Raw genomic sequence first — 55550 nt, 5'->3', positions numbered from 1 at the left:
GATGCGGGAGATGCGGTCGCGGATGGTGCCGTAGTCGCCCTCGAACACATCCCAGGGGATGTCCACCCTGCCGTCCAGGGTGAGCCGGGCGAGTCGGCACAGGATCGCGATCTCGCTCAGCAGCATGGGGGAGGCCGGTTCCAGGCGGCCTTGGGAGGTGTGCACCTCGCTCATGGAGTTCTCGACGGTGACGAACTGCTCGCCGTCGGCCTGGACGTCCCGCTCGGTGCGCCCCAGGGTCGGCAGGATCAGCGCGGTGTCACCGCAGACGGTGTGCGAGCGGTTGAGCTTGGTGGAGATGTGCGCGGTCAGCCGGCACGAGCGCATCGCCTCCTCGGTGACCTCGCTGTCGGGAGCGGCGCGGACGAAGTTGCCGGCCAGGGCGAGGAAGACCTTGACGCGGCCCTCGCGCATCGCCCTGATCGCGTTCACCGAGTCCAGGCCGTGCGGACGCGGCGGGTCGAAGCCGAACTCCTTCTGCAGGGCGTCGAGGAAGGAGTCCGGCATCTGCTCCCAGATGCCCATGGTGCGGTCGCCCTGGACGTTGCTGTGGCCGCGCACCGGGCAGGCGCCGGTGCCGGCGCGCCCCAGATTGCCGCGCAGCATCAGGAAGTTGACGATCTCCCGGATGGTGGGCACGCCGTGCTTGTGCTGGGTGATGCCCATCGCCCAGCAGACGACGACGCGTTCGCTCTCGAGGACTTCGTCGCGGACCTTCTCGATCTCCTCGCGGGTCAGTCCCGTCGCCGCCCGCACGTCGCCCCAGTCCACTGTGCGGGCGTGCTGGGCGAACTCCTCGAAGCCGGTGGTGTGCGCCTTGATGAAATCGCGGTCCAGGACGGTGCCGGGCCTGGCGTCCTCGGCCTCGAGCAGCAGACGGTTGAGTGCCTGGAACAGGAAGAGGTCGCCGCCGGGCTTGATGTGCAGGAAGCGGTCCGCGATCTGGGTGCCACGTCCGACAACCCCGTGCGGCTTCTGCGGATTCTTGAAGCGCCGCAGTCCGGCCTCCGGCAGCGGGTTGACCGCCACGATCCGGCCGCCGCCCCGTTTGGCCTCCTCCAGGGCGGACAGCTGACGCGGGTGGTTGCTGCCCGGGTTCTGCCCGACGAGAAAGATCAGATCGGCGTGGTGGAGGTCGTCGAGACTGACGGTGCCCTTGCCGGTTCCCAGGGTCTCGCTCAGGGCGAATCCGCTGGACTCGTGGCACATGTTGCTGCAGTCGGGCAGATTGTTGGTGCCGAAGGCGCGGGCGAACAGCTGCAGAACAAAGGCGGCCTCGTTGCTGGCGCGGCCCGAGGTGTAGAAGACGGCCTCGTCGGGGGAGGCCAGCGTCTTGAGTTCCCGCGCGAGGACGCCCAGGGCATCGCTCCAGCTGAGGGGCTCGTAGTGCGCGGAGCCGGGCCGTTTGATCATCGGCTCCGTGAGCCGGCCCTGCTGGTTGAGCCACATGTCGGAGCGGCCGCCGAGGTCGGCGACACTGTGCTCACGGAAGAAATCGGCGGTGACCCGGCGCGTGGTGGCCTCGTCGTTGATGTGCTTGGCGCCGTTCTCGCAGTACTCGTTGCGATGGCGCCGGCCCGGGGCCGGATCCGCCCACGCACAGCCGGGGCAGTCGATCCCTCCCACCTGGTTCATGGTCAGCAGGTCCACCCCGGTCTTGCGCGGGGACGTCTGCTCCAGGGAGTACTGGAGCGCGTGCACGACCGCGGGGACTCCGGCCGCCCACTTCTTCGGAGGCGTCACGGAGAGGCTGGTCTCCGGCTCCTCGCCGGCCGGGTTCCGCATGGGTTCGCCTTTCTCTCGCCGTGTCCGGCACACCGGTCAGCCGACGGGCCACTGGGCCACGCGGCTCCTGGGCGGCTCCGGTCGATCATGTTGCACGCGGCCGTTACGGATGGTGCCGCGCCAGGCTCCGCCTTCCTGCCCCAGCCCCTCGATGAAGTGCTTGAACCTCATGAGCTCGCCGCGCACCAGTCGGGCCGTCAGCCGGGCGGCCCTGGACGAACGGGTGAGGATCCTCGCGGCTCCGCACGGTTCCAGGAACACCCGGACGGTGATCGCGGTGCCGCCGGACTCCGTCGGCCGGAACTCGACCTCGCCCTGGTGGCGAGGGCTCTGTTCCAGACCGCGCCAGGCCAGGTAGGCGTCGGGGTCCTGCTCCACGGTCTCGATCGCGAAGCGGTGGCGCAGCGGTCCGTAGCCGATGGTCCAGGCGGTCACGGTGGGCCTGAGCTGCTCGACGCCACGCACCACGGCCGAGAACCGCGGGAAGGCCTTGAACTGCGTCCACTGGTTGTACGCCGTCCTTACCGGCACCGCGACCTCGACCGTCTCCTCGACGTGCCGCTCGCGCAGCGGGCGGCGGCGTGTGACTCCGTCACCGTCCGCGTGCATCCCCGGTGTGTTCGGCACGACCTGCTGGGCGTGGTCTCCTTGCGCCATCGTGGTCTCTCTTCCAGTGAGGGATTCAGGTGTCCTGGGCACCCGACGCCCCCTCGTGCGTCAGGGCTCCCTGTCCGGTTCCCGCACGGGGCGCTTCGAGTCATCCGGGTGTGTCCGTGTCCCCGTGCGCGTCGGCTCCCTGCCTGCCGCCGCCCGCGATGCGCCGGCCGGCCACCTCGGTAGCCGCAAAATGCCCCGTGACCCGCCCGCCCCACCGTCTTGCCGCCGTCCGCGGGAGGGGAGCGGGCCTGCGGGCGGGTGTGTCCAGGCCGGCATGGGAGCGTGTTGTGGAGGGGACCGTGTCCCCGGGCCGCACCTGTAGCCTGCTGAAGCCTTGCGGAGCCTTTCGCCGCGTAGGCGACCGCCCTTCACGATCGCACGACTTCCGGTCAGCCGCGTCCGCGACGCGCCGGACGGGGCCGATCGGCGTCCGGCGCCCGCGTGAAGGTGTGCGAAACGGAACACCCGATGGCCGGGGCCGGTCGCAGCGCACGCACAGCTCGCGCAGGTCGCGTACGGCCCGGGGGTCGGGACCAGCACGTCGGCGTTGCACAAGCAGCAGGACCTCGGTTGTCTCCTCAGCGAGCGGCCCCACGGTGATCGTGCCCCGCCGCTCAAGCGGGCCCCGAGCGAATCGCACGCCACGGGCCGGCCCCGCGACACCTACGGCGACCTCGCGCCAAACTGTGGGCCGTCGAGACACCGGCCGACGCCGTGGCCGCCGAGGGCCAGAAGCCGCACGACGACCCCGATGCGGTCACCGAGCAGGTCCGGGGCGAGTCAGAGGTGCGGGCGGCCCGCGGCCGAGGCCGGCAAGACGGTCCACCCGCTGGCCACCGGAGGCTCCACCGCCCACGTGCTGGCCATCGAGTACGCGCTGCGTCCGTCCTCAGTTCCATGGGCGCCACCCACATCGTCCCCGGCTGGTTCACCCTCGACAAGGACATCACGGCGGACGACGACGGCACCCTGACCGTCGCGCCCGGCTCGGCGGAGGCCCTGGCGCAGGTCACGGACCACTTCTCCACCGCCCTGGGCGGTCGCACGACCGTACTGGCGGCCACGGGGTGAGCGCGGCACACGTGAGCGTCGACGAGGGGCACACCACCGCGGGCGAGGACTCGCCCCAGGTCTGCTTCGGCTGCTCCTCGCCGATCGCCGGCGAGGTCGCCGCCCGGCACGCCGACGTGTATCTCACCTGGGGCGCACCGCCCGCGCAGGTGGCCGAGAAGACGGCCTGGATACGGGCGCCGGCGACGCGCGAGGGCCGCACCCTCCGCTTCGGCATCCGGCTGCACGTCATCACCCGGGGCACCTCGGAGCAGGTCTGGGCGGAGGCGAACCGGCTGCTGGACGGGTTCGACCCGGAGAGCGTGGCCTCGGTCCAGGCCGGGCCGGCCCGCAGCGAGTCCGAGGGGCAGCGCCGCATGCTCGCCCTGCACGGCGGCGGCAGCCGCGACGGGCTGGAGATCCACCCCAACCTGTGGACCGGTATCGGCATGGTGCGCGGCGGCGCGGGCATCGCCCTGGTCGGCAGCCACGACGAGGTCGCCGAGCGGATCGAGGGGTACGCGGCCCTGGGCATCGAGGAGTTCGTGCTCTCCGGTTGTCCGCACCTGGAGGAGGCCTACTGGTTCGGCGAGGGCGTCCTGCCCAGGCTGCAGGCGCGTGGACTGGGGCGGCGCCCCTTCGGCCGGCCGGCGGCCCCCACCGCGCAGGTGCCGTTCGCCGGCGCGGTGCGACCGTGAACGCGCCGTCCGCGGAACGCCCTCGCAGAGCCGGTCGCACGGTGCGTGCCCGCCCCCGCGGTGCCCCGCTCGGGTAGCTCGTGAGGCCCCGCATGTGGCCATGCGGGGCCTCACATGCCCCCTCTGGGGCTCCGCCGCAGCCACAACGACCATCCGGCGGACCGATACGACGTGCGATCCGCTCGTTCAGCGTGTGACCAGCAGTCCCCGCCCCCGCAGCACCCGCCGCTCCAGGGGGCTGAAGATCAGCAGATCGATGGCGATGCCGACGAGCAGGATGAGGAAGATGGCCAGGAACACCTGCGAGATGCTGGCGTTGTTCCGTCCGTTCTCCAGCAACTGTCCGAGTCCGATGCCGAGATCGGGCGAGGAGGCGATGATCTCGGCGGCCATCAGTGACCGCCAGGAGAATGCCCAGCCCTGCTTCAGCCCGGAGAGATAGCCGGGGAGCGCGCCCGGCATCACGATGTGCCAGGCGCCGCGCAGGCCGGTCGCGCCCAGTGTCCGTCCGGCGCGCAGGAACAGCGGGGGAATCTGGTCGATGCCCGCGACGAGTCCGTTGGCGATGGAGGGGACCGCGCCGAGCAGGATGACGGCGTACATCATCGAGTTGTTCAGGCCCAGCCAGAGCACGGCGGGCGGCACCCAGGCCACGGACGGCAACGACTGGAGACCGGACAGGATGGGGCCGACGGCCGCCCTGACGAATCTCACCCGGGCGACCAGCAGGCCCAGCGGCGTACCGATGGCGAGTGCCATCAGGAAGCCGAGCAGGCCGCGCGAGACGGATGTCCAGATGTAGTCGAGCAGCGTGCCCTGCCGCCAGGCGTCGGTCACCTCGCCCCACACCGCGGACGGCGAGGGCAGCTTGTAGTCGGGGGCGATCTCGGCCCACACCAGCAGTTGCCAGATCACCAGCACCAGGGCGACGGCGCTGATCGGCGGCAGTGCCTTGCGGATCAGGGTCTCGCGCAGCGGTGTACGGCCGGCCTGCACCGAGTCCAGCGCGTCGAGCCCGGCCTCCAGCCCCGCGAGGTCTTGCGTGTCCCGCATGTCCTGGGGTTCCCCGGCTGCGGATGAGCCGTTCTTCCCGGCGTCGACGCCGGTGTCAGTGCTGGCCATGGCGGCGGATCTCCCTGCGCAGTTCTTCGGTGATCTCGACGGACAGGTCGGCGACCGAGCTGTCCTCGACGCGGCGCGGCTGGGGGATGCCGACGGTCCATTCCCGGGCGATCCGTCCCGGCCGTGAGGACAGCAGCACCACCCGCTGCGCCAGCTTCACCGCCTCGCGCACGTTGTGCGTGACGAACAGCACCGACAGGCCCGTCTCGTGCCAGATCCGGGTCAGCTCGTCGTGCAGCACGTCACGGGTGATGGCGTCCAGCGCCGCGAACGGTTCGTCCATCAGCAGCAGGCGGCTGTCCTGGGCGAGCGCCCGGGCCAGTGCGACGCGCTGGCGCATACCGCCCGACAGTTCGTGCACCCGTTTGCCGTGCGCGCCCCGCAGCCGTACGAGTTCCAGCAGCCGTTCCGCTTCGGCGCGGCGCTCCGGTTTGGCGACGCCGCGCAGCTTCAGCGCGAGTTCGATGTTCTTGCCCGCGGTCAGCCAGGGGAACAGGGCGTGTTCCTGGAACATCAGGGCGGGTCGGCCGTCCGTGCCGATGGAGCCGGCGGACGGCAGGTCCAGTCCCGCCACCAGGTTGAGCAGGGTGGACTTGCCGCAGCCGGAGGCACCCAGGAGCGTGACGAACTCGCCCGGTGCGACATCGAGCGTGATGTCGTCCAGTACGAGCTGCCGCCCGCCGGACGTGCCCGGAGCGGGGAAGGACTTCGAGACGTGCTCGATACGGGCGGCGTGCGTCACCGCCGTGGCGACCTGGGCAGCCTCGGCGACCGTGGTGGCCATGGTCGTCACCTCCTGGGTACTCATCGGGGCGGTTGTCGCTTGTCAGCTGTTCGGCTGCTGGGCGCCGAGACCGGCGTCGTCGAACTGGTCCTTGCCCGCGGCCGCGAGGACCTTGTTGAGCGGTGCGAGGTCGTAGATGCCCTTCAGATCGGGCTTCTCCAGCAGACCGGCCTTCACCGCGTGGTCCGCCTCAGTGCTGAGGGTGGAGGCCAGCGGGTCGTCGAGGAACTTGATGGACTTCCAGGCCGGGTCGATGACCTCGGCGGGCAGGGCCTTGCCCGACTCCGCCTTCAGTGCCGCGTTGGCGGAGGCCTTCGACTTCTCCGGGTTGGCGTTGATCCACTCGTTGGTCCTCACCGAGCCGCGCAGCACCGCCTCGACGACGTCCGGGTGCTTCTTCAGGAACTCCTGCCGCACGATGATGTTCGTGATCACGAACTTCTTGTCGGGCCACAGGTCGGCCTCGTCGAGGAGGATCTTCGCGCCCTCGGCGACCAGCTTGGACGCGGTCGGCTCCGGCACCCAGGCGCCGTCGATGGAACCGGATTTGTAGGCGTCCGGGGTGATCTTGTTGTCCGTGCGGACGACGGAGACGTCTCCCTTGCCGCTCTGCGCGTCGACCTTCCAGCCCTTCTCCGCGATCCAGTTGAGGAACGCGACGTCCTGGGTGTTGCCGAGCTGCGGCGTGGCGATCTTCTTGCCCTCGACGTCGTCCAGGGACTTGATCTTGTCGGGGTTGACCACGAGCTTCACGCCACCGGAGGCGGAACCGCTGATGATACGCAGGTTCTTGCCGCCCGACTTGGTGTACCCGTTGATGGCGGGAGAGGGGCCGATCCAGCCGATGTCGATGGATCCGGCGTTCAACGCCTCGATCTCGGAGGGGCCGGCGTTGAAGGTCGAGGCCTTGATCTCGGTACCGCCGAGCTCCTTCTGGAGCAGACCCTCCTGGACGCCCACCAAGGCGGTGGCGTGTGTGAGGTTGGGGAAGTAGCCGATCTTCACCTCGTCGGCGGACAGCTTCTCGGCGTCCGCCGCGACCTGGGTCCGCTTGTCGTCGTCGGTGGCGTCGGATCCGTAGCCGCAGGAGCTGAGCAGGAGGGGGAGCGCTGCTGCGACGGCGACGGTGCGCAGGGTGGTGAGCGGTCTTGCGGCAGACACTGAGGTGTCCTCTCGGGAATGGGTCGAGCAGGGAGATGCCGAAAGCGTCAGAGCGCGAAGCTCATGGGCATGGGGCCCGCGCTCCACACGTCGGCCCTCGGCGGATGGAACGCCGTCGCGGGTCCGGAAGCGGAGGTGTGCGGGAATGTGCGGACGTGCGTGGCGTGTCGGCGGAAGGAGGTTGTGCCGACGGCCTCAGGCGGGTCGACAGATGGCGCTGGACGTGCGGCCGAGGTCGATGTGGCGGCGCGAGGTCAGCAGAGAGAGCGGCAGGTCTGCGCCGTTGCGCGTGCTCATGGTCGCCCCCGATCCCTATCTTTCCTATCTGGCTGATAGGGATCGTGGCAGAAGGTGGCGTCCACCCCAAGGGGGTGTTCATATGATGGACGTGTCCATCTCGTGCTGTGGGACCGCCGGTCGATGACTCAGCGCGTCAGGGGTTCACCCAGGCCTTCGGGGAGTCTGCCAACGCGGTGACGTACGTGGGCAGTTGGGCCGAAGCGACGTCGGCGAGCGACACGCCCTCCAGGATCTCGCGCACGTTGGACCGCAACGCGATCCACAGGGGGAGCAGCGACTCGGCGGGGCCGGAGTAGGACAGCTCGGGTGGACGGACCCCGCGCACCGAGACCAGAGGTCCCTCCACGACGCGGATGACGTCGGCGATGCTGATCGACTCGGCGGGCCTGGCCAGCCGGTAGCCACCGTTGCCGCCGCGCTGGCTGAGCACGAGACCGCCCCGGCGCATGTCGTTCAGGATGCCTTCGAGGAACTTGTGCGGGATGTCCTGGGCGTGGGCGATGGCCTCCGCCTTCAGCGGCCCGTCCTCCCGTGAAGCGGCGAGCTGCAGGGCAGCACGTACCGCGTAGTCCGCTTTGGCTGAGATCCGCATGGGTGCATTATCCCGTACGGCTTGGGTGAGCGTCCGTTGACCTGCGGGAGACGGACCGCTCGCGGAGTGCGGCCGCCCGTCACGGCGGCCTCTGATCCGGACGTCCGGTCCGTCCCCGGCACGCCTCCCGGTCAGGCGGGCAGGACGAACGGCGGGTGAGCGCCGTTGAGAAAGTAGTGCCCGACATCGCGGAGCCGGTGGGTGACGGGCTCGTAGAGGGTGTGGGTCCTGGCATTGCGCCAGAACCGCTCGAAGCCCAGCCGTGCGGAGACGGAGCGGGCGCCGATGATGTCCAGGGCGCGGGTGGTGGACTCCTGCGCCGCCCTGGCCGCGGCGGTTTCGGCCATGGCCACGAGGGCGGAGATGTCCGCGGACTCGTCGTAGGTGACGTCCTCGCCGCGCTCCAGCCCGCCGCGCACGGCTTCCAGCGCCTGATCGGCGAGCGCCGACGCGGAGCGGGTGAGGACGGTGAGTTCTCCGTAGGCCGTCTGCACTTGCGGGTCGTGCGGGGTACCGGCCGGCCAGGCGGGGTGATGGGTCGCTTGGCCGGTCCTGCTGTACTCACGGGCTTCGGCGAGCACTCCCTCGGCCAGGCCGAGCAGGAGCTGGGCGGAGAAGAGGCGCCCGACCGGAGAGGCCAGGGCGGTCCGGGGCGACAGCAGATCCTCGTCCGCGGACAGGGAGCCGAGCACGTCGTCGGCACCCACCAGGACGTCGTCGAACTCGACGCTGCCGCCGGCCGCGAGCCGCTGGCCGAAGGTGTCGGCGTCGCCGTCGACCGCCACACCGCGGCGGGTGGGATCCACCACGACGGCGAGGGGTTCACCCGTATCCTCCCGCACGGCGCGCACGGCGAGACGGTCGGCGACCAGAATCCCGGTGGTATAGCTCTGTCGACCGTTGAGTACCAAGCCCTTGGAGGCCCTGGCCAGCACCAGTGGCGGCTCCTGACGCGCGAAACCGCCGCCCCAACACCACTCCTCGGTCGCGGACCGTTCCTCGATCTGCGCGGCGAGAGCGGGCCCGGCGAAGAACCGGACGCTCCACGACAGGAAGTAGTGGGAGCCGAGCAGCTGACCGATCGCGCCGTCGGCTGCGGCGATCTCCCGGACGACGGCGTAAGCCGTGAGCCGGCCCGGGCCGCCTTCCTGGGGCCCGGCCGGCATCAGGAACGTCAGGAGTCCCGCCTCGCGAAGCCGGGACACCTCGTCGAACGGGGCCTTGCCCGCCTGCTCCCTGACCACCGCGTCCGTGGCCAGGTCGTCCGCCACCTCGCGGGCCACGCGCAGCCAGTGGGCCCGGCCGGGTCCGGACGGGTCGGACGGCGAGGCGGGGCGGGACGGCGCGGAGGCAAGGCCCATGGAAGTCGACTCCTCAAGGTCGGCCGCAGAACGCGGCGTCGGGGCTCTCCTGCTGGTCGGGCACGTACTTGTAGCCCACGCTCCGAACGGTGACGATCCGGTGCCGGTGAGCCTCGCCCAGCTTTCGGCGCAGGCGGGCGATGTGGACATCGACCGTGCGGCCGTCGCCGACGTGGTCGTAACCCCAGACGGCGGCCACCAACCCGTCGCGAGAATGCACGTGGTGGGGGTGCTGAACGATATGTGCCAGCAGCTCGAACTCCAGGTAGGTGAGGTCGAGTTCATGGCCGTTCACCTCGGCGACACGGCGGGCCGGATCGATGCGGACGGCATCGTCTCCCGTCCGTCGGTCAGAGGCCGGGACCGCGGCGCCGGCCGGTCGGATCTCAGGCCGTGGCCTGTCCTTGACGAAGAGCTCGGCGGGATCGGTGCCCTCGGGGACGAGTACGAGGTAGGCGACGAGCGGCGCGGGAGTGAGTTCCTGAGGGCCTCTCTGTGTGGCATCACCCACCAGGCGAAGACGGGGGGCGTCGGAGGAGGCCGGATCGTGCGGGGTGGTCTGGGCCGGAAGTGCCGTGGTCATGGCGGTTGTCCCTCGGAAGTGTGCGGGGTCGTCAGGCGTGGTGGACGACTGCGCCTGATCACCTGGGAAGGCGTGAGCGGAGCGGCACGGGTGGATGGGGGCCGTGTGCCCTACGCGTGACAGCAGGCGGCACTGACGACGTGACCAAAGTCGACATGCCGACGACGAACGAGTCGTTGCTGTGTACGGGACATGGTCATCATCCTGCGCACCCCCGGTGAACGCCGTCAAGGTTTCCCTAGTAACTCCGTAGGAAAAGTAGGGAAGATCTCACACTCTGAGAGGCCGGCCGTCCACGGGGCACGTTGCCGTCCCGGAGCCCCGATGCCCAGCGCGCGCCCGTCGGGTGACGACGCACCGGTTCGGTCATACTGCCCGGCCCGCGTAGGCCCTGACATCCGCGTCCGGGTCCGTCATCGCCGTGACCAGGGCCGCTCGGGCGCTCTCGGCGGCACGGTGCCTGGTCAGTGCCGTCACGGCGGCCTTGCGGACGTCGGCGTTGGGGTCGGAGAGGGCCTTGGCGAGGGCGGGTACGGCGAGGTCGGGGGCCGCGAGGGAGAGGGCGGCGGTGGCCCCTGCCCGGACCTGCCAGGCCGGGTCGGACAGGGCTGCCTGCGCGCGTGCGGCCAGCGGTGCCGGGCAGCCGGTCGTGGCCAGTGCCTCGTAGGCGGCCGCACGCACCAGGGCGTCGGGATCGTCGCTGAGCCCGGTGAGAGCCGAGAGGACCATGTCGGGTCCGGGGCCGGCCGACAAGGTGCCGTCAGGCAGCCCCGCGGTCACGGTGGCCAGGGCCTTGGCGATGGTGACGCGGACCTCGCGGGACGGGTCGGCGATCGCCGCGCGGGCCAGTTCCCCGGCGGCGTCGACCGACACGAGGGCCCGTACGGCCGCGATACGCACGGCGATGTCCGCGTCCGCCAGGAAGCCCGTGAACAGTCCGGTGTCACCGAGGCGCAGGGCACGCAGGACGTCGAGTGCGGCGGCACGGGAGGCGGGGTCGGCTTCGGACAGGGCGGTGACGAGGCCGTCGCGCAGGGCCGGTTCAGGGTCCAGCGTCTCGACCAGTTCACGCAGGGAGGCGGCCGCGGCGGCGCGGACGCCGGCGTCGGGGTCGCCGAGCGAGGCGGCCAGTGCCGGCCCGGTGCCCGGCGGCACCGTCTCCGTCAGCACGGTGACGGCCGTCCGGCGAACGGTGGGCTCGGGGTCGTTCAGGTATGGGGTGAGGGCGGAGAGGCGGGGCTCGTCCTCCGCGAGGGAGAGCAGTTCGAGCAGGCGCGGTGTGGCCGGCGCGTCCGTGTCGGGACCGGGGCGGGCGGTCGCATCGGTCGGCGCGGGCTCCTGCCGTGTCGCCACCGGCGCCGCCTCCCGGGCCCCGGCGGTCGCCACCTGTTCCGGGTGTACCTCGCCGAGGTGGCGGGAGGGCCCGCCGGCCGCGGTGAGACCGTCGACCGGAACCAGATAGGGAGCCACGGGACGCGCCGTGAACTCCATCGCACCGGTGGGGGACTTGCGCAAGTCGAGATGGATGAACCAGGACGCGTCGTCACGGTGGGGGTGGTCGAGACGATCGTGGTAGAGGCCCCAGCGGGACTCCGTGCGGGCCAAGGAGGCCCGCGCGGCCATCTCCGCGCAGTCGCGGATGAAGCTCACCTCCGCGCAGCGCATCAGCTCGTGCGGGGTGCGGGCGCCCATCGCGGCGATGTCGACGCGCATCCGTTCGAACGCCTCCAGAGCCAGCGACAGCCGGGCGCCGGACTTCGGCGGGGCCACGTAGTCGTTCACGAAGCGGCGCAGCTTGTACTCGACCTGGGGCTGCGGCGGACCGTCGGGGTTGCGCAGCGGGCGGTAGATCAGCTCGTGCGCCTCCCGAAGCTGGTCGAGGGGCAATTCCCCTTCGTACGGCGTGTACTGGGAGGCGTCGGCGCCCGCCAGGTCCCCGAAGACGAACGCGCCGATCATGTAGTTGTGCGGAACACAGGCCAGGTCCCCTGCGGCGTACAGGCGGGGGACGGTCGTACGGGCGTGGTCGTCGACCCGTACACCCGAGGCCGAGTGGCCGCCGCACAGACCGATCTCGGAGATGTGCATCTCGACGTCATGGGTGCGGTAGTCGTGGCCGCGGCCCGCGTGGAAGGTGCCACGGGTCGGGCGCTCCGTCGAGTGGAGGATCGACTCCAGGGCCGAGACCGACTCCTCCGGGAGGTGGCTCAGCTTCAGGTAGACCGGGCCCCGGTCGCTCGCGACCTCCTCCGAGAACTCCGCCATCATCTGGCCCGACCAGTAGTCGGAGTCGACGAAGCGTTCGCCGTGCCGGTTGACCTGGTAGCCGCCGAAGGGGTTGGCGACGTAGGCACAGGCGGGACCGTTGTAGTCCTTGATCAGCGGGTTGATCTGGAAGCACTCGATGCCGGTCAGCTCGGCGCCCGCGTGATACGCCATGGCGTAGCCGTCGCCCGCGTTGGTGGGGTTCTCGTACGTGCCGTAGAGGTAGCCGGAGGCGGGCAGGCCGAGGCGGCCGCAGGCGCCGGTCGCCAGGATCACCGCGCCCGCGCGGACGGTGACGAAGGCGCCCGTGCGGGTGTGGAGTCCCACCGCGCCCACGGCACGCCCTTGCGCTGTGAGTACGCGGACCGGCATCACGCGGTTCTCGATCCGGATCCGCTCCCGCATCTCGCGCCGCCGCAGCTGCCGGTACAGGACCTTCTTGACGTCCTTGCCCTCGGGCATCGGCAGCACGTAGGAACCGGACCGGTGGACCTGGCGCACGGCGTACTCGCCGTGCTCGTCCTTCTCGAACTTCACTCCGTAGGACTCCAGCCGCTGGACCATGGCGAAGCCGCGGGTGGCGGTCTGGCGGACGGTGGACTGGTCGACGATGCCGTCGTTGGCGCGGGTGATCTCGGCGACGTAGTCGTCGGGCTCGGCGCGGCCGGGAACGACCGCGTTGTTGACGCCGTCCATGCCCATGGCCAGTGCGCCGGAGTGGCGTACGTGCGCCTTCTCCAGCAGCAGGACGTCCGCGCCGTGTTCGGCGGCGGTCAGGGCCGCCATGGTGCCGGCGGTGCCGCCGCCGATGACGAGGACGTCACAGACGATCTCGTCGGCGTCGGTGAGGGCCGGGATCTGCAAGGGGGTGTCCACCAGGGAGCCTTTCAAGAACCGAGTGACGTGAGGACTTCGCGCCGCAGGGCGAGACGCGCCGGATCGTCGTGGGTGGCGCGCTCGCGCGGGCGCGGTACGTCCCGTACGGCGATGAGGCGGCCCGCGCCCAGGAGGGCGACGCGGTCGCCGAGGAAGAGGGCCTCGTCCACGTCGTGGGTGACGAAGACGACGGTGGCGCCCGTGCCGCGCAGCACGTCCACCAGCAGGTCCTGCATGCCGGCACGGGTCTGGGCGTCGAGGGCGCCGAACGGTTCGTCCATCAGGACGGCACGGGGGCCGGCGGCCAGGGCACGGGCCAGTTGCGCGCGCTGACGCTGGCCACCTGAGACGCGGTGCGGCCACCGCCGCGCGTGCTCGGCGAGTCCGACCCGCTCGAGCCACGCCTCGGCGTGGATGCGGCGGTCGGCGCGGGACAACCCTTTGATGGCGAGAGGGAGTTCGACGTTCGCGCGCAGGGTGCGCCAGGGGAGCAGGGCGTCCTCCTGGAACACGAGGGCGCGTTCGGCGGACGGGGCGGTCAAGGGGCGTCCGTCCTGCGTGATCTCCCCGGAGAGCAGGGGCAGGAGGCCGGCCAGGGTGCGCAGGAGGGTCGACTTGCCACAGCCGGAGGAGCCGACGACGGTCAGGATCTCTCCGGGGGCCACGTCGAGGTCGACCCTGTCCAGCGCGGGCACGCCGGGGCGTCCGATCGCGGCGTCGTGCAGGGCGAGGCGGGTGCCGGTGCGGGACGGTGAAGGGACGTCAGACGAGCTGCTCATGAGACACGTCCTCCTTGAGCCTGGGGCCGACCGGTGCGGAGGAGGGAGCTTCGCGCGTCCGCCGCTGGACGCGCGGGCCGGGCACATAGGACGTGCGCGGCAGCCAGCGGGTCAGGCGGCGGCCCAGCAGTTCCACCGCCATGGAGGTGAGCCAGCCGAGGACGCCGATCGTGACCATGCCGACGAAGACGCCCGGGTAGTCGACGATCGTGTAGTCCTGCCAGGTGCGGTATCCGACGCCGTACTGACCGGAGATCATCTCGGCGGAGATCACGCAGATCCACGAGACGCCGATGCCGACCGACAGGCCGCTGAAGACGCCGGGCAGGGCCCCCGGCAGGACGACCGAGCCGAGGATGCGCCACCGGCCACCGCCCATCGTCAGCACGGCCTCCTCCCACACGGGCGTCAGCGCACGGACGGCGTGCCGGGTGGAGACCAGGACCGGGAAGAAGGCGGCGGTGAAGGTGATGAAGACGACGCCCTGTTCGTTGGAGGGGAACAGGAGGATCGCGACGGGGACCAGGGCGATCGCCGGTATCGGGCGGACGACCTCCAGCAGCGGACCCAGCAGGTCCTCGGCCAGTCGGGAGCGTGCGGTGAGCACGCCCCCTGCCACACCCAGCACCGCCGCCAGCAGGAAGCCGCTGAGGATGCGGGTCAGGCTGTCGGTGAGGTCCGTCCAGTAGTCGGCCCCGGCGAGGCGGTCGGTGAAGGCGCGGGCGACGTCGGTGACCGTGGGGAACTGTGAGAAGCGCAGCCACAGGTCGACGTCCCTGCTGGTCAGGAGCTGCCACAGGCCGAGGGCCGCGGCGAGGGCGGCCGCCCGCAGCGCGTACCGGGCGGCTGGTGGGGCGAGCCGGCTCACGACGCACGCTCCAGGGCGTCGGCGTAGGTGATGACACGCGCCCCGTCGTGCCGGTCGACGTAGGCCAGCGCGGTTGCCGGGGCGACGAACGGCAGAAGCTTCTCGCCGTCGGCCACCCACACCGCCTTGTCGGCGAACCAGGGGGTGCCGGTGGTGGCGTCGGGGACGTAGGCGGCGCGGACGGTGTCGCGGTGGGCGGCCACATGCCTCAGCAGTGCGGCCGGTGACGCGAAGGTACGCGTCCGCTCGGAGCCCTTCGGCCACACCTCACCCACGGCGGGCGGGGGTGTGGCGGCGAGCCGCTCGGCGTAGGACGCCCCCAGGGCCTTCTTCACGTACCGGTCGTCGACGAAGGAGTCCACATCCACGTCGCCGGTCAGCTTCGCGGACTTCAGGATCTCCACGTCCTGCTTCAGAGCGGAGACGAACTGGGGTTTGATCGCCGGGTCGAAGGTGGCGACGCCGTGGGCACCGTTGTAGAGGTGGACGACCTCGGCGGGCAGACCGGTGGCCTCGGCTACCTCCTCGGCCGCGGTGACGGGGTGGGCGTTGAGATAGTCGGTGGCCTGTGCCTGGGCCTTCAGGAAGGCATCGAGGACGGCCGGCCGGTCCTCGGCGAAGTCCTCGCGTGCGGTGACGCCGTGGAAGGTGGGCAGGTTCAGCTGGGCGCCGTCGTACAACGCCTTCGCCTTGCCCTGGTGGGCCAGCAGCCCCGGCCAGGCGACGAACTGCGACAGCGCGTCCGCGCTCCCCGCGGACAGCGCCGAAGCGCCCACGGCGGGCTGCTGGTTGAGCTTCTGGATGTCGTCGTCCGGGTCGATGCCGGCGCGTTGCAGAGCCCGCACGAGTGTACCGTCCGCGGCAGAGCCGACGCTCGTGGAGATCTTCTTGCCCTTGAGGTCCTTCAGGGAGGTGAGCTCGGAGTCCGAAGCCGTGACGATGGTGTTCAGGCCCCCGCGCAGGTTGTAGCCGGTGACCGAGACCAGGTGAGTGGGACGGTTGAGCTGCTTGCCGCGGGCCGCGTTGATGAGCAGCGGGAAGTCGCCCATCGAGCCGATGTCGATCTTTCCGGCGGTCATCTGGGCGGTGATGGGGGCGCCCGTGGCGTAGTCCTGCCAGACGACCTTGTAGGTGACGCCGTCGCCGAGTGCGTTCAGCTGTTTCTCGAAGAAGCCGAGCGAGCGGAGCAGGGTGCCGGCCGTGACCGTGTTGATGGTCTTGGACTGGTAGCCGACGGTGACGGTGACCGTGGAGCCGTTGCCGGCCGCGGCATCACCGCCGCAGGCGCTGAGCGGGAGCAGAAGGACGATCGCGGATACCGCGACTGCCGTGCGTTTCATGGTGATTCGGCCTTTCACCGGAGCAGGTCGAGGGGATCAGCGGAGCAAGTAGGGCATGTTGACCGTGACGGCTCCGGTGGGACAGCGGGCCGCGCACGGTCCGCAGTACCAGCACTCGTCGACGTGCATGTAGGCCTTGCCGCTCTCGGTGTCGATGGCGAGGGAATCCAGCGGGCACATGTCCACGCAGAGCGTGCAGCCGTCGATGCACTTCGACTCGTCGATGGTCACGGGCACGTCGGCCCGCTGGGGCACCAAGGGCATGGCTGTCTCCAGGAATGTCGCGCTGTGGTTCTGCTGAGGGAGAGGGCGTTGTCAGAGGGAGCGGTGCAGCAGGCCGCTCATCGTGATGCGGTCGCCGCGGAAGCGGATGAACTCCAGGTCCACGGGGCGTCCGTCGGCAAGGTGCGTGAGGCGTTCCAGCATCAGGACGGCCGTGCCGCGCGGGGCCTGGAGCACGGCGGCGGAGTGGGCGTCCGCGCTGACCGCCTCCAGCGTGATGTCGGCGTGTCCCAGACGCCGGCCCGTGACGGACTCCAGGAGGCGGAAGACGTCGGTGTTCTCCAGGTCGCAGCCGAGCAGGGACGTGCCGATCCCCAGGGGGATGTAGGTGAGGTCCAGGGACAGGGGGAGTCCGTTCAGGTGGCGGAGGCGTTCGATGTAGAGGACGTCGGTGCCGGGTGCCACGTGGAGGCGCTCGGCGACCGGGGCGGGGGCCGGGACCGGGCCCATGGTGCGGACCTCGTTGGTGACGCGGCCGTGTTCGTGCAGGGTCTCCGCGAGGCCCATCAGCCGGTCGAGCCCATGGGGGTACTTCTGGGCGACGACCACCGTGCCGACGCCGGGGAGGCGCTCCACCAGGCCCTCGGCGCGGAGGAGGTCGAGGGCCTGACGGACCGTGTTGCGCGAGGCCCGGTACTCGGTGGCGAGGGTCGACTCGTGCGGCAGGGTGCCCGCCGGGAAGCCGCCGGTGAGGAGCTGGTGACGCAGCAGGTCGGCGAGCTGGCGTGCCCGGTCCGCGCGCAGCCGACGCCGCGTGCGCTGGGCGGCGACGGTGGGCGCGCCCTGGCCGGCGTGGTCTCGGATGCGGTCGGTGGGTGGCATGTGCGGAACCATACCGATCCAGTAGGGATAGTGGTGTTGCCGAAGTGTTGCGCCACCTGACGCATCGCCGAGTACTTCGCTGACCTGGGATTTCGGGGGAGGGGAGGCAAGATCTGCCAGATGTGCCGACACCGCACGGGAGGGCCGGCGCCCGCCGCCGTCCGCTGTGCCGGCCGGAGGTGAAGCGTGCTCAGGCGGTCGGTCTCGGTGTCTACGGCCGTCGGCCGGCGCTTCTCCGGTACGGCTCAGCGTGCGCCCCGTCGCGGCCCCCTCGCAGACCGGCGCCGCCGGAGCGGCCCGCGCATCGCTCGCCGCTGGGAGACCGGCCGCGCGGCATGGCCGCACCGATGGGCCCGCGCCTGCCTCACGTGGTGAGACGTCCCGATGCGGTGTGTGCGGGCCTCTTGACTCGGCTCGGCCGCGGCCTGACACTCCACTACGGGGATCCTAGTGAATTAGTAGGGAAGCATGGAGGGCGCTGTGCTGGACCTCGGCAGCGACGCGGTCCGCGTCGCCGTCCGGCCGCTGCCCCTGCTGACGTCCCGCCGCCACATCGACCTCGTACGTGTGTGCAGTGCGGCAGGTTCCCCGCACGCCGGCGGCCCCGCCCCGGCCTGACCCTCCCGTGTGCCTGCCGCTCGGCCGCGCCGTAGCCGTCGCGCGCCGTAGCCGTCGTTTGCCCGTGATCCAGCCCTTCGAGGGAGACGTATGCCCGCCTCATCCCCGACAACCGTGCCGTCCTTCCGGAACAGGATCGGCTGCGACGCGCGCAGCGGCTACTACGCTGTGCCGCACCGCTACCGGCTCCACCTCTCGCCGTCGTGTCCGCACTGTCTGCAGATCGCCGTCACGCACAGCCTGCTCGGTCTCGACGGCGTCCTCCCCATGACGCCGCTGCCCGCCGTGCCCGACGCGCCGGACGGCGGGTATCTTGCGCTGCGCCCGCTGTACGAGGCCAGCTCGCACCTGCACCCCGGCCCGGCGGTGGCGCCGGTCCTCAGCGATGACTGGACCGGCAGGATCGTCAGCACCCACACGCCCGACATCCTGCGGGACCTCGCCCGGCGGTTCGGTGGCCATGGCCCTGATCTCCATCCGCGCGGCGCCGAGGAGGCGATCGAGGCTGTCGGACGGCTCTGCGAGCGGGGCATCACCTGGGCCGCCCAGCGCGCCGGCGAGTCCGCAGGCGACTCGGCGGCACGTGAGATCGCCCTGGCCACTCTCCTGCGCGCGCTGGACGTGCTGGAGTGGCGGCTCGGTTCCCGGGAACACGTGCTGGGTGGTGAACTCACCCTGGCCGACGTGCAGTTGTGGGCGGCACTGGTGCAGCTGGACACGGTGCACCGTCACCATCTGGACGCCGCCGCCGTGCACGACATCACCGTCCACCCCCGCCTGTGGGCGTACGTGCAGTCTCTGACGGCGCACCCCGCCTTCGGCGCCCACCTCGACCCGGACGGCATCGCCCGAAGGCACCACGCCCACTGCCGAGGAGAGGAGGCAGCCGGCGCGGCGATGCAGATCGTGGACTGGGCGGCGTACGCACGCCATCCGGCACCGGAGCCGACGCGTCAGCCCGGCTGACCGGCAAAACAGGGGGCGAGCCCCCGGCCCAAGGCGGTTTCTGCAGGCATTCGACCGCTCTCGAGACGTCGGCCCTCGACGTGAACCGTCCGGCTCGAGCGTACGTCCTGTGCGGGCGTCCGCCGGCCGGGCGGGCGGAACATCGTGAATGAAGCCGTTTTGCTCCGCTATGTACGGCGCACTCCTGTGCGGGTATGAGCACCCAATGGGCACTCCGTACGCCCTGCCGGTGCCCGTAGGTGACGGAAATGATGAGCGCACCGCGCATGAGCCAGATGATCCGCGGTCTCCTGTCCCGCGGCAGGGGGCCGGCGGCGGAAGGAGTTCACGGTGTTGCTTCTCATCTCCCCGGACGGTGTCGAGGAGGCCCTCGATTGCGTGAAGGCGGCGGAGCATCTCGACATCGTCGATGTCAAGAAGCCCGACGAGGGCTCTCTGGGCGCGAACTTCCCGTGGATCATCCGGGAGATCCGCGACGCCGTACCGGCGGACAAGCCGGTGTCCGCGACCGTGGGGGATGTCCCGTACAAGCCCGGCACCGTGGCGCAGGCCGCGCTCGGCGCGGTGGTCTCGGGGGCTACGTACATCAAGGTCGGCCTCTACGGATGCACGACGCCCGAGCAGGGCATCGCGGTCATGCGCGCGGTCGTCCGGGCGGTGAAGGACCACCGTCCCGAAGCGCTCGTCGTCGCCTCCGGTTACGCCGACGCCCACCGGATCGGCTGCGTCAACCCGCTCGCCCTGCCCGACATCGCCGCCCGCTCCGGCGCCGACGCCGCCATGCTCGACACCGCGATCAAGGACGGGACGCGGCTGTTCGACCACGTTCCGCCGGACACCTGCGCCGAGTTCGTCCGCCGCAGCCACGCCGTCGGCCTGCTCGCCGCCCTCGCGGGCAGTGTCCAGCAGGCCGACCTCGGCCCGCTGACCCGCATCGGCACGGACATCGTCGGGGTGCGCGGAGCGGTCTGCGAGGGCGGCGACCGCAACGCCGGACGCATCCGGCCGCACCTGGTGGCCGCCTTCCGGGCCGAGATGGACCGGCACGCCCGTGAGCACGCGGCCGGCGTCTCCGCCGCGAGCTGACCGCCGCCATGCCGGCTTCCGAGCCCGACCACGTCCCCGGGCACCGGGCCGCGCGTCTCGCCGTCGTCGATCCGGCCACCGGAACGGTCTTCGACGAGGCTCCCGACCAGCAACCGGACGTGCTGGACGCTGTCGTTGACCGGTCCCGCCGGGCCTGGCACGGCTGGCGCGCCGATCCCGGCGCCCGCACCACCGCGTTGTGCGCGGCGGCCGACGCCGTGGAGGCCGCCGGCGACGACCTCGCCCGGCTGGTCACCCGGGAACAGGGCAAGCCCCTGGCCGAGTCGCACGCGGAGGTCGCCCGGACGGCGGCCCGCCTGCGCTACTTCGCCGGCCTGGCCCCCAGGACCCGGCGCATCACCGACGGCCGGCCCGTGCACAGCGAGGTCCGCTGGCGATCCCTCGGTCCCGTCGCCGCGATCGTGCCGTGGAACTTCCCCCTCCAGCTCGCGGCGGCGAAGTTCGCGCCCGCGCTCGCGGCGGGCAACACCGTGGTCCTGAAACCGTCCCCCTTCACGCCGCTCGCCACCCGGCTGCTCGAGTCCGTCCTCGCCACCGCCCTGCCCGAGGACGTGCTGACCGTCGTCACCGGCCGCGAGCCCCTCGGCGCCCACCTGGTCTCCCACCCCGGCATCCGCCACGTCACCTTCACCGGATCGGTACCCACCGGCCGGGCCGTCTCCGAAGCGGCGGCGGCCTCGCTCGCCCGGGTCACCCTGGAACTGGGCGGCAACGACGCCGCCCTCCTGCTGGACGACGTCGAAGTGGACCGGATCGCGGACCGGCTGTTCTGGGCCGCCTTCCGCAACTGCGGGCAGGTCTGCATGGCAGTCAAGCGCGTCTACGCCCCGGCCCGGCTCCACGCCCAGGTCGTCGAAGCCCTCGCCGAGCGCGCCAAGGCCGTCGCCGTCGGGCCCGGCCTCGACCCCGGCACCAGGCTGGGACCGGTCTCCAACGCCCCCCAGCTGGCCCGGGTCGAGCAGATCACGCGGCGAGCCCTGGCGGACGGCGCGCGGGCGGCGGCCGGCGGCCACCGGCTGGACGGGTCGGGCTGCTTCTTCGCCCCCACGATCCTCACCGACGTCCCGCCCGACAGCCCGGTGGTGACCGAGGAGCAGTTCGGACCGGTGCTGCCGGTACTGCCGTACCGGAGCCTCGACGAAGCCGTCGACGCCGCCAACGGCACCGGATTCGGACTGGGCGGCTCCGTGTGGGGCACCGACCTCGACCGGGCCGAGGCGGTGGCCGACCGGCTCGAATGCGGCACGGCCTGGGTCAACCACCACGCCGAACTGTCCCTCGCCCAACCCTTCGCGGGCGTCAAGGACAGCGGCGTCGGCGTGGCGGGCGGACCGTGGGGGCTGTACGGCAACCTCCGCCCGTTCGTCGTCCACCGGCCGCGGGGGGCGTGACGGTGAGGTTCCAGGCGGCCGTGCTGCGCTCGTACGAGGATCCGTTCGCGGTCGAGGAGGTGGCCCTGCGGACGGAACCCGCCGTCGGCGAGGTCCTGGTCGAGATCGCCGGCTGCGGGATGTGCCGGACCGATCTCGCGGTACGCCGATCGGCCGGCCGGAGCCCGCTGCCGGCGGTGCTCGGCCACGAAGGGGCCGGGGTCGTGGTGCGGACGGGCGGCGCGGACACCGCGATCGGCGTCGGTGACCACGTGGTACTGAGCTTCGACTCCTGCGGGCACTGTCGCAACTGCCGCGGCGCGGCCCCCGCCTACTGCGACTCCTTCGCCTCCCTCAACCTCTTCGGGGGCCGCGAGGAGGACGCGCCGCGGCTCACCGACGCGGCCGGGACAGCACTGGCACCCCGGTGGTTCGGCCAGTCCTCCTTCGCCGAGTACGCGCTCGTCCCGGCCCGCAACGCCGTCCGGGTCGACCCCGCCCTGCCCGTCGAACTGCTCGGCCCGCTCGGTTGCGGCTTCCTCACCGGCGCCGGAGCCGTGCTGAACACCTTCGCCGCCGGCCCGGGAGACACCCTCGTCGTTCTCGGCGCGGGCGCCGTGGGCCTGGCCGCGGTGATGGCGGCCACCGCCGCCGGCGCGCAGTCCGTGGCCGTGGACCGGCACCCCCGGCGGCTGGCACTGGCCGAACGGTTCGGCGCGATCCCGCTGCCCACCGGGACGTCCGGAATGGCCGAACGGATCCGGCGGCTCACGGGCGGCGGCGCGCAGTACGCGCTGGACACCACCGCCTCCGCCCCTCTCATCAACGACGTGCTCCGCGCACTGCGCCCCACCGGAAGCCTCGGCCTGGTGGCACGGCTCCACACCGCGCTGCCGCTCGAACCGGGCACGCTCGACCGGGGCCGCAGCATCCGCCACATCTGCGAAGGGGATGCCGTTCCCGGACTGCTGATACCGCTGCTGACCCGGCTCTGGCAGGCCGGACGCTTCCCCTTCGACCAGCTCATCCGCACCTACCCGCTGGCCGACGTCAACGAGGCCGAGCGCGACTGCGACGCCGGCCTCGTGGTCAAACCCGTCCTGCTCCCCCACGGAAGGAGCCGGTGAGCACGGCACGCAGCACCGCGGTTTCGCCCGCATCCGACGAGCAGGAAGCTCGCGGTCCCACTTCCGTCAACGGAGGAGACATGACCGGCACGGCGCCACAGCACATGGACGTGGAAGGCGTGAACGGAGGTGTGGGTCTGACCGCCTTCCTGGTCGCCGCGGCACGGGCGATCGAGACCCACCGCGACGACAGCCTGGCCCAGGACGCCTACGCGGAACACTTCGTGCGCGCCGCCCCGGCGTGCGCGGACTGGCCGGTGCGCGTTCAGCAGGCCCTCGACGGGGACGGCAACCCACTGTGGGGGCGGTTCGCACGCTACTTCGGCCTGCGGACCAGGGTGCTCGACGACTTCCTGCTCCGGTCGGTGCGGACGGGCCCCCGGCAGGTGGTCCTGCTGGGGGCGGGGTTGGACACCCGCGCCTTCCGGCTGGACTGGCCGTCCGGCTGCGCGGTCTTCGAGATCGACCGGGCGGGCGTACTGGCCTTCAAGCAACAGGTGCTCACGGATCTGGCGGCCACTTTGAGGGTGGAGCGCGTCCCCGTCCCGGTCGACCTGCGCGGGGACTGGGCCGGCGCGCTGACCGCGGTCGGGTTCGACCCGGCCGCACCGAGCGTCTGGCTGGCCGAGGGACTCCTCTTCTACCTGCCGGGCCCCGCCGAGACGTCCCTCGTCGACACGGTGGACAGGCTGACCACCGGGGGCAGCGCTCTGGCCTTCGAGGCCAAGCTGGAGAAGGACCTGATGGCATACCGCGACAGCGCGATCTATACGGCGACGCGAGAGCAGATCGGCATCGACCTGCTCCTTCTCTTCGACAAGGGGCCACGACCCGACTCCGCGGGTGACCTGGCGGCCAAGGGCTGGTCCACCTCGATGTACACGCCCTTCGACTTCACCCGCCGGTACGGACGTGGCCCCCTCCCCGAGCCGAACGACGCGCTGGAGGGTAACCGGTGGGTCTTCGCACGCAAGCCCCGGCAATGACGTCCGCTGCGCTCACGACGACGTCCGCACGCGGCGGAGAGCGGGACCTGTCGCAGGCCCCGCTCGGAGGGACGTGTCCCGATCGGATGCAGGACGGTCGTGTCCCAGTGCTTGCCGCCCACGCCCGGGGATGCCGCTGACGGACGGTGTCAGACAGCCCGGGCAGCCACCAGATGGTCGCCTGGGATCCCAGCCATGTCCGGCGCGTAGTACTCCTCGATACCGACGGCCCACGTGGCCACGGTGATGTGGTCCGCGGCGTCCGGACCGAAGGCGTCGAAGAGCGCGTGAATGTTCGCCTCCTCGAAGCCGATCGCCTTCATCAGCGAGACGAAGAGGGGGCGCTCGATCAGTCCGTCCCCGTCGGGGTCGCCGAGAGCGGAGAGCGCCTGAGCGAACTCGGTGATGGTGGGGCCGAAGCGTTCGGGGTCGAGGACGAACGGACGGAACTCGTCCACGGTGATCACGCCGTCGCCGTCGGCGTCCAATTCGGTGGCCAGCGTCGTCCAGTAGCGGCGGAACGCGGCCCGGATGGCGGCCTTGGCGCCGTCGTCCGACGCGGCCGCTGCTTCCAGGACACGGCCGGTCATCAGGTCGAAGTCGGCGGAGTCGATGACTCCGTTGCCGTTGGCGTCGAAGAGGGAGAAGACCAGCTCGACCCGCTTGGCGGCCTCATCTCGCATGTCCATCACCTGTCTGCTACGACCCGACGATCGCGGGCCTGGCCCAATGAGTGCCTCTACCCGACCGTGCGGGGACACGCCCTGCACGTGTAGCGGCCATGTCCCATAGAAACAGCGGTAAAGCATCACATGCGCTCGATCTTCGCTTCCGGTGACAGAAGGGTGGTCATTTGAGCGTGTGTGACAAGTCGGATGCCTTGCCTGTCGCTCCTCGGCAAGCGGCGCTGGCCCGCTGCCCGTCCCTCGCGTGGAGGCGGAAGCGGCTGGTGATCACCGCCCGTGCCTGGCCTCGGCTCGCCCGGCCACGGGCCACCGGCCTCCGGTGCCCCAGGGAGAAGCCGGCCGAGCCGAACAGGCTTACACACCCACATGGTCCGCACCCGGCGCCGGTACCGGCAAGGAGCCGGCGCCACGTCGCCCCCGTGTCCCGGCCCGGCTCCGCCGTGCTGCGCGGCCGCGCGGCGGCGTCGGGGCCTTCGCCGGCAGGCCCCGAGGCGCAGAGCCTCGACCTGCGCGGGGCCTGCCGGGGGAGTGAGTTCCAGCAGCCGGTGCCGCGCACGGCGGCCAAACCGGCGCGGGTCAGCCGCGGCTTCGGCGACGTGCGAGGCGGTGGAATCTCATCGGCCCGGAGGCCGGCACGGGTAGTGCTCCCGCGACCGCGTCGGCCAGCAGGGTCCCGACCGTCTCCGCCGCGCAGCGGCGGTTGGCGCCGATACCTCCGGAGGGCCCTCGTTTGATCCAGCCCACCACGTATGTTCCGGCCCTTGCGATCACCCGGCCGCGCTCGTGCGGAATCGTCCCGGTTGCCTCGTCGTACGGCAGTCCCGGCTGCGGCACTCCGCGGTGGCCGATCGCCCGCAGCGCCATGCCGGCCGGGATCTTCAGCTCACCGGCTCCGTCGGTGGCGCGCACGGCACGCACGTGTGTGTCCCCGGACACTTCCACCGGCGTGGACAGGAAACGGAACACAATGCGCCGCCGCCGTCCCGTCGCGCTCGGTGGCACGGACCAGTCGACGGCCTCCCGCGCCACGCCCCGCAGCACCGCCGCCTTGTCCTTCGGCCCGGCGGCGTCGACCACGGCCCCGATGCGCGGATCGTGGTCGTCCACGACCAGGTCCACCTCGGGAAGGTGCCTCAGGGCCAGCAGTTCGGGCCGGGTGCATGCTGCGTCCTCGGGACCGCGGCGTCCGAGCAGCACCACCTCGCGCACCTTGCTGCGGCGCAACTCCGCCAGCGCGTGGCGTGCGATTCCCGTGTCGGCGAGTGCCTCCGGGGCGGAGACCAGAATGCGGGCGACGTCAAGGGCGACGTTGCCGTTGCCGACCACGACGACACGTTCGCTCGAGAGATCGACGGCGTCCGGTGCGACCTCCGGATGTGCGTTGTACCAAGCGACGAAGGTGGTCGCGGAAAGGCAGCCCGTCCGGTTCTCGCCGGGTATGCCGAGCCGCCGGTCCGTGGCAGCGCCCACGGCGTAGATCACCGCGTCGTGGTGTGCGGCGATCTCCTCGGCCGTGACGTCTTTGCCCACCTCGAGGCCGAGGTACATGCGCACGCGCGGGTGGGTGTGGAAGCGGGCGAAGGTGTCGCCGATCTTCTTGGTCGCCGGGTGGTCCGGGGCCACGCCGTAGCGGATCAGGCCGCCAGGGGCCGGAAGCCGGTCGATGAGCGTCACGTCGGCCCGAGTGTGCAACAGCAGGTCCTCGGCGGCGTACATCCCCGCCGGCCCGGTACCCACGACAGCGACCCGCAGCGGCCCGAAGTCAGGCGGCAGGATCCGATCGAAGGTCGGCTCGCCCCAGGCATGGAAGTTCGGCCCGGAGGTGTTCGCCCCCGGCTCCTCCGCCTCCGCCGTCGCCTCCTCAGCGTGCTCGAAGTAGGCCGCGTTCATGTCGGCGTACTCCCGCTGAGCGTCGGTCAGGCTGTCGACCGGGAAGATGGCATCCACCGGACAGGCGTCGGCGCACGCGCCGCAATCGATGCAGGTCTTCGGGTCGATGTGCAGCATCTCCGTGCTGCCGAACGCCTGTTCCTCGGGTGTGGGGCGAATGCAGTTGACCGGGCAGACGGACACGCACGTGGCGTCGTTGCAGCAGGTCTGGGTGATCGCGAAGGCCATGTCGTCCACTCGGCTCCGGTCGTCAGATCAGGTTGGCGCGCTTGTAGAAGTACAGGGCGGGCCTGGTGAGCAGGCCGACGGAGGTCAGGAATTCCATCAGGCCCGAACAACTCGACCGCATCATCGACTTGTGGTGCTCGTTGGCCTTCGCCTCGCGGATGGCGCGGTCCTCGTCCAGGCCGGCGTTCGCGTAGACCTTCCGGTTCACCATGCTGGTGACGATGACGTAGGCCGCCACGGCGATCAGGAGCGACTGGATCTGGCGGCGTGTGCGTCCGGCCCGCGCGAGGTGCCTGCGCGTCTCGTCACGGGCGAACTTCATGTGCCGTGACTCCTCGACGACATGGATGTTGTTGATGGTCCGGACGAAAGGCACCACCCGTTCGTCGCGCATCCAGTCGCGCTGCATGACGTCGAGGACCTCCTCGGCGACCAGGATCGCCGCGTACGCGGCCTCACCGAATGCGACGGTCTTGAAGAACCTGCCGAGTTCGACGGCTGCCCGGTGCGGCCGGTAGGCCGGCGCCCCAAGCTTCTTCGCGCCGCGAGCGAACATGATCGAGTGACGGCACTCGTCGGCGATCTCGGTGAGCGCCCACTGGAAGGTGTCGCTGGTCGGGTCCTTCGCGTAGATGTCCCGAAGCACCATCTGCTGCAGGATCATCTCGAACCAGATGCCGGTGCTCGCCACCGACGCGGCCTCCTGCCGCGTCAGTGCCCTGCGCTGAGCTTCGGTCATCTCGTTCCAGTACGCCGTCCCGTACAGCGTGCTCCACTCGGGGCTGGCACCGTGGAACCTCTTGTCGAGCGGTGTCTCCCAGTCGACCTCGGTGAGAGGGTCGTACGAGAGCTGCGCGGACGAGTCGAGCAGGCGCCGCGCCGTGCCGTCGTCGGGCGTGCGGCTCTCGGTCTTGGGTCGCCAGATGCTGAGGGCCATGTCGGGACTCCTCGGGTCGGGGCCGGGAATTGCTCGTCCTCGGATGCCATTACTGGCGGTAACGGCATGTTGTTGACGAACCTTATAGCAAGAGTCGCCCTGGGTATATCCCGGAGCAACCATGGTCGACGGACCGCGATGCCGGGGAAGTGCCATCAGTCGGCGGCGCAGGCAGCTGTGGGAACGGGTCGGGGCCGCTGACCTCGACGACGCGGGAGTGAGCGAGGCGCGTGCGCTCATCACGGCGACCGGTGCGCCGGACGCCGTGCGGCGCATGACCACAGAACGCCGGCGGCACGCGCTGTCCGTTGTGGACCGGGAGACGTTCCCCGGGACGCCGAAGTCGGCCCCGACGGCCACGACGGCGCCGAAGTCTGCCTCCCGGTCGCCCTGGAACTGGTCCGTGCGATGCTCCGCGACCAGGGAGCCTGGTACCGGCTGGAGGTCGGCGACGTGTTCACCGTGCACGTCGGGTGGGACCGATACCTGTGCGTGGGCAGCGACCGGCCTTGCGCGGACGCCGTGGCGCGTACCAGGGAACTCGGCCTCTTCCCGGAACCGCTCACGGCCTCGCCCTACGCAGCCGAGTTCGACGAACCGGACGTGACCGGGCCGGTCGACGAGCACTTCTGGATACGCGTGCACACCGCACCGGCCGCACGCCCTCCTTGTAGCCGCCGACGACTGAGACGGCTGCTGCGCCCGAGTCTTCGTACCGGCCGATTCCTCGCGTCACACTGAGCGTCCTACCTGGCATGGCGGGCCGAGTAGAACCGCGACAGTTGGCCTTTGAGCACACGAGTTGGCCCCCTGAGCGCGATTTTGGCCCGTAAGTCAGCGGGCCGGGGCTGCCGCCCGAGGCGCCCGCCGGACCCCGCCACTAGACTCCGGCACCATGACGGCCGCCACTCCCGTACCGCCGATCCCGGTCGCGCCTGCCGGTTTGACCCGCAGGGCCAAGAGGTTCGTAGAGGTGGAGGGCGTCCGCGTTCCTCGGGAGGACATCGAGCGCCACCGCGACGCGTGGCTCAGGCACGGCATCCCGGCCGCACAGATCGACCGAGTCGCCGCTATCCAGGACCGCTGGGGCGGTCTCGCGCTGCCTCCGGCCCCCTTCCACGAGAGCGGCCCGCGCATCCTGGACTCGGTCGAACCCGGCGTCGGCGCGCGCCGCCCGCCACTGCAGGTTCACGCCGGTGACTGCTACATGGCGGGCAGCCGGCACCGCCGCCCCGTCGACCGGGACGAAGCGTGACGACTCCTCGCGGGGGCCTGAAAGCCCTGCGGGCTGCCGGCCCGATGTCGCGCTGAAGGTCATCGACTGATCCCGTCGCGGCCGCCAGCGGGCAAGGTCGCTCGTGGGCTGCGAGGTATTGCTAAACGCCAAGCTCAATAGGTGTTCGGGATGATGTTGTTGCTGTTGGCAATGTTGACATAGTTCTGGATCTCATCGATCACGGCGTAGACCGCCTGGGTGTTTATGCCCTCCTGGTAGGCTTCCAGAAGCATGTCCATCACGCTGGTCAATCCGGTGACGTCAGCCTGGCAGTGCAGCTGGGTCGTGATGTATTTGCCGGGACTGCCGCTGTCCCATTTCGTCTGCGAGACGCTGACGCTGACGCTGATGCCGTAGTCGAGCTCGTTGACGGGGAGATACATGTCCGCCATGAGTTCGTACACCCGCCGCAGCCTGCGGACGGCCGACTTGACTGGATTGTCGAACGACTGATGCAGTCGGTTGGCGGTCGGAGTGAGGATCGTGAGGTTGGCGGCATGCCTGCCGGTCCCACCGAACTCGGCGTTCAGCAGATGGCCCGCCTTGAAGTTGATGCCGTAGGAGTCCCTGGCTTTGCGGATCGCGCGGGGGAGGCTGGAGTCCGCGTCGGTTCCCATGTCGAAGAGCCCGTTCGGGCCGAGCGTCGCCGTGGACCAGTCGCCGCCCGCCTTGCTGCTGGTCATTCTGTACGTGGGGTCCTCGAAATAACTCGGCAGGCTGTTGACGTCCACCCGGTGCCGTCGTGCGGGGCGGGCGGGTGCGTAACCCGAGCCGTACCGCTGGACCACGGACAGCGGATCCGCCCCCAGAGCGCCGCTCGCGCGGGCACTGCGCTGCACGGCGGGGGCTGCGTGGCCTGCGCCCGGTACGGCCGCCCGCTGTGCGAGGACGGACGGCGCGTGCGCCGCGCCTGCCGCGAAGGCGGCTCCGTCGGCCGCGGCGGTCCGCTCGGAGTCCTGCCCCGGGTCGGTCACGGTCACTCCGGCACCGTTGTTCTGACCCGTCTCGCGGTCTCCCCGGAGGTTCTTGTCGACGTGGCCGAGTTCGTGGCCGATGATGTCCTTGCGCCCCTGGGCCGTCGGGCCCATGAAGACGTGCGTGCCGACAGTCATGGCCTGGGCGCCCATCGCCGCGACCGCGCGCTGAGCCGTCGGATCGTCGTGAAGGCGGGTTGCGGACAGCGCGTTGTTGTCGTAGAACGCCGACGCCTCGCCCAGCAGGGGCCCCGTCAGCGCGCGGCTCGGACCCGCCATGGCCGCCTCCAGCAGCTGGCGCTGGTCGGCGGGACCGCCCTCCTCCACACCGATGTGCCCGTGCGTGGGTTCGTGTTCGTGGCTGGTTGTCTCGACGGCACGCGCCACCGCGGCGTTCCCAGCCAGGCGCTGGAGGTCCAGCATCCGCTGGGCGGGCCTGTTGAGCAGCGGGCTTGCCGCGCGGTCTGCTTCCGACTCGCCTGACCGGCGCTCCCGCCGTGCGTGCGCGTGAATGATGACACCCCTTTGAAATGACCGAGGATTGCTCCATCTGATCTTTCAGGACTACCGCTGCACCCCGGTATGCCGACAGGTCCGAAGAGGCAGAGCCGGGGGCACATTTCCTGACCAGCCGGTGCTACGCCCGCGGTTACCGCGCCTGGTACCACGTCGTCTTGCATGCGGCGGGCGGGCGCCCGGCCGCGCCGGGTTACCGGCGCCGCGTCAGGCCAGACCCCCGTTGCTGAGAGCCTGTCACCTTCACCCTGCGGAAGGCTCTGTTCCGGGTGATTCTCACCAAAGCGGAGCGGTAACTCGCTGATGAGGCCGACCTGGAGGAAATCCAGACGTCGGAGGCCATGGAGAAAATTCGTTCCGCCTCCTCGACGAGGATCAGCGGACGAGGATCACCGGAGCCGTACCCGAAGGAACCAGGCGACCGCGTACGGAGATCGCCGAGGGAAACCCTTCGAGGAACCCGTGTATCGAACGCCAAGGTCAGCTCAGAGCGCGGCGTACCTCTGGAGGAAGGCTCCAGCAGTAGATAGTGATCTTCCTGTGGTAGTCGCTGCCTGGCGTCACCAGCGGGCGACAAGCGTCTCCTGCGTGCCCCGGTTGCGGTACAGCCAGGTGGTCCCCGGCGCGATGGCCCCGGTCAGGTAGCCGACGATGGGTTCCCGCTGTGTTGCGCTGTCCAGTTCGCCGAGCAGCTTCAGGGCGTCGGGCAGGGGAAAGAAGGCCGCTTGTTCGATGTCGTCGTCCTGCGCCGCGCGGCGCCGCGGTGCTCGTAGAGCAGCCAGGCAACGTGTTCGACGAGCTCGTGCGGGACGTCGAGCGTGGCAGGGTACGGAACCAACAGGGCCCTTCAGTGGCCGGTGTGCTGAGTGGAATCACCACGCCGACGACGAGGGGCCCTGCCTCGTCACCACACCCTCCGACCAGCCAATTTCACCCGCCAGCACAGGATGGCAGAGGTTCACTGAGAGACGGTCGGGGTCTGCGTCGGCGGCCGCCCCGCGGGAACCGGCAGTTGCCCGGTGTACGTCATGGTCCGGCCCATGTGTCAGTACCCGCCACTACGTTCACCGTATGAAACCCGAAATGCTCGACAAGATGAACCGGTTCCGTGAGAAGGCGCTCGCGGGCGGCGTCCCGTCCGCCGAGGTGGAGAGGTGGCTCGAGGCCGCCCGCCCCTGCGCCACCCTGGCGTCCACCGTGGACGGGCCGGTAGTGGGCCACTTCGGCGGCCCCACCCTGCTCCCCGCCGACGCTCCCCGACTCCCGGCAGGGCTGAACCTGATCGCCATGCTGGACTTCGCCGCGCTGCCCGACGACGCAACGACTCTGGTACTGCCCCGCGACGGCCGGCTCTTCTTCTTCGCCCGGCTCCATCCCGACGACCTTGATGCTTCCGGCCGAGTGATGTATGTCCCCGCCGGCACGCCCCTCGAGGAACGCCCTGGGGACGGCGGCTACGACCGCGCGGAGCTACGGTTGAAGTACGACCTCTCTCTGCCGGACAACGAGGTGCTGATCGACCCCGTCGAGCACCCGCACGCCAAGGAACTGCGCCAGGCCTGGTCAGACGTGCTGTACGAGGACAGGCACCATCGCGACGAGACTCACCTGCAGATCGACGGATACTCCAGGGACTCCTACGGTGAGGACGACCCCATCACCGCGTCCGCCGCCATGGCGGCACGGGGGGCAGGGAAGCCGGAAGGCAGGCGGGCCAGCCCATGGGCACGGCCTCGTCCCGACGACTGGGCGCTTCTCGCTCAATGGTACGGCGGCGTTTTGGACTTCGGTAACTTGCACATCGGCGGTGACGTCTTCTGGACGATCGCGAGGAAGGACGTGAAGGCGCGGTACTTCGACCAGGTGACCGTCCTGGGGTGCTTCGCAGGCCCGTGAGTTGATGTCCGATTCTGGCTGTCCCGACCGACGCTCCAACCGCCACGCCACCACACCACCGACGCGCCAACCGCCTCACGGCAAGGGCATTTCCTGCTCAATCCAGTTCGTGATCGATGGGCGCGAGGGGTGCCAGCCAAGGTCGTGAGCCCGGGTGGCACGCACGCGGCTGTTGGCGCCGAGGGCGTACCGGGAGAAACCCTCCCCCCACGCGGCCGCAGCGGAACCCAGATCCCACGGCTCCACCGCCCCCAGACCCAGCCGACGGGCGATCGCCTCACCGATATCGGCGAACGAGGCGTCCTCGCCGCCCTCCACGAAGTAGAAGCCCGTGGCCGCGGGGTCGGTGAGCGCTAGGTGATACAAGTCGGCCATGTCGTCGAGGTGCACCGTCGACCAGCGGTTCAGGCCGCGTCCGACGACGCGGACGGTCTTGCTGGCCTGCGCCTGTGTGACCAGCGGCGGGATCAGCACGGTCTGCGGGCGCGGTCCCGTGCCGTTGCCGTAGATCAGTGAGTTGCACAGCACCACCGAACGCACTCCCGCTGCACCGGCATCGATGACGGAGCGGTCGATGGCATACCGAGCCCGCCGGATCTCGTGGTTTCCCGGGCTGAAAGGCTTCGCGTCGTCGAAGATCACCTCAGATTCGTACTCACCCTGGGCGTCATCACCGATGACGCTGGTCCCGCTGGTGTGGATCAACACCTTGCCCGAACCCCGCAGAGCGTCGACAACGGCGGCCACAGCGCCACGGTGGTCGCTGTGAGCGGCATTGATGACCGCGTCGGCGCGGTCGGCCTCTCCCTTGAGCAGCGCCGCGTCGTCGAGGTCCCCGACGACCGGTTCGATGCCGGCGGCGGCGAGAGCATCGACCACGCCGGGAGTGCGGGTCAAGCCGCGCACCGTGTGCCCCTCGCGGATCAGACGGCGGGCCACAGCTCCGCCGATATAGCCGCTGGCACCTGTGAGAAAGACGTCCATGATGACTCCTGACGATGTTGGGGTGATGAGGGTGTCAGCTGCGGAAGCGGCCTGCGGCGCGCAGGGCTTCATCCAGCGGCAGACGCTGCTGTTGGTCGCCGAATTCGCAGATGCGTGTGATGCGCCCCTCGTGGACCGTCACCTGGAGACAACGCGAAATGCGCACCGGGGTGCCGGTTTCCAATTCGCCCGAAGCGGTGGCGGCCAGAGCGAAGCCGTGGTGGTCGACGTGGAGGGACCAGATGCGGTCAGCGTGGTTTCTCACGAGGTCGGCGGTCGCACGGAGCATCCGCAGCATCGCACCCGCGAATTCATCGCCCGGAAGTGACACGGTCCTGTGATCGAAGCTGTGCCAGACCTCCACGGTCTCGGCGAAGAGTAGATCGAACTCGGGGTCAACCTGCGTCAGGCCGTATGTCCCGGTGAACCGATTGGCGACTTGGCGCACAGTGGCCAAGCAGGCGGACGACTCGGTGTCTTGCTCGTCGGGCCGGCTCGCAGCGGCTGCGGCTATGTCACTGCTGGTCATCAGTTGCCCTCTCGTACCTACCCCAATGCAGTCAGGGGCGCTTGAGGACCAGCGTCCGCGCAACCGTGCCAATTCGCGAAGGCGCCTTGCTGCTATGGCAAAGAATGCCGATCGGGTGGTCTCAGGTGGCGCGGTTGTACATGTCCCTGGGCCGAACATGGGGCCCCTGGCCTGCCCATGCCCGCCGGTCTATTGCCACAAGGCCAGAGGAGGCAGATCACCGTCGAGGTCCGACACAACGTACTTTCCTGGCATCGAAGCTTGAGGACTCGGCGGTCACTGGTCCGGGGGAGTGGTGGGGGTACCTGCGCGTGCGTACGGGGATGCAGCGCTATCGGCCTTTGAGCTGGTCTTTTCCGTGTCGGGTGAGCGTCTGCGCCCTGCTCGCCGGCCCGCTGGCGGTGTCGGTCGACATCGCGGCCGTAACCCCTGCGTCTCACCGCGGTCCCGGCCATGACCGGCCCGGCCGTTCCTGCCTTCAGTCACGTCACACCGCACGGGCGGAGTCGAACCGGCGCCGAGCCTCCTCGATGTGGTCTAGATAGGTGAGGGTCCAGGCACACATTCCGTTGACCGTGGCGCGCAGTGCCTGGCCGGCTTCGGTGAGGCGGTATTCGACACGGGGCGGCACCACCGGATGAACGGTTCTGTCGACCAGCCCGTCCCGCTCCAGGTGCCGCAGCGTCTGGGACAGCATCTTGTGACTGATGCCTCCGACCTGCGTCTGCAACTCGGTGAACCGCAGGGTGCGGTCGGCCAGAACGTTGATGAGCAACAACGCCCATTTGTTGGCCACGCCCGCGAAGATCTCGCGGGCCAGCGAGTCGGCGCGGGTGAGATCCGTGTCGGCCGGATCACGGGCGGGCTGCTTGGTTACCACGAGGTGCCCCTGTCACGGAAAGGTGCGTTCTTCCAGTTCGGAGCATACTCTCCTACGGTTAGTCCGTATCTGCTGGAAACCACGGCAGCCTGAACGGACCCCTGGAGCAATGATGATTCTCAAGACGTACGCCCGCCTTTGGGCCGACGACCTGAGCACGACCCTCCCCCTCCTGGAGCGCCTGACGGGAACGGGTCCGGACTTGCACTTCGCCTTCGATGAGATAGAGCTCGCCGCCATCGGTGACTTCCTGGTCATCGCCGGACCTGCGGAGGAACGCGCTCGGTATGCCCACGCCACGGCCACAGTGATTGTCTCCGACCTGGACCAGGCGCGTGTGGCGCTGGACGAGGCAGGCGCCGAAATCACCACGAAGGAGACGACCAGCGCAACCGGCCGCTTCCTCTACGCCCGTCATCGGGGCGGGGTGGAGGCCGAGTACGTCGAATGGAAGCCGGAGGTGCGGCGTCAGGTACTCGGCGCGTAGTGTCGGCCGGCTCCTTCCATGCGCGACGGGGCTGCATGCGAACGGGAGCCGCATGCCAGCCTGGCTAGCCTTCTGAGTCAGGAATTCCGTTCAGGTAACTGGCGAGGCGTTCGAGGATCTCGTCAGCGGTCTTCGCCCAGGCGTAGGGCCGGGGGGTGTGCCATGCGGCGATCCAGGCACGGATGCCCTTCTCGAGGGCCTGGACGGTCTTGTGTCGCGTGGACCTCGCGTGGTGCCTGCTTGTTCGTCAGCCCGGCGAACCACCGCTCGACCAGGTGGAGCCAGGACGAGCCGCAGGATCAACTCGGCCCTCGGCCGCCCAGTACGCGCCACCGGACAACCCTGCACAGCTGAACGGAAATTCCTGACTCAGAAGAAGACTGCACATCTATCGCGTTTCAATCGATAGCTGTCGAAGTCAATGGATGTCGGCGCACGGTGGCGTCCCACTGCCACTCCACGCGCCGGGGCAGCCCGGGCAGCGGGGCGCGGCCCGTGCACCACAGCAGCGTGTCGGACGAGGGATGGCCGGAAGGGGCGTCGGGGAAGAGCCGGGCCAGGACGGCGGTACTGGTGGTGTCGGGCGGGGCCCAGGGGAGACCGAGGGCGCGGGTGATGTCGTAGGTGTGGAGGGTCAGTTCGGTGATCGCCATGGCGGCGAAGCCGGCGGCGTCGGAGGGGCCCCAGGGGTGCCAGGCCCGTACGCCCGGCGCCGTGTCGCGGATGGTGGAGGTGGCGAGGGCCGCGGCGATGCGGAGGCCGTCCAGGCAGTCGGGGATGGGGGCTTGGGGGTCGAGGGAGGCGAAGAGCGTGATGTAGCGGTCGGCGGGGCGGCTGATGAGCAGGCCCGCGTAGCCGGTCAGGCCGAGGGCGAGGTGGTCCAGCGTCTGGCGGCAGGTCCAGTCGAGGCCGTGGGCGGGGCGCGACCAGTCCTGCCCGGCCACCTCCCCGAGGGCGGCCAGGCAGGCATCGGTGGCGGTGGCGAGCAGGCCCGTCCAGCGCGGGGCGTGAGCCGGAGCGTACGAAGGGGCCGGACGGGCCGGAGAGGCTGGAGGGGCCGACGTGGCAGGAGAGGCGGGCGCGGAAGGAGGCGGGGCTGCGGCGACCCGCGGGATCACGGTCACGCGCTGCCCGTCCCCTTCTTCAGGACCTCGATGACGCTCGCGTAGCTGTCGGAGCCATGGCCCAGGTCCCGGGTGCGTTCCATGGTGGTCTTGAGGAGTTCGGGCAGGGCGTTGTCGATGCCCCGGGCCGCCGCGGCGTGCAGGAGGTGATCGACGGTGGCGATCTGTACGTCGACGGTGGCGTCGTCGCCCGGGTAACGGCCGGCGTCGACCTGGGCGGCGTAGGTGGTCAGGAATCCGGTGACGGCGCTCAGCCAGCGGATCGCGACCGGGGTGAAGGCTGTGGCCTCGATCTTCTCCGCGCCGACCAGGGCGGTGCCGTGCAGCCAGCCGGTCATGGTGGCCCACATCAGGCCGAGCAGCGCGGCGTCGTAGAGGGAGGCCAGACCCGGCTCGGTACCCAGGTGCAGGGGGTCGCCCAAGGCCGCCAGGGTCGGGCGCTGGGCCTCGAAGAGGTCCTGCGACCCGCTGTACAGGAACATCATCTCGGGGCTGCCGACCCCCGGCGGAGTGGTCATGATCGCGCCGTCGAGATAGTCGGCGGAGTGCGAGCGGGCCCATGCGGCGACCTCCTGGGCCCCCTCCGGGGAGCCGGAGGTGAGGTTGACCAGGGACTTGCCCGCCAGGGAACCCGCGACGGGGTCGAGGATGGCGTGCAGCGCGTCGTAGTCCAGGACGCAGACGATGATCAGCGGACTCGCCGCGACCGCTTCCTCCGGCGTCGCGGCCAACCGGGCACCCCCGTCCACCAGCGGCTGCGCCTTACCCGCCGAACGGTTCCATACCGTGGTCGGGTGGCCCCGCTCCAGCAAGGTGGCGGCCAGCGCCGATCCCATCTGGCCCAGTCCGACGACCGTGACGGCCGAACGCTCGGTACCCATGCCTCAACTCCTGTACGTCCGCCCACGCCTGGGCCGGTTGATCACGTGCGCACCACACTCGCAGCAGGGCGCGGGCGGGAGAAGTGACAGCAGTGACGGCGACCACCAAATTCCTGCCATACGCTGAGCGGCATGAGTGTTGGTTCCGTCGCCCTGGTCGTGACCGAGGAAATCGACGTCCCTTCCTGGGAGTTGTACGAACTGAGCCTCCCCTGCACGGTCTTCGGGAAGCCGCAGCCGGACCTGGCGGACCCCTGGTACGACCTGCGGCTGTGCAGCACCCGGGAGCCCGACCCGGACGCTCCCGCCAACGGCACCGGGCTGTCCCTGCGCACCCCTTACGGCCTCGCCGACCTCGTCGGCGCCGGGACGGTCATCGTGCCCTCGGTGCCCGACGCCTGTGTCGACGAGGGCCGGCCGCTGCAGCCGGAACTGATCACGGCTCTGCGCCGCGCCCACGACGCCGGTGCCCGCATGGTCTCCCTGTGCACAGGCGCTTTCGCCCTCGCCGAGGCCGGCATCCTCGACGGCCGTCGCGCCACCGCCCACTGGATGCACACCGCCCAGCTGGCCGCCCGCTACCCGAAGGTGCGGGTCGACGACTCGGTGCTGTACGTGGACGACGGCGATGTCCTCACCAGCGCCGGCCTGACCGCCGGACTCGACCTCTGCCTCCACCTCGTACGTCGCGATCTCGGCGCGCACGTGGCCAACCAGCTGGCCCGCCGCATGGTGGTGCCGGCCCACCGCCCGGGCGGCCAGGCGCAGTTCATCGACCAGCCCATGCCCGCCACCGACGACATGGGCCTGGCCCCCGTACTGGACTGGGCCCGGGCCCGCCTCGACCAGCCGCTGACGGTCGAGCATCTGGCCCGGCGGGCCGCGATGAGCCCGCGCACCTTCTACCGGCGGCTCCAGGCCGCCACCGGGGTGACTCCGCTGCAGTGGCTGCTCAACCAGCGGTTGCGACGGGCTCAGAGCCTGCTCGAGACGACGGACCTGCCGATCGCCAGGATCGGTGAGCTGAGCGGCCTCGGCACCGCGAACAACCTCCGCCACCACTTCCTCAAACAGATCGGGGTGTCGCCGAGCGACTACCGGCGGGCCTTCCCTCCGACGTGACGGCCATCGCCACCAACCTGACGGCCGACCACTTGGCGGTGCGCCGGTCCGCTTGGGGAGACGGCGTCAGGTCGCTTGCCGTCTCAACCGCCCTCGCGCCAGCGCAGATACGCGCGGCGGCGTCGCGCGCGGACGACCCGTTCGACGAGGAGCGCCAGGAACGGCGGATACGGGGGCCGGGGCCGTTTGCCCGCGCCGAGTCGCGCGAGCCGCCGCGACGTGGCGGCCTGCACGGCCGCGGCGGCCAGCGCCTTCCCGCGGAGACGCGTCCGGGGCGGCTCAACCCCCGCCTCGTCCCGCAGGCCGGGCTGTGTGCTCGCCCGGACGTCGCCCTGCGTGGCGTCGGCCCGTACGTCCGCTCGCACGCCACCCCCCGCTCCGCCCCGCACGCCGTCCCCCGCCCCGCCCTCCGCGAGCCACCGCCTCGGCAGGTCCGGGTCGAGGGCGAGAGCCGTGGCCATTCCGGCGACGGCGACTCCCGAGCCGAGGACCCGTTGGGCGACGGCCCGGCGGCGGATGCCGCCGGTCAGCATCAGGGGCACCGGCGAGGTGGCGACGAGTTGTTCGGCGAGTGCGAGGAAGTACGCCTCGCGGGCGAGGGTGCGCCCGTCCGCGGGGGCGCCCGCGGTGGCCAGGCTCTCGATGCTGCCGCCGGACAGTTCGACCAGGTCGGTCCCGGCGTCGGCGAGCATCTTGATGACGTCCCGTGCGTCGTCGGTGTCGAAGCCGCCGCGTTGGAAGTCCGCGGAGTTGAGCTTCACGGCGACGGTGAAGTCCGCGCCGACGCGCCCGCGTACGGCGCCCACGACCGCCAGCAGCAGCCGTGCGCGGTCGGGCAGACCGCCGCCCCAGCGGTCATCGCGCCGGTTCGCCAGGGGAGACAGGAACTGGGACAGGAGGTAGCCGTGCGCGGCGTGGATCTGGACGCCGTCGAAGCCGCTGCGCCGCGCCAACTCCGCCGTCACCGCGAAGCGTTCCACCGTCCCGCCGATCTCGTCGGCGGTCATCGCGCGCGGCGTCGGGAACATGCCGGAGAGCCCGCCGATGTCGATCGGCACCGCGGACGGTGCCCAGGTGACATCGGTGAGATCCTTCGGGATGACGCGCCCGGGGTGGTTGATCTGCATCCAGATCCGCCCGCCCGCCGACTGCCCGGCAAAGGCCCACCGCTGGAACGGTTCCAGCGGCGTGCCCGCCTCCAGTACGACGTCCCCTGGCTGCGCGACCGCTCTGCGGTCGATCATCACGTGCCCGGTGATCAGCAGTCCGGCGCCACCGGCGGCCAGCCGCCGGTAGAGGGTGACGAGTTGGTCTCCGGGGAGCTGCCCGGGTGCGGCGAGCAGTTCCTCCATCGCGGCCTTCGCGAGCCGGTTCGTCAGCGGCACGCCGTGACGCAGTTCCAGTGGTTCTCCGAGTGCGGTCATCGTTCCCTCTCTGGGGTGGGTGTCCGGGGCGCGCGCCGTCCGCGAGGGAACCACCCCGCCGCGAGGCCGCTCGCCGTCGCCGTGCCCGCGAGGGCGAGCCGGCCGAGCAGGTCGCCGGTGTGGCGATGGAGCGAGCCGGTGCCAAAGCTCGGGACCTGCGTGTACCAGACGCCCGATTCGTTCGTCGTGTCCTGAGCGGGGAGCGTCCGCCCGTACGAGTCGTACGCGGTGGACTGGCCGTTGAAGTTCTGCCGGACCAGCGCGTAGCCGTTATCGATCGCGCGCAGCCCGGCCATCCACATGTGCGTGCGCCCGACTCCGGGCCCGTCGCCTCCCGGTACGAGCACGGTGTCGGCGTCGATGCGGTTGAGCGCTGGGACGTCCGCGTCGTAGCAGATGACGGTCAGGAACGCCGTCTGTGCGCCCCACCCGAGCCAGACGTGGCGGAGTCGGCTGCGCGATGCCGAAATCGACACCACCTCGGGTACCGTCGTCGCTCCCCGTTCCCCGTTACGACGCTGCCGCGTCCACGTCGCGGACGTCGTCGAAGCCGAGTTTCCGGTTGAGCTCGCCTGTGACTCGCGTGACCGCGCCTCGCGGCAGCAGGCGCGGCACCCAGGTCGTGGGGCGGCTGCCGAAGCCACGTCCGGGGTAGGAGACGGACCGCCCGCGCGCGAAGTCGTCCAGCGTCCGTGCCGCCACGCCCTTCGGGGAGTCCGCGACGTTCGGGTGCATGGTCGCGGTCGTCCCGTCGAAGAACCCTGTGTCGGTGGCGCCCGGGTGTGCCGCCATCACCCGTACGCCGGTGCCCCGCAACTCCTCCGCCAGCGCCTCGCTGAACGAGAGCACGAATGCCTTGGTGGCGGCGTAACTTGCCTGATACGGCATGGGCTGGAAGGCGGCCGTGGAGGCGACGTTGATGATGCCGCCGTGTCCGCGTGCCAGCATCTCGGCGCCCAGGACGTGCGTCAGGCCGATCAGCGCGGTGACGTTCACGTCGACCGACCGCACGTTGGGCTCCAGGGGGCGGTCGAGGAACGGCCCGACCGATCCCATCCCGGCGTTGTTGACCAGCAGGTCCACGCTCAGCCCGCGTGCCGCGAGTTCGTCGGCCACCGTCCGCGGGGCGTCCCGTTCGGAGAGGTCAGCGGCGATCACCTCGACGCGCACGGGGTGCTGTACGGGGCGTTCCTCCCGTATCCGTCCGGCAAGCTCGTGCAGTGCGTCGGAGGAGCGGGCGAGGAGGACGAGGTGTGCGCCTCTGCGGGCAAGTTCACGCGCGTAGGCCGCGCCCAGTCCCTTCGAGGCGCCCGTGACCAGGGCCGTGGTGCCGGTGTAGTCGTGCATGGGGGACTGCTTTCTGTCCGACGGGAGATGAGCGGCCCGTAAGCGGATACTTCGAGGCTCGAATTAATCTCCAACCGAACGTAACACTTCGAGTCTCGAAGTAGAAGGCCACTACGATGAGGTCATGACCCGAAGCGCCAGCGTGGCACTCGAAGCGCTCGAAGCAGCGGTGATCGCGAACCACGAGATCTTCATGCGGACCAGCGACCGGCTCGCGCCCGTACTGGCCGAGCTCGGCCTGACCCACGCGACGGCCCAGGCGCTCTGGACGATCGACCCGGACGAGCCGCCGCCGTCGATGAAGGAGATGAGCAAACGGCTGTTCTGCAACGCGCCCAACCTCAGCTTCGTCGTCAACCAGCTCGTCGACCGCGGCCTCGTCGAGCGGTCCGTCGATCCCGCCGACCGCCGGTCCCGCGTCGTGGTCCTCACGGAGAAGGGGCGGCGCGTAAGGGCCGAGGTGGTCGACCACACGCTTGCCACCACCCCGTTCGCCGGGCTCAGCCCTCAGGAGATGCGCCAGCTGACGCAGCTCCTGGGGAAGGCACTCGACGCCGCCACGGACGCGGGCTGAGGGGCGGCGCGCGGCCAGGCCACACGTTGCCGAGCGAGGCTTCCTCGGCAGGACCCGTCCGCCCGAGTAGCCTCAGCCGGCCGGGCTTGGCGGTTCAGGATCGGAGGCCGGATACGCCATGTGGTCGTTGACCGACGAGGACCTGCGGCAGATCGGCGGATACCGTCGGCTGTACCGCCTGGGCGCCGTGGCATGGGCCGCGTGTATCTGGCACGGGCGCGCCGCGGGCGGTACGTGGCCCTGAAACGTCGCCTCGTCCCGGCCGGGCGATACGGATCTCGGTCGACGAGGAGGTTCACGTTCACGCCCGGTACGGCCGGTGCGGTGTCGATTACCCCGAGCGGGAGTACTTCGCGCTGGAGGCGCCCGTGGTTGCGGCGATGAGAGCGCCTCGTCGCTCTCATCGCCGCCGGCCGGGAAGTCGTCGCCGACCATGGTCGGTGGTTGCGCCCCGCGCGGATTGGTGGAAGAAGCTCGTCGAGCCCGCCGGGAGCCGGTGGCGGCTGCTGCATTTCCCCGTTCCGCGCGAGGAGCAGCTGCGGCGTCTCGAGGTACGGAACCGGCGGGAGGACGCCACGCGTTGGCGGTCAGCCCGTCGTCACTCGACGACTTCTACGTCAGGTCCGCCCCCGACGCTGAAGGCGAAGAGATCATCGCCGCGGGCTCGTTCCGACCCGAGCCGTAAGCAGGAGGCCGCCAGGTGGCGACGATCCGCGTCGCCTCGTCCGTCCACCAGCCCGGCACGCAACTCGGAGACACGGGACGGAACCCGAACGCGGGCTCTGCGGCCCTGTGTGGTGCGCTCTGCCTAGCCCTAGTACTGCAACGGTCTTTGGCGTGACTGGTGGCCAGGTTGGTCGTTGGGCTGGATATGGGTGGGGACCTCGGTGATGTGAGGAAGTGGGCGGCGGGTCTGGGCGAGGTGCATGAGCGTTTCATGCACCGGTTTGCCCGGTCCGAGCCGCGTGAGTCAGCACTGGCATATATGCGGGGCCTGATAGCCCCGCTGGAACGGAAGAACGGCTGGACGCTGGCTGAGGAAGCCGGCCACGCGGCTCCCGACCGCATGCACCGGCTGCTGAACCGGTGCGACTGGGACCCTGACGAAGTCCTCGGCGACGTGCGTGATTACGTCGTCGAACACCTCGGTGACCCGGAAGCCGTGCTGATCGTGGACGACACGGGCTTCCTGAAGAAGGGGGCCCGCTCGGCCGGGGTCCAACGGCAGTACTCCGGGACGGCGGGGCGCACGGAGAATTGCCAGGTCGGCGTCTTCCTCGCCTATGCCAGCGCCCGTTGGCGCACGCTGATCGACCGCCGCCTGTATCTGCCCACGTCATGGACCGATGAACGGGAACGATGCCGAGCCGCAGGCATTGACGACGCGGTCGCCTTCGAGACGAAAGTGGTCACCGCCAAAGCGATGGTCCGCCGGGCGGTCATCGACAAGATCCCGTTCCGGTGGGTTACCGCGGACGCAGCCTACGGCTTCTCCAAAGGCTGGCGGACCGAGCTCGAGCGGGCCGATGTCTTCCACGTCATGGCCACCACCCGACATGACACTGTCGTTACCCGCTGGGCCATGGACCACCCTGTCCATGACCTCTTCCCCGGCCTGCCACGGCAGAAATGGAAGCGCCGTTCCTGCGGCAACGGAGCCCACGGACCACGGATCTATGACTGGGCGAGGGTCGAAGTCCGGCCCTGGCACCGCGAAGACCGCCGGCACTGGGTGATCGCCCGCCGCAGTGTCAGCCGACCCCAAGAGATCTCCTACTACATCGCCTACTGCCCCGCGGAAACCACTCTCGACGAACTGATCCGCGTCGCCGGCAGCCGCTGGGCCGTCGAGGAATGCTTCCAAACCGCCAAGCAGGAGTGCGGCCTGGACGACTATCAGGTCCGCCGCTACCCCGGCTGGCACCGTCACATCACCCTCGCCATGGCCGCCCACGCCTGCCTCACCGTCCTGCGGGCCCGCGCGCTCGACACCGACAAAGCAGAAACGGATCCTCCCAGCTCATACCCCTCACCCTCCCCGAACTACGACGCCTGATCCACCGCCTCACCCACCGCCTTCCCGCACCCATCGAACACGTCCTGCACTGGTCACACTGGCGCCGGCACCGACAACACCAAGCTCGCGTCAGCCACTACAAACGACGCGGACACACACCACCAGAAGCTGCCCACCCGTCACGCCAAAGACCGTTGCAGTACTAGGGTCCGGGGCGGGGTCACTCCTGCGGCCTCGCCGCCCCGGTGGCGAGGCCTGATCGCGTGCACGTCGTTGGGGCCCGGCCGCTGGACCGAATGAGCGAGCCGCCGCAGGGCTACTGCGTGGCGCCCGGGAGTGCGGGGCAGCCTGGTAGGCATTGTGGTTCCAGGTGACCTTTCGGCATCCTCCCAGAAGCCAATGGAGACGCTCGTGAACGATCAATTACCGAGCCCGGCCCTCCCGCCTGTGGTCGACAGAGAGACCTACCAGGAGTCGCGGGAAGCTCTGCTCGCACGGGAGAAAGCGCATACCCGTGAAGGAGACGCGATCGCGGCGGCGCGGCGGCGGCTGCCGATGGTGGAGGTCGATGCCACCATCGAGGTCATCGGCCCTGACGGGCCGATCACGATCCTCGACGTCTTCGAAGGCCGCAAGCAGCTCATCGCGTATTTCCACGCCTGGTGGCCCGGACGACCCGCCGCCGGGCAGTGCGAGGGTTGCACGTTCTTCAACAGTCAAGTCCGCGAGCTGTCCTACATCCACTCCCGCGACGCCACGTACGCCACACTCTGCAAGGGCCCCTACCAAGAGAGCGTCCGCTACCGAGACTTCCTGGGCCTGGGCATGCCGTGGTATTCGGTCGAGAAGACGGCGCCGCAGCTCTTGGAGGGTCGTGACTGGCAGCGTCACCACCTCGTCTGCTACGTCCGCGACGGCAAGAGGATGTTCGAGACGTACTACACCGGCGGTCGCGGCGTCGAGGTGATGGCGCCCACCCACGGGCTTTTGGACATGACCGTCTACGGACGCCAGGAGGCGTGGGAGGACTCCCCCCGCGGCTGGCCCCAGCCCTGGTACTCCGCCGAGAACCCCGAGGAGTGGCGTACGAACGGGCGCCCCATCGCCCAGTGGTCCCGCATCGAAGCCGGCCGCTCCGACGAGCTGACCTAGTTGTCGTCGAGGACGTCGGTGATCCGAGGGTCGGTGGCGCCGGTGCCGGCGATGACATGCCGGGCGACACCGACGCGCAGCACCATGGAGGAGACGTGGTGGGCCACGAGGTCGCGCAACTCGCGTGCGATGGTGGTGCCCTCCGCTGCGCGGGCGGCCGGCAGCTGCTGTCCGGCGCGGACACTTCGAGAGAAAGCCATAGCCGGACACCTATGCCCGGCAGTGTCTGGCCACAACCTGGCGTGCGTACTGGTCCTCGGGGTCGATGTCTTGAACTACCTTCTGGGCTTCCAGCACCCGACCCGTCTCGCACATCAGTCGAACAAGGACGTACAGGGCGCCACGGTCGCCGTCTTCGGCGCGGTCACGCAGCGCCGCCTCCATACCCCGCTCTCGAAGCGATCTGTTGAGTCTTCGACGTGCGTGGTTATCCGTGAGGGCGCGCTCCGTAAGCTCTGGGATCCGTTCCGCTCGGGCCAGCAGATCCATGTGCCACAGATGGTTGTCGTGCATGTCTGGATCGTCGGAGAAGCATTCGGCGTGGGCGCTTACCAGCGCGATCGCCACGTCCCAATCTTGAAGCTGTTCCGCCGCCCGAGCTCGATCCAACCAGTCCACAGGACGAGTATCGCCTGTGGCCCCACCGGGCAGTGCCTTTCGAAGTAACCGCTGATGAGCGTCCTTCAAGACAAGGTACGGTCAAATGCCCACAAACCGCTCCGTCAGAAACGCTCGGATCCCCGCAGGGGGTGGAGCAGATGCCGCTGATCCCAGATGAAGGTCCGGTCCCACAGCTCGCACCTACAGGTCTGCACCCAGCGTTCCATGGATGCATTCATCCGCGGCATCCGGACACCGCTGAGCGCGACCTCGACCCCCACATTGGCGAGGACCGCGTCGAACAGGGCGGGGAACTCCCCGTCCCGGTCCCGGATCAGGAACGGCGCCCGGCAGTTGACATCTTCCAGGTCCATGACGAGATTCCACGTGGCCTGTGCCACCCACAAGGCCGTCGGGTGCGCGGTCGCGCCCGAGGTCCGGATTCGTCGGCTGGCGTGCTCGATCACGGCGAACACGTACAGTCGTGCCCCGGTCAAAGTGACCGTCTCGAAGAAGTCGCAGGCCAGCAGGGCGTCGGCCTGGGAGCGCAGAAAGTCGGCCCACGCGCTGGAGGTCCGCTCGGGCGCCGGGTCGATCCCGGCCTCCCGCAGGAGGAATTGACCGTCGATGCGCTCGCGTTGGCGTGCCGGTCCGGGAGCTCGGGCTCAGCTCGCAGTCGAGTCCTTGGTCAGCGCGTCCATGAAGAGGTCGACGAGCGGGCGGGCTTGCTCCTTGGTGCCGTGCTGCACGGAATAGGCGATGCCGCCCATGAGGAGTAGGACATTGTCGGGGGTAACGTCGGTTCGCAGGCTTCCGTCTTGGGCGCCGGCCGCGAGGAGGGTGGCGACGGCGTCGGTAAGGAGTGCACGGCTGTCGGAGTATGGATCGATGCCGGAGGCGATGACCGCGTTGAGGGCTTCGGACATTCCGCTCTTTGCCGTGGCGTAGTGGATGAAGTGTTCCATCCATATCCGGGTGGCCTCGGCAGCCAGGTGCTGGGCGAGGAGGTCGTTCACCTTGTCGCACACACGGGTGAGTTGGCGCCGGTAGGCGGCGTCGATGAGGATTTCCCGAGTCGGGAAGTGCCGGTAGAGCGTGCCGACACCGACGCCGGCCTGCTTGGCGATGGCTGCAGGCGCGGTGTCCAGCCCCTGCTCGGCGAAGGCTTGCGTGGCGACCTCCAGCAGGCGCTCCCGGTTCTGCAGCGCGTCACTCCTGGGGCGGCGGGGTGTGGCGGGCACGCGGTTTCCTTCGGGGTCGGTCTCCAGTTGCTTTCCGGAACCCGTTCCGCTTAACTCTCAAACGGAATGTTTTCCGGTATCACACTACTCCAGGAGACTCCCATGCCCGCTCCCTCCGACAAGGCCTCACGTCACTGGTTCGTCACCGGAGCCTCCGGTGGATTAGGCCGCCATCTCACCGAGCATGCCCTCCGGAACGGCGACCGCGTCACGGCGACGGTCCGCCGCCCCGCAGCTCTGGAAGACCTGCGTGAGACACACGGCGACTGGTTGACTGTCGAGATCCTCGACCTCACGCGGCCGGCCGATGTGGACAAGGTGATCGGCAGGACTCTCCGGTCCGGGCCTGTGGACATTGTGGTCAACAATGCCGGATACGCGGTTGTGGGCGCCGCCGAGGAAATGACCGTCGAGCAGATTCGCGACCAGATCGAGGTTCTCCTGCTCGCGCCGATGATGATCACCCGTGCCTTCCTGCAGCCGATGCGTGAGCAGGGCGGAGGCCGGATCATCCAGATCTCCAGTGTGGGCGGCCAGGTGGGCATCCCCACTCACAGCTCCTATCACGCGGGCAAGTGGGGGCTGGAGGGCTTCACCGAGAGCGTCAGCCGCGAGGTCTCCGACTTCAACATCCACCTCACTCTGGTCGAGCCCGGCGCCACCCGTACCGGCTTCGCTTCGGCCCTGCAGTACACCACCGAAACGACCGTCTACTGCGACAATGCCGTCGGCCGGACCCGGCGCTACCTGGAATCCGCAGACGAGAACGTCTTCACCGGTGACCCGGCCAAGCTCGCCGCCGCCATCTACGACACAACCCGCCACCCGAGCCCGCCCCTGCGCCTGGCTCTCGGCTCCGACACCTACAGCGCAATCCACGCGGCGCTCACCGAACGTCTCACCACGCTCGAAACCCAGAAGGACCTCGCTGAATCTGTTGCCTTCACCCACTGAACCTCTTTCATCCTGTGGTGTCGGAGGGTGTGGTGACGAGGCAGGGCCCCTCGTCGTCGGCGTGGTGATTCCACTCAGCACACCGGCGACCGAAGGGCCCTGTTGGTTCCGTATCCTGCCACGCTCGGCGTCCTGCATGAGCCCGTCGAACACGTTGCCTGGCTGCTCTATGAGCACCGCCGCGCACGCAACGCCCGCTGGCGGAAGCTCGGCTGCTTCGACCAGACATCTTCCTTCTGGCCCGACCGGCCGTGAGGAGAACAACGCGGGAAGATGGCGACTCACCGGCAGGGATGTGCCAACGAGCGAACGCATGAAAGTGGTTGAGAGGGAACCGGTACGCGAGGTCCGCCGATGAGGTGAACCGACGTGCGGGTCCGCGTGGCCACGCAGCTGGAGCGGGCAGCTGTCTCACGCCTTCAGGTGAACTCCGGGTGCGAAAACGTTCATTCGCCCGGTGTCGGGGGTCCTCTAGGCAATTCTGGCAGCCGTCCAACGGAAGGCTTGCTCATGCGACGTCGTGCGGTGATTGCGGCTGCTCTGATTCCCCTGTCGGCCATCGGCGTGTCTGCGGCTGTGGCTGCGGGACCCGTGATGCCTGCCGCGGGGACGGTCACGTGGTGCTTGTCTTCAGCGGCGGCTCAGCACCTGGCGGCTGACGGAGTTGTGATGGCGGCTGCTGCTCCGGCAGTGCTCGACTCTTCAGGGCCGACCCCGTGCGTGCAGTGGCCGATGAAGGGCATGATCAGTCTCGACCTGACCGAGGGCTCCTGGACGGCGGGCGGCGGCATGACCTTCACCAGGGCCTCGGACGGGCGCAGTCTGAGCTTCACCGGGGCGCGCGGTGACTTGGCGCGGCGGTCGATGCTGGTTGATGCGACGGTCGGAGATGAAGCTGCGCAGCCGGTCGATCTCGCCACGTACGAACTCGACATGACGAAGATCACGGTCGCTATGCCCTCCGTGAACTCGCCGGGCTCGGTCGAGGGCGGGCCGTTCGACACGGTGCTCAAGCCGGACGGTGCGGCGGTGTTCTCCCGAGCGTTCGGCGCGTCGCCGGTTCCCACCGGGAACAGCCTGGCCACGTTGGCGGGCCGTGTCGATGTGGTCCCGGCGCTGGGATGAGCCGGATGTGGGCGGAGACGGGTGCTGCCCTTGTCAGTCCTGGCCTGCTGGGTGAGGTCCGGGCTGATAGGGCGGGCGCTGCGGTGCTGGCATGGGCGCGGGACGTGAGTCTGGTGGTTGACGCTTTTGAAGAGAGGCGTCTGCTTGCTATGCGCCTGGGGGAGCTTGCTGAACTGGCCACGCCGGGGGTGAGCGACGCCGATCTGGAACTGACAGCCCAGTGGGCGGCGTTCATCTGCCTGGTCGATGACCGGTTCGACCGCAGCCGGGCCGATGTCCGGCCGGAGGAGGTCGCGTCGCTGTTCGCACGGCTGCTGGACGTGATCACCGGTGGCCGTGCGAGGTCAGGCGGCGGGGTCGAGCAGGCCCTGGATGATCTGTGGCGGCGTACGGCTCCGCGGATGTCCATCCAGTGGCAGGAGCGGTTCGTTGCCGACTACCGCGACTTCGCCCTGGCCACGCAGGCAGAGGCCGCCGGACGCATCGAAGGGGTCGTGGTGGGGCTCAGCGACTACGTGCTGCGGCGTCGCAGGACGATCACGGCTTTGCCTATGGCGGACATCCTGGAGTGCACCGCTGGCGCGCCCTGGCCCGGGCTGCCCATGGGGGAGGACCTCATGAAGGCCATGCGGCAGGCCGTGGCTGATGTGGCCGGCTGGACCAATGACCTGGTCTCGGCCGAGGACGACGTGCGGGAGGACCACGACAACCTGGTGACCGTGCTGAGCTGTGAGCGCGGCTGCTCCCTGTCCTCGGCACGCGAGCAGGTCACGGCAATGCGCGATGACCGAGTCAGGGATTTCCATGCCCTGGCCGCCTCGCTGACGGCGATGGCCCTTCCCGGATCCGAGCGGGAGGAAGTGCGGCGCTACGTTGCGGCACTCGGTTCCTTTGTCGCCGCGACGCTGCACTGGCTTGGCGTAACCCATCGCTTCGACACCCGCTGGGCGCCCCGGCGGGTGTGACCGACCTCGTTCACCCGCCCTGTCGATCCACTTCCACCGCGTTCTCCGTGCTCTCCAAGGACTGGTCCACCGATGAGACCCTCTGCCACCGAGCAGTTCCCAGCGGCCTGGCTGTCGTCGTACTTCCCAGCAGCGCTGCCTGCCGGACGCACGCGTCTTCTGACGCACGTGCTGAACCGGGTGGGAGCGGACGGTGCCGTGCGCGACACCTGCCGCAGCCGGGTCCTCGAATCCGCGCTCGCCCTGGCGCTGGTAAAGCGGTGCGGATCTTGTCACCACGAGGCTCGTACTCGCCTCGTGCGCTACCTGGAGCGCCAGCAGAACAGCGAAGTCCTCATTGACGCGACCGCAGCCGCCGCTGCCCTGGGCCGGGGCACCAGGCAGCCGGTGCGCCGCCAGGCCCTCGAGGACATTGTCAGCCGGGTACCGGACTTCACCGGACCACGCAAACGCGCCCTGGTCCACGCCATCTTCACCATGCTGGGCGCGGCTACCGACCATGCCGACGTGGCTGCCCATGCCGTCGACGTGAGCGCGCTGCATCCCTGGGCCGCGGTGCAGGCCGTCGCTGTGAACGCGATCCTGGACCGGGCGGCAGGCAGAGGCCCGGCCGGCGCAGACGATGTCGCTCTGCTGGCATCCACCCAGCGTCCGGGAACGGTGTGGGAGGGAAACCTCTTCATTCACCTGTCAGTCCTGCATGCCCTGGTGGACGTCCCCGGTATGGAGAGCGTCGTCCATGCCGGCCTGAGTACCGCCCTCAGGCACCAGCGGGAGGACGGCGGCCTGCCCTTCGTCACGGACACTGACACGTGGTGCACCGTCGTCGCGGGCCTGGCCCTGGGCAGTGCTGGGGCACCGCGTGAGGTGCTCTACCGCATCGCCCGGCACCTTGTGCATGTTCAGCACGCGAACGGCGGCTGGTCCTACACCGACCACGTTGAGCTCTCCGACACGGACTGCACCAGCGTCGCAGTCGAATTCCTGCACCAGCTGGACCCGGTCACCTACCGCGGCCCGATTGAGCGTGCCCTGGACGCTCTGGTCGCGGTCCGCGGCGCCGACGGCGGATTCCCCACCTATGGAGCGGGCACTCCCTCCGAGGCGTGCATGACCGCCGCCGCGATCAACGCGCTCAGCACCCAAGGCCGCCGCCACCATCACCTCATCCAGCCTGCGCTGCGCTTTCTCGCCGACCGCCAGATGCCTGACGGCTCCTTTCCCCCCGGCTGGAGCAGTAGTCGCCTGCACACCCTTTTCCGGGCCTACCTCGCCACCCACCACCGGCAGTCCGGTGTGGCCGTCCAAGATATGAGCGGTCGGATCGCCGGCCTGGTGCGAGCCGCGCAGAACTCGGACGGCGGCTTCGGACAGAGTCACGGTGCCTCGAGCGATGCCATCAGCACCGCCTACGCCCTGATCATCCTGGCCACACAGCCCGATCCTGCTCCCGCGGCGCGCACCGCGGACTACCTGCTCACGCAGCAGCGTCCCGACGGCAGCATCGTCTCCACTCCCGACATGCTCGGGCCGCGTCCTTTCCCGTATCACGTCCCGCTGCTGACCGACGTGTTCACTCTGCTCGCCCTGGGCCACCTCACCCCGCGCATCCGGCCATCATCCTTTGCTGTGCCGGATCGCCAGCACAGCAGTACCTAACACGCCCAGAGGGCAGCCCCATGAGACTTTCACTCAACCTGCCTCCTCTTGCCTGGCTGAGGCAGGTATGCCTGCTGACGGGAGGTGCAGAGGGCATCGTCTGGCCCACGGCCGTAGCCGGGACTCACGTGCACAGGTGTGACAACTCCCCGAGCCACCTCGACCGAGCTGCTGCCGACCGCCGGGAAGGGACCGAGCGGAGCGCTGCCTGTGACCACCTCGTCCGAGCCGGGCGCGCCTACGTCCGCCGCCCTCGACACTCGGGACACCCCCTGCCGCATTTCCGGCCTACAGCTGCCTGACCCCTGTCTCTCACCAACCCACCACCGCGGAGCGTCCAGTGACCGTGCCCCTGCGTCCCACGCCCATGGACCTGACCATGCACGACATGGCCCAGGTCTACCCCTCGATCTCCCAGGCCATCGGGGTGGTCCTCCACCTGGAAGGAACCACGCCGCCCCTCAGCGAACTCCGCGCCCATGTCGGCTCCCACCTGAAATCCCAACCACGCCTGACCCATTACCTCCGCGGTCGCGGACTGAAAGCCCGCTGGCACCACGACCCCGCCCCTGACCTGAACCACCGGGTCCGCGAACAGCGCCTGCCCTCAGGCACCCAGCACATCGACACAGCCCTGACCGGCCTCGTCGCGCACCCATTGCCCGCTGAGGGCCCGCCGTGGGACATCTGGCTGCTGGCCGGGTACGCCCCGGAGCGTTATTCCATCTGCCTACGAGCGCACCACAGTACTCAGGACGGCTTGGGCTTGATCGGTACCCTGACCGCTCTGTTCGGCAGCGCACCCGCGCCCGTGAAGCACCCAGCGCTTCGGGTAGGCGTCGGAGCCTACCTGAGCACTGTGCGCGACATGCTCACGGCAAGCGCAAGCAACAACGTTTGGAACGATGCCGAGCGACCTCTGACCGGTCGCCGCGACATCACCTGGGCGGATGTCCCCACTCAGCGGCTGCGGAATACCGCCACCGCCCGCGGCGGCGACACGAACGACGGCTTCCTTGCCGCCCTCAGCGGAGCCTTGCGCACCTGGGCAGCACAATCGTGGCCCAAGGGCGCCGCCAGGCCGCTCCCAGCGATCAAGATGATCAACCTGCGCCGTGCCGAGGAACACGACAGGCCGGGAAACTACTTCACTTTCGCCTCCGCGCCGCTGCCCTGCCACGAGCCGACAGCTGAAGGCCGCCTCGACCACGTCATCGCCGCCACCCGCACCACGAAAGACCCGGCCCGCCACAAGGCCATGCGTTCGGTGATGGACCTCGTCCCCGCGCGTGCCTTCCATGCTCTGGCGACCCGGCTGACCACACTCGACCGAGCCTCCATCAGCACGTCCTACGTCGCCATCCACCGGCCGTTGCGCTACAAACAGGACCCCGTCACCCGCCTCCAGCCCTTCACCTGGCTCCCCCGGCATCAGCCGGCGTCGATCGTGGCCTGCAGCTACAACGGAACCACCAGCGTCTGCTTCGTCACCGATGCCGGCCTCCCCGGCCTGGACCGGCTGCCTTGGCTGTTCCGCGACGCCGTGGGTGCCCTCCCACGCTCGGACGACGACCCGCAGGCGGGCATCCGAGCGGAGCAACTTCCCCACGCCGGCGTGACGCTCCCCGTACCTGCCGCTGCCCGTGATACCGCGGCAGTCGTCGATTTTGACTTCATCAAAGGCATCCTGGTCCACCAGGGGAACCTGCCGGCTGAATCGATCACGCGTCAGGCGACGAAGGAGGAGGCCGGAATCGACTCCCTGGCGGTGACCGAGCTGTCCATGATTCTCGAAGAGCGCCTGGGCGTCGTGATCACCGAGCACGAGCTCGCGAAGCCGACCACCATGGAGGAGCTGGTCAGCCTCGTAGCTCAACGGGCGTCATCATCCCCCTGCCGCGAGAGCCCGCAATAGCGGGGGCTCCACCCCCAGACAGATCGGCCGCACACGGTGCCCGAGGCGTAGTCGCGCCCCGGCTCCTCAGTCAGCAGCGCCGGCCGTTACCGGCCTCAGCGGCAGCATGTCGGCGACAGAGGGGTCACCACGGGCAGCCGATCAGACCGCAGTCCCGAACGCAGACCCTTCACTTACCGTGTTGCCAACGAGCAAGTACAGAGAAGACAAACCGTGATCTTTGCACGTAAAGCCGCATCTCCGTCGTCGGCGCCTGCCGCGCGGCTGATCGGCCTGGGGTCCTACCTGCCCTCAGGGAAGGTAAGCAACGCCGACCTCGTGTCACGCCTGGACACGACAGATGAATGGATCCGCACCCGTATCGGCATTGCCGAGCGACACATCGCCGACACGGCTACGGCTACCAGCGACCTGGCCACTGAGGCGGGCCTCCGTGCAATGAAATCAGCGGAAGTGGAACACGTTGACGCCGTCATCCTGGCCACCGCCACTCCGGACCATCACGTGCCTGGCACCGCCCCCGTGGTGGCCCACCAGATCGGCCTTCCCCAAGTACCCGCGTTCGACCTCGGCGCCGGCTGCTCGGGCTTCGTCTACGCACTGACTGTCGCAACGGCACTCATCCACGCGAAGACCGCCGGCACCGTTCTGGTCGTCGGAGCGGAGAAGATGTCGGCCGTCATCGACCCCGCCGACCGATCCACCGCGCCGATCTTCGGCGACGGAGCGGGCGCGGTCGTACTCACAGCCGCAGACGCCGACGAACCCGGAGCCCTCGGACCAGCCGCATGGGGCAGCGACGGCGGGCACGCAGACGCCATCATCATCCCCGGCGGCGGTTCCCGCAGCCCTTCACGTACCACTGCCGACCTGGAGAAACTCTACGTACACATGAAAGGGAACGAGGTGTTCCGTCACGCGGTGCACCGCATCACTCAGGTGACTCACCAGGCAGCCACCGCAGCAGGATGGGCCGTCCAGGACATCGACAGGCTGATCGTCCACCAAGCAAACGCGCGCATCAGCGCAGCCGTAGCCAACGGCCTGGGAATCCCGGCCGAGCGCGTACCGTCCAACATCGCCCGAGTCGGCAACACTTCTGCGGCTTCCATTCCACTGCTGCTCAGTCACGCTGCGGTCGACGGACAGCTGAAAGCCAGGCAACGAGTCGTCGTAACCTCCTTCGGGGCAGGTTTCACCTGGGCGGCCACCACTCTGCGGTGGCCCATCGGCCTCCAGGCTCTTGTCTGAGCGCACATTGCACTCACCCGTAGCGGGTTCGTTGCTTTAGTTCGACCGATGCTCAGTTCCTGGCCTTCGCCAGGTGCTGTTTGAAGTTCGGGTCTTTTCGAGGCGCGGTGGTCGGCCGGTCTGGGCTGGTAGTACTCGTATGTGGCGCGTTTCGATGTGACGGATGCTGAGTGGGAGTTGCTCGAGGGATGTCTGCCGGTGGCGGCGACGGGTCCGCTGCCTTCGGCGGGTGCGGGATCAGTTCAACGGTGTGCTGTGGAGATTTCGCACCGGCAGTGGCCGGCGTGATGTCCCGGAGCGCTACGGGCCCTGGTCCACGGTGTACTCGCGGTTGAGAGCCCGGGTCGAAGGCCCGGGGTGTTCCAGGCGCTGATGGACGGTCTGATCGCCGAGGCCGCTGCGCGCGGGCTGGTCGGGCTCAGACTGGTCAGTGTGGAGTCCACGGTCGTACGGGCTCATCACGAATCGGCATGGCTGGCGGTCGCCGGGGAGACCCCGGACGCTCCCGAACAGGCAGTGACCGAGGAAACGGGGGTTCCGCTGCCGGAACAGGGACCGGTCCTGCGGGTGATGGGCCGCCGTCCGTGCCCGGTGCGGGCGGCCCGGAAGGAGGACCGGGAGCGGTCCGCGGCGCGGCGCCGTCGCCGGGCACGGGCGAAGGCGGCCGGGCTCGGCAGGTCCAGTGGCGGGCTGAGCAGCAAGGTCCACGCCGTGGTTGACGCGGCGGGACTGCCGCTGGAAGCCCGTCTCATCGACGACGAGGGCGGCGCCGTCGGTGTCGATGTGTTCGGCGGCGTAGGCGCGCAGGTCGTCGCGGACGGCGTCGGCGTCCCAGCGAGTTCGGCGCAGTAGCCGTTGCATCGGGCCGGGCCGGGCGAGTCCGGCTTGTTCGGCCAGCTGCCAGCAGTTTTCCGCGCCACACGCGACAGCAGCCCGACCAGATAGGCGCGGGCGGTGGTCCGGGGTTCTACCCGCCCGAACCGGCCCGTGATCCGGGCCATGACCTGGTCGAACATCGCCCGACAGCGGGCAGGGTCCAGGCTCTGGCCTGCGGCCACCGCACGATCTTCAGGAGTCCACATATCCCCCGATGATCACGCGGTCGCCGTACCCGCTCTCGACCGGGTCCAGCCACATGATCGCGGAACCGGACGGGAGTGTCAGAGCTGCGCGAGAAGGTTCTCCTTCGCCCACTGGGCGACGGTGAGGCCGGGACGCCCGAGGACGGTCTGGACGTCGTCGTGTTCCCGCAATTCGAAGGGCAGATTCCCGGACGCGGCCAGACGCATTTTCTGGACTGCGCTCTCGAGGTAGAGGCCGGCGCCGTGCTGGGGGATCTGCCGGGCGGCCTCGGCCAGGAAGTCGGCCCCCTGGTCCGTGCAGGTGATCTCCGTCCCGAGGGTGTCCGAAAGCACTT

The 55550-nt window shown here is 69.8% G+C and carries 52 protein-coding genes and 8 pseudogenes (1 of these 60 running past the window's edge); 26 read left to right on the top strand and 34 right to left on the bottom strand.

Annotated features, from left to right (window positions below; genetic code table 11):
- Positions 1-1785: the 5' portion of an FdhF/YdeP family oxidoreductase gene (locus ACH4F2_RS09715; RefSeq protein WP_398132152.1), read on the bottom strand. Its footprint begins 528 nt before the window's first position; 1785 of the gene's 2313 nt are visible here — the first part of the coding sequence; it begins with the start codon at positions 1783-1785; its stop codon lies beyond the left edge, outside the window.
- A gap of 36 nt (positions 1786-1821) precedes the next feature.
- Positions 1822-2442, bottom strand: a complete 621-nt coding sequence (locus tag ACH4F2_RS09710) for an SRPBCC family protein (RefSeq protein ID WP_398132151.1) — start codon at positions 2440-2442, stop codon at positions 1822-1824.
- Between the two features lie 658 nt (positions 2443-3100).
- Between ACH4F2_RS09710 and ACH4F2_RS09705 the strand changes: the two are divergent.
- From ACH4F2_RS09705 to ACH4F2_RS09695, 3 pseudogenes are all read left to right on the top strand, one after another.
- A pseudogene (locus ACH4F2_RS09705) lies at positions 3101-3255 on the top strand (monooxygenase); the annotation flags it as partial.
- Positions 3245-3513 (top strand): annotated as a pseudogene (locus ACH4F2_RS09700) (FMN reductase (NADPH)); the annotation flags it as partial. The pseudogenes ACH4F2_RS09705 and ACH4F2_RS09700, both read left to right, overlap by 11 nt.
- Positions 3477-4190, top strand: a pseudogene (locus ACH4F2_RS09695) (LLM class flavin-dependent oxidoreductase); the annotation flags it as partial. The pseudogenes ACH4F2_RS09700 and ACH4F2_RS09695, both read left to right, overlap by 37 nt.
- Before the next feature lie 186 nt (positions 4191-4376).
- Here the strand turns inward: ACH4F2_RS09695 and ACH4F2_RS09690 are convergent.
- The 13 genes from ACH4F2_RS09690 to ACH4F2_RS09630 all read right to left on the bottom strand — a co-directional run bounded on the left by ACH4F2_RS09690 (position 4377) and on the right by ACH4F2_RS09630 (position 17325).
- Complete coding sequence (locus ACH4F2_RS09690; protein WP_398132150.1) at positions 4377-5312, bottom strand: ABC transporter permease; 936 nt, start codon at positions 5310-5312, stop codon at positions 4377-4379.
- On the bottom strand, positions 5299-6096 hold the full coding sequence (locus tag ACH4F2_RS09685) for an ABC transporter ATP-binding protein (RefSeq protein WP_398132355.1): 798 nt from the start codon (positions 6094-6096) through the stop codon (positions 5299-5301). Before ACH4F2_RS09685 ends, ACH4F2_RS09690 begins: the two co-directional genes overlap by 14 nt.
- A gap of 42 nt (positions 6097-6138) precedes the next feature.
- A complete protein-coding gene (locus tag ACH4F2_RS09680) occupies positions 6139-7257 on the bottom strand; it encodes an aliphatic sulfonate ABC transporter substrate-binding protein (RefSeq protein ID WP_398132149.1) in 1119 nt (372 codons plus the stop codon).
- 195 nt (positions 7258-7452) lie between these two features.
- Positions 7453-7554 carry a putative leader peptide gene (locus tag ACH4F2_RS09675; RefSeq protein WP_398132148.1) on the bottom strand — a complete coding sequence of 34 codons (102 nt, stop codon included), beginning with the start codon at positions 7552-7554 and terminating at the stop codon, positions 7453-7455.
- A gap of 136 nt (positions 7555-7690) precedes the next feature.
- Positions 7691-8149, bottom strand: a complete 459-nt coding sequence (locus ACH4F2_RS09670) for an RrF2 family transcriptional regulator (protein ID WP_398132147.1) — start codon at positions 8147-8149, stop codon at positions 7691-7693.
- Between the two features lie 131 nt (positions 8150-8280).
- Positions 8281-9510 (bottom strand): acyl-CoA dehydrogenase family protein, encoded by a 1230-nt coding sequence (locus ACH4F2_RS09665; RefSeq protein ID WP_398132146.1) that lies wholly within the window; start codon positions 9508-9510, stop codon positions 8281-8283.
- A gap of 13 nt (positions 9511-9523) precedes the next feature.
- Entirely contained in the window at positions 9524-10093 is a 570-nt protein-coding gene (locus ACH4F2_RS09660; protein ID WP_398132145.1) for a winged helix-turn-helix domain-containing protein, read from the bottom strand.
- 366 nt (positions 10094-10459) lie between these two features.
- On the bottom strand, positions 10460-13249 hold the full coding sequence (locus ACH4F2_RS09655; protein WP_398132144.1) for a fumarate reductase/succinate dehydrogenase flavoprotein subunit: 2790 nt from the start codon (positions 13247-13249) through the stop codon (positions 10460-10462).
- The gene (locus ACH4F2_RS09650) at positions 13246-14013 is read right to left on the bottom strand and encodes an ABC transporter ATP-binding protein (RefSeq protein WP_398132143.1); all 768 of its coding nucleotides are present in this window, start codon (positions 14011-14013) and stop codon (positions 13246-13248) included. Before ACH4F2_RS09650 ends, ACH4F2_RS09655 begins: the two co-directional genes overlap by 4 nt.
- On the bottom strand, positions 13997-14881 hold the full coding sequence (locus ACH4F2_RS09645) for an ABC transporter permease (RefSeq protein WP_398132142.1): 885 nt from the start codon (positions 14879-14881) through the stop codon (positions 13997-13999). Before ACH4F2_RS09645 ends, ACH4F2_RS09650 begins: the two co-directional genes overlap by 17 nt.
- Complete coding sequence (locus ACH4F2_RS09640; RefSeq protein ID WP_398132141.1) at positions 14878-16221, bottom strand: ABC transporter substrate-binding protein; 1344 nt, start codon at positions 16219-16221, stop codon at positions 14878-14880. The genes ACH4F2_RS09645 and ACH4F2_RS09640 overlap by 4 nt, the downstream gene beginning before the upstream one ends.
- 36 nt (positions 16222-16257) lie before the next feature.
- A complete protein-coding gene (locus tag ACH4F2_RS09635) occupies positions 16258-16485 on the bottom strand; it encodes a ferredoxin family protein (protein WP_398132140.1) in 228 nt (75 codons plus the stop codon).
- A gap of 51 nt (positions 16486-16536) precedes the next feature.
- On the bottom strand, positions 16537-17325 hold the full coding sequence (locus ACH4F2_RS09630) for a GntR family transcriptional regulator (RefSeq protein WP_398132139.1): 789 nt from the start codon (positions 17323-17325) through the stop codon (positions 16537-16539).
- Positions 17326-17793: 468 nt separating this feature from the next.
- On the opposite strand from ACH4F2_RS09630, the gene ACH4F2_RS09625 reads away from it, so the two are divergent.
- The 6 genes from ACH4F2_RS09625 to ACH4F2_RS09600 all read left to right on the top strand — a co-directional run bounded on the left by ACH4F2_RS09625 (position 17794) and on the right by ACH4F2_RS09600 (position 23499).
- Positions 17794-17943 (top strand): hypothetical protein, encoded by a 150-nt coding sequence (locus ACH4F2_RS09625; protein WP_398132138.1) that lies wholly within the window; start codon positions 17794-17796, stop codon positions 17941-17943.
- Positions 17944-18033: 90 nt separating this feature from the next.
- Complete coding sequence (locus ACH4F2_RS09620; protein ID WP_398132137.1) at positions 18034-18909, top strand: glutathione S-transferase C-terminal domain-containing protein; 876 nt, start codon at positions 18034-18036, stop codon at positions 18907-18909.
- 330 nt (positions 18910-19239) lie between these two features.
- Positions 19240-19995, top strand: a complete 756-nt coding sequence (locus ACH4F2_RS09615; RefSeq protein WP_398132136.1) for a (5-formylfuran-3-yl)methyl phosphate synthase — start codon at positions 19240-19242, stop codon at positions 19993-19995.
- An 8-nt stretch (positions 19996-20003) separates the two neighbouring features.
- Positions 20004-21407 (top strand): aldehyde dehydrogenase family protein, encoded by a 1404-nt coding sequence (locus ACH4F2_RS09610; RefSeq protein ID WP_398132135.1) that lies wholly within the window; start codon positions 20004-20006, stop codon positions 21405-21407.
- Positions 21408-21409: 2 nt separating this feature from the next.
- Positions 21410-22513 (top strand): NAD(P)-dependent alcohol dehydrogenase, encoded by a 1104-nt coding sequence (locus ACH4F2_RS09605; protein ID WP_398132134.1) that lies wholly within the window; start codon positions 21410-21412, stop codon positions 22511-22513.
- An 80-nt stretch (positions 22514-22593) separates the two neighbouring features.
- Entirely contained in the window at positions 22594-23499 is a 906-nt protein-coding gene (locus tag ACH4F2_RS09600; RefSeq protein WP_398132133.1) for a class I SAM-dependent methyltransferase, read from the top strand.
- A gap of 149 nt (positions 23500-23648) precedes the next feature.
- Here the strand turns inward: ACH4F2_RS09600 and ACH4F2_RS09595 are convergent, their stop codons facing one another.
- From ACH4F2_RS09595 to ACH4F2_RS09585, 3 genes are all read right to left on the bottom strand, one after another.
- Positions 23649-24182, bottom strand: a complete 534-nt coding sequence (locus ACH4F2_RS09595; RefSeq protein ID WP_398132132.1) for an EF-hand domain-containing protein — start codon at positions 24180-24182, stop codon at positions 23649-23651.
- A gap of 579 nt (positions 24183-24761) precedes the next feature.
- Positions 24762-26303 carry an FAD-dependent oxidoreductase gene (locus ACH4F2_RS09590; protein ID WP_398132131.1) on the bottom strand — a complete coding sequence of 514 codons (1542 nt, stop codon included), beginning with the start codon at positions 26301-26303 and terminating at the stop codon, positions 24762-24764.
- A gap of 22 nt (positions 26304-26325) precedes the next feature.
- Positions 26326-27240: a diiron oxygenase gene (locus tag ACH4F2_RS09585; RefSeq protein WP_398132130.1), complete on the bottom strand. Its 915-nt coding sequence runs from the start codon at positions 27238-27240 to the stop codon at positions 26326-26328.
- A gap of 408 nt (positions 27241-27648) precedes the next feature.
- Between ACH4F2_RS09585 and ACH4F2_RS09580 the strand changes: the two genes are divergently transcribed.
- Together ACH4F2_RS09580 and ACH4F2_RS09575 are read left to right on the top strand one after the other, a co-directional pair.
- Complete coding sequence (locus ACH4F2_RS09580; RefSeq protein WP_398132129.1) at positions 27649-27981, top strand: hypothetical protein; 333 nt, start codon at positions 27649-27651, stop codon at positions 27979-27981.
- Between the two features lie 154 nt (positions 27982-28135).
- Positions 28136-28495: a DUF6233 domain-containing protein gene (locus ACH4F2_RS09575; RefSeq protein WP_398132128.1), complete on the top strand. Its 360-nt coding sequence runs from the start codon at positions 28136-28138 to the stop codon at positions 28493-28495.
- 134 nt (positions 28496-28629) lie between these two features.
- On the opposite strand, the gene ACH4F2_RS09570 is transcribed toward ACH4F2_RS09575, so the two are convergent.
- Together ACH4F2_RS09570 and ACH4F2_RS09565 are read right to left on the bottom strand one after the other, a co-directional pair.
- Positions 28630-29913, bottom strand: a complete 1284-nt coding sequence (locus ACH4F2_RS09570) for a DUF4157 domain-containing protein (protein ID WP_398132127.1) — start codon at positions 29911-29913, stop codon at positions 28630-28632.
- An 805-nt stretch (positions 29914-30718) separates the two neighbouring features.
- Positions 30719-30885, bottom strand: a pseudogene (locus ACH4F2_RS09565) (IS5/IS1182 family transposase); the annotation flags it as partial.
- A 192-nt stretch (positions 30886-31077) separates the two neighbouring features.
- On the opposite strand from ACH4F2_RS09565, the gene ACH4F2_RS09560 reads away from it, so the two are divergent.
- Positions 31078-31902, top strand: a complete 825-nt coding sequence (locus ACH4F2_RS09560) for a DUF1963 domain-containing protein (protein ID WP_398132126.1) — start codon at positions 31078-31080, stop codon at positions 31900-31902.
- Positions 31903-31977: 75 nt separating this feature from the next.
- Here the strand turns inward: ACH4F2_RS09560 and ACH4F2_RS09555 are convergent, their stop codons facing one another.
- The 3 genes from ACH4F2_RS09555 to ACH4F2_RS09545 all read right to left on the bottom strand — a co-directional run bounded on the left by ACH4F2_RS09555 (position 31978) and on the right by ACH4F2_RS09545 (position 34295).
- Positions 31978-32886: an NAD-dependent epimerase/dehydratase family protein gene (locus tag ACH4F2_RS09555; RefSeq protein ID WP_398132125.1), complete on the bottom strand. Its 909-nt coding sequence runs from the start codon at positions 32884-32886 to the stop codon at positions 31978-31980.
- Positions 32887-32920: 34 nt separating this feature from the next.
- Positions 32921-33415, bottom strand: a complete 495-nt coding sequence (locus tag ACH4F2_RS09550) for a hypothetical protein (RefSeq protein ID WP_398132124.1) — start codon at positions 33413-33415, stop codon at positions 32921-32923.
- A 487-nt stretch (positions 33416-33902) separates the two neighbouring features.
- A complete protein-coding gene (locus ACH4F2_RS09545) occupies positions 33903-34295 on the bottom strand; it encodes a winged helix-turn-helix transcriptional regulator (RefSeq protein WP_398132123.1) in 393 nt (130 codons plus the stop codon).
- 112 nt (positions 34296-34407) lie between these two features.
- On the opposite strand from ACH4F2_RS09545, the gene ACH4F2_RS09540 reads away from it, so the two are divergent.
- Entirely contained in the window at positions 34408-34782 is a 375-nt protein-coding gene (locus tag ACH4F2_RS09540) for a VOC family protein (RefSeq protein ID WP_398132354.1), read from the top strand.
- Positions 34783-34846: 64 nt separating this feature from the next.
- Here the strand turns inward: ACH4F2_RS09540 and ACH4F2_RS09535 are convergent.
- From ACH4F2_RS09535 to ACH4F2_RS09525, 3 genes and pseudogenes are all read right to left on the bottom strand, one after another.
- Positions 34847-35075: pseudogene (locus ACH4F2_RS09535) on the bottom strand (IS630 family transposase); the annotation flags it as partial.
- A 105-nt stretch (positions 35076-35180) separates the two neighbouring features.
- Positions 35181-35771, bottom strand: coding sequence for a maleylpyruvate isomerase N-terminal domain-containing protein (locus tag ACH4F2_RS09530; protein WP_398132353.1), 591 nt, complete (start codon positions 35769-35771; stop codon positions 35181-35183).
- A 131-nt stretch (positions 35772-35902) separates the two neighbouring features.
- Positions 35903-36787 carry an NAD(P)-dependent oxidoreductase gene (locus ACH4F2_RS09525; protein WP_398132122.1) on the bottom strand — a complete coding sequence of 295 codons (885 nt, stop codon included), beginning with the start codon at positions 36785-36787 and terminating at the stop codon, positions 35903-35905.
- Positions 36788-36919: 132 nt separating this feature from the next.
- On the opposite strand from ACH4F2_RS09525, the gene ACH4F2_RS09520 reads away from it, so the two are divergent.
- A complete protein-coding gene (locus tag ACH4F2_RS09520; RefSeq protein WP_398132121.1) occupies positions 36920-37909 on the top strand; it encodes a GlxA family transcriptional regulator in 990 nt (329 codons plus the stop codon).
- A gap of 83 nt (positions 37910-37992) precedes the next feature.
- Here ACH4F2_RS09520 and ACH4F2_RS09515 read toward each other — a convergent pair whose 3' ends face one another.
- From ACH4F2_RS09515 to ACH4F2_RS09505, 3 genes are read right to left on the bottom strand one after another with little or no spacing between them, the layout of a single operon-like run.
- Positions 37993-39333: an NADH:flavin oxidoreductase/NADH oxidase family protein gene (locus tag ACH4F2_RS09515; RefSeq protein ID WP_398132120.1), complete on the bottom strand. Its 1341-nt coding sequence runs from the start codon at positions 39331-39333 to the stop codon at positions 37993-37995.
- Complete coding sequence (locus tag ACH4F2_RS09510) at positions 39330-39809, bottom strand: hypothetical protein (protein ID WP_398132119.1); 480 nt, start codon at positions 39807-39809, stop codon at positions 39330-39332. Before ACH4F2_RS09510 ends, ACH4F2_RS09515 begins: the two co-directional genes overlap by 4 nt.
- A gap of 34 nt (positions 39810-39843) precedes the next feature.
- Complete coding sequence (locus ACH4F2_RS09505) at positions 39844-40680, bottom strand: SDR family NAD(P)-dependent oxidoreductase (RefSeq protein ID WP_398132118.1); 837 nt, start codon at positions 40678-40680, stop codon at positions 39844-39846.
- A 124-nt stretch (positions 40681-40804) separates the two neighbouring features.
- Here ACH4F2_RS09505 and ACH4F2_RS09500 point away from each other — a divergent pair, with 124 nt between their 5' ends.
- The 3 genes from ACH4F2_RS09500 (at position 40805) to ACH4F2_RS09490 (ending at position 44423) form a co-directional block, all read left to right on the top strand.
- A complete protein-coding gene (locus ACH4F2_RS09500; protein WP_398132117.1) occupies positions 40805-41254 on the top strand; it encodes a MarR family winged helix-turn-helix transcriptional regulator in 450 nt (149 codons plus the stop codon).
- An 871-nt stretch (positions 41255-42125) separates the two neighbouring features.
- Positions 42126-43310 carry an IS701 family transposase gene (locus ACH4F2_RS09495; RefSeq protein WP_398132352.1) on the top strand — a complete coding sequence of 395 codons (1185 nt, stop codon included), beginning with the start codon at positions 42126-42128 and terminating at the stop codon, positions 43308-43310.
- A gap of 360 nt (positions 43311-43670) precedes the next feature.
- On the top strand, positions 43671-44423 hold the full coding sequence (locus ACH4F2_RS09490; protein ID WP_398132116.1) for a DUF899 family protein: 753 nt from the start codon (positions 43671-43673) through the stop codon (positions 44421-44423).
- On the opposite strand, the gene ACH4F2_RS09485 is transcribed toward ACH4F2_RS09490, so the two are convergent.
- From ACH4F2_RS09485 to ACH4F2_RS09470, 4 genes are all read right to left on the bottom strand, one after another.
- Complete coding sequence (locus ACH4F2_RS09485) at positions 44420-44623, bottom strand: histidine kinase (protein WP_398132115.1); 204 nt, start codon at positions 44621-44623, stop codon at positions 44420-44422. The two genes, ACH4F2_RS09490 and ACH4F2_RS09485, sit on opposite strands and share 4 nt — an antisense overlap.
- A gap of 10 nt (positions 44624-44633) precedes the next feature.
- Positions 44634-44990, bottom strand: a complete 357-nt coding sequence (locus tag ACH4F2_RS09480; RefSeq protein WP_398132114.1) for a hypothetical protein — start codon at positions 44988-44990, stop codon at positions 44634-44636.
- Between the two features lie 155 nt (positions 44991-45145).
- Complete coding sequence (locus tag ACH4F2_RS09475; protein WP_398132113.1) at positions 45146-45490, bottom strand: hypothetical protein; 345 nt, start codon at positions 45488-45490, stop codon at positions 45146-45148.
- Positions 45491-45688: 198 nt separating this feature from the next.
- Positions 45689-46264: a TetR/AcrR family transcriptional regulator gene (locus tag ACH4F2_RS09470; RefSeq protein ID WP_398132112.1), complete on the bottom strand. Its 576-nt coding sequence runs from the start codon at positions 46262-46264 to the stop codon at positions 45689-45691.
- 102 nt (positions 46265-46366) lie between these two features.
- On the opposite strand from ACH4F2_RS09470, the gene ACH4F2_RS09465 reads away from it, so the two are divergent.
- From ACH4F2_RS09465 to ACH4F2_RS09425, 9 genes and pseudogenes are all read left to right on the top strand, one after another.
- On the top strand, positions 46367-47218 hold the full coding sequence (locus ACH4F2_RS09465; protein WP_398132111.1) for an SDR family oxidoreductase: 852 nt from the start codon (positions 46367-46369) through the stop codon (positions 47216-47218).
- 61 nt (positions 47219-47279) lie between these two features.
- Positions 47280-47443 (top strand): annotated as a pseudogene (locus tag ACH4F2_RS09460) (IS5/IS1182 family transposase); the annotation flags it as partial.
- A 516-nt stretch (positions 47444-47959) separates the two neighbouring features.
- Positions 47960-48343 carry a hypothetical protein gene (locus ACH4F2_RS09455; RefSeq protein WP_398132110.1) on the top strand — a complete coding sequence of 128 codons (384 nt, stop codon included), beginning with the start codon at positions 47960-47962 and terminating at the stop codon, positions 48341-48343.
- A gap of 104 nt (positions 48344-48447) precedes the next feature.
- Positions 48448-49308 carry a hypothetical protein gene (locus ACH4F2_RS09450; protein ID WP_398132109.1) on the top strand — a complete coding sequence of 287 codons (861 nt, stop codon included), beginning with the start codon at positions 48448-48450 and terminating at the stop codon, positions 49306-49308.
- Positions 49309-49380: 72 nt separating this feature from the next.
- Positions 49381-50967: a prenyltransferase/squalene oxidase repeat-containing protein gene (locus tag ACH4F2_RS09445; RefSeq protein WP_398132108.1), complete on the top strand. Its 1587-nt coding sequence runs from the start codon at positions 49381-49383 to the stop codon at positions 50965-50967.
- Positions 50968-51355: 388 nt separating this feature from the next.
- Entirely contained in the window at positions 51356-52882 is a 1527-nt protein-coding gene (locus ACH4F2_RS09440) for a wax ester/triacylglycerol synthase domain-containing protein (protein WP_398132107.1), read from the top strand.
- Positions 52883-53095: 213 nt separating this feature from the next.
- Positions 53096-54133: a beta-ketoacyl-ACP synthase III gene (locus ACH4F2_RS09435; protein ID WP_398132106.1), complete on the top strand. Its 1038-nt coding sequence runs from the start codon at positions 53096-53098 to the stop codon at positions 54131-54133.
- Between the two features lie 163 nt (positions 54134-54296).
- On the top strand, positions 54297-54506 hold the full coding sequence (locus tag ACH4F2_RS09430; RefSeq protein ID WP_398132105.1) for a transposase: 210 nt from the start codon (positions 54297-54299) through the stop codon (positions 54504-54506).
- Positions 54507-54787: 281 nt separating this feature from the next.
- Positions 54788-54880, top strand: a pseudogene (locus ACH4F2_RS09425) (IS5/IS1182 family transposase); the annotation flags it as partial.
- Positions 54881-55293: 413 nt separating this feature from the next.
- Here the strand turns inward: ACH4F2_RS09425 and ACH4F2_RS09420 are convergent.
- Positions 55294-55550 (bottom strand): annotated as a pseudogene (locus ACH4F2_RS09420) (hypothetical protein); the annotation flags it as partial.

The sequence above is a fragment of the Streptomyces sp. NPDC017890 genome, assembly GCF_044328675.1.
Classification (GTDB): Bacteria; Actinomycetota; Actinomycetes; order Streptomycetales; family Streptomycetaceae; genus Streptomyces.
This window is presented reverse-complemented; position numbering and strand designations above follow the sequence as displayed.

What these genes read in the sequence shown, in the direction of transcription:
- ACH4F2_RS09710 (WP_398132151.1), bottom strand. Translation starts at nt 2,442, where the DNA reads ATGGCGCAAGGAGACCACGCCCAGCAGGTCGTGCCGAACACACCGGGG.
- ACH4F2_RS09690 (WP_398132150.1), bottom strand. Translation starts at nt 5,312, where the DNA reads ATGGCCAGCACTGACACCGGCGTCGACGCCGGGAAGAACGGCTCATCC.
- ACH4F2_RS09685 (WP_398132355.1), bottom strand. Translation starts at nt 6,096, where the DNA reads ATGGCCACCACGGTCGCCGAGGCTGCCCAGGTCGCCACGGCGGTGACG.
- ACH4F2_RS09675 (WP_398132148.1), bottom strand. Translation starts at nt 7,554, where the DNA reads ATGAGCACGCGCAACGGCGCAGACCTGCCGCTCTCTCTGCTGACCTCG.
- ACH4F2_RS09670 (WP_398132147.1), bottom strand. Translation starts at nt 8,149, where the DNA reads ATGCGGATCTCAGCCAAAGCGGACTACGCGGTACGTGCTGCCCTGCAG.
- ACH4F2_RS09665 (WP_398132146.1), bottom strand. Translation starts at nt 9,510, where the DNA reads ATGGGCCTTGCCTCCGCGCCGTCCCGCCCCGCCTCGCCGTCCGACCCG.
- ACH4F2_RS09660 (WP_398132145.1), bottom strand. Translation starts at nt 10,093, where the DNA reads ATGACCACGGCACTTCCGGCCCAGACCACCCCGCACGATCCGGCCTCC.
- ACH4F2_RS09650 (WP_398132143.1), bottom strand. Translation starts at nt 14,013, where the DNA reads ATGAGCAGCTCGTCTGACGTCCCTTCACCGTCCCGCACCGGCACCCGC.
- ACH4F2_RS09640 (WP_398132141.1), bottom strand. Translation starts at nt 16,221, where the DNA reads ATGAAACGCACGGCAGTCGCGGTATCCGCGATCGTCCTTCTGCTCCCG.
- ACH4F2_RS09635 (WP_398132140.1), bottom strand. Translation starts at nt 16,485, where the DNA reads ATGCCCTTGGTGCCCCAGCGGGCCGACGTGCCCGTGACCATCGACGAG.
- ACH4F2_RS09630 (WP_398132139.1), bottom strand. Translation starts at nt 17,325, where the DNA reads ATGCCACCCACCGACCGCATCCGAGACCACGCCGGCCAGGGCGCGCCC.
- ACH4F2_RS09625 (WP_398132138.1), top strand. Translation starts at nt 17,794, where the DNA reads ATGGAGGGCGCTGTGCTGGACCTCGGCAGCGACGCGGTCCGCGTCGCC.
- ACH4F2_RS09620 (WP_398132137.1), top strand. Translation starts at nt 18,034, where the DNA reads ATGCCCGCCTCATCCCCGACAACCGTGCCGTCCTTCCGGAACAGGATC.
- ACH4F2_RS09610 (WP_398132135.1), top strand. Translation starts at nt 20,004, where the DNA reads ATGCCGGCTTCCGAGCCCGACCACGTCCCCGGGCACCGGGCCGCGCGT.
- ACH4F2_RS09600 (WP_398132133.1), top strand. Translation starts at nt 22,594, where the DNA reads ATGACCGGCACGGCGCCACAGCACATGGACGTGGAAGGCGTGAACGGA.
- ACH4F2_RS09595 (WP_398132132.1), bottom strand. Translation starts at nt 24,182, where the DNA reads ATGCGAGATGAGGCCGCCAAGCGGGTCGAGCTGGTCTTCTCCCTCTTC.
- ACH4F2_RS09590 (WP_398132131.1), bottom strand. Translation starts at nt 26,303, where the DNA reads ATGGCCTTCGCGATCACCCAGACCTGCTGCAACGACGCCACGTGCGTG.
- ACH4F2_RS09585 (WP_398132130.1), bottom strand. Translation starts at nt 27,240, where the DNA reads ATGGCCCTCAGCATCTGGCGACCCAAGACCGAGAGCCGCACGCCCGAC.
- ACH4F2_RS09580 (WP_398132129.1), top strand. Translation starts at nt 27,649, where the DNA reads ATGCTCCGCGACCAGGGAGCCTGGTACCGGCTGGAGGTCGGCGACGTG.
- ACH4F2_RS09575 (WP_398132128.1), top strand. Translation starts at nt 28,136, where the DNA reads ATGACGGCCGCCACTCCCGTACCGCCGATCCCGGTCGCGCCTGCCGGT.
- ACH4F2_RS09570 (WP_398132127.1), bottom strand. Translation starts at nt 29,913, where the DNA reads ATGCTGGACCTCCAGCGCCTGGCTGGGAACGCCGCGGTGGCGCGTGCC.
- ACH4F2_RS09560 (WP_398132126.1), top strand. Translation starts at nt 31,078, where the DNA reads ATGAAACCCGAAATGCTCGACAAGATGAACCGGTTCCGTGAGAAGGCG.
- ACH4F2_RS09555 (WP_398132125.1), bottom strand. Translation starts at nt 32,886, where the DNA reads ATGGACGTCTTTCTCACAGGTGCCAGCGGCTATATCGGCGGAGCTGTG.
- ACH4F2_RS09550 (WP_398132124.1), bottom strand. Translation starts at nt 33,415, where the DNA reads ATGACCAGCAGTGACATAGCCGCAGCCGCTGCGAGCCGGCCCGACGAG.
- ACH4F2_RS09540 (WP_398132354.1), top strand. Translation starts at nt 34,408, where the DNA reads ATGATTCTCAAGACGTACGCCCGCCTTTGGGCCGACGACCTGAGCACG.
- ACH4F2_RS09525 (WP_398132122.1), bottom strand. Translation starts at nt 36,787, where the DNA reads ATGGGTACCGAGCGTTCGGCCGTCACGGTCGTCGGACTGGGCCAGATG.
- ACH4F2_RS09520 (WP_398132121.1), top strand. Translation starts at nt 36,920, where the DNA reads ATGAGTGTTGGTTCCGTCGCCCTGGTCGTGACCGAGGAAATCGACGTC.
- ACH4F2_RS09515 (WP_398132120.1), bottom strand. Translation starts at nt 39,333, where the DNA reads ATGACCGCACTCGGAGAACCACTGGAACTGCGTCACGGCGTGCCGCTG.
- ACH4F2_RS09505 (WP_398132118.1), bottom strand. Translation starts at nt 40,680, where the DNA reads ATGCACGACTACACCGGCACCACGGCCCTGGTCACGGGCGCCTCGAAG.
- ACH4F2_RS09500 (WP_398132117.1), top strand. Translation starts at nt 40,805, where the DNA reads ATGACCCGAAGCGCCAGCGTGGCACTCGAAGCGCTCGAAGCAGCGGTG.
- ACH4F2_RS09495 (WP_398132352.1), top strand. Translation starts at nt 42,126, where the DNA reads ATGGGTGGGGACCTCGGTGATGTGAGGAAGTGGGCGGCGGGTCTGGGC.
- ACH4F2_RS09490 (WP_398132116.1), top strand. Translation starts at nt 43,671, where the DNA reads ATGGAGACGCTCGTGAACGATCAATTACCGAGCCCGGCCCTCCCGCCT.
- ACH4F2_RS09485 (WP_398132115.1), bottom strand. Translation starts at nt 44,623, where the DNA reads ATGGCTTTCTCTCGAAGTGTCCGCGCCGGACAGCAGCTGCCGGCCGCC.
- ACH4F2_RS09465 (WP_398132111.1), top strand. Translation starts at nt 46,367, where the DNA reads ATGCCCGCTCCCTCCGACAAGGCCTCACGTCACTGGTTCGTCACCGGA.
- ACH4F2_RS09455 (WP_398132110.1), top strand. Translation starts at nt 47,960, where the DNA reads ATGATCAGTCTCGACCTGACCGAGGGCTCCTGGACGGCGGGCGGCGGC.
- ACH4F2_RS09445 (WP_398132108.1), top strand. Translation starts at nt 49,381, where the DNA reads ATGAGACCCTCTGCCACCGAGCAGTTCCCAGCGGCCTGGCTGTCGTCG.
- ACH4F2_RS09440 (WP_398132107.1), top strand. Translation starts at nt 51,356, where the DNA reads ATGGCCCAGGTCTACCCCTCGATCTCCCAGGCCATCGGGGTGGTCCTC.
- ACH4F2_RS09430 (WP_398132105.1), top strand. Translation starts at nt 54,297, where the DNA reads ATGCTGAGTGGGAGTTGCTCGAGGGATGTCTGCCGGTGGCGGCGACGG.